This is a genomic window from Variovorax sp. V15 (assembly GCF_041154425.1).
GTDB classification, from domain to species: domain Bacteria; phylum Pseudomonadota; class Gammaproteobacteria; order Burkholderiales; family Burkholderiaceae_C; genus Variovorax; species Variovorax guangxiensis.
This window is the reverse complement of the sequence record NZ_AP028659.1, coordinates 2,972,772-3,027,755: the sequence shown is the minus strand read 5'-3', so window position 1 is coordinate 3,027,755 and position 54,984 is coordinate 2,972,772. Positions and strand designations below refer to the sequence as shown.

Below are 54,984 nucleotides of genomic sequence, written 5' to 3'. Positions count from 1 at the left end.
CGGTCGACTTGCTCTTGTCCAGAAACTTTTGATCAACTTCGCCCCCGTTGTGTTCGTGCAAATGCCTGCGCAGGAATGCGATCTTGAGGGCGGTCTGAACGTCGTCCTTAATATTCCGAAAAAGGTCGATGTCGAACCAATGCAAAAAGGTCGTCTGCACCTCTTCGAGGTCATGGAACCGCTGTTTTGTGAGTCGATTCTTCCGCCCCTTTGTCATCGGTACAGTCGCAGCGAGCTGCTTCGCATACTGCGAAACGACGGAATCAAATGCTGAGACGGCGTCGCGAAGGCAGTTCTCCGGCGCGGCGCCTGAGGCAAGACGAGCGCGCAAGTCCGCGATTTCCTTTAATTCGAACTCAAGCAGATCACAACGGGTACCGCAGCTCGAGCAATACCCAAAGCGGCCAATGATGTCGTTGAATTCTCCGCAGGCCGAACAGGTGAACTGGTGCTGCTGGCCTTCCTCAGACACATAAAAAGCAGGCCTTTCTAATCCGCGCATACAAGCGTCGGCAACCTCGTCCATATCGATAGCGGCCTCGGCTGCGCCTCCATCCAGCGCGTGGTTAAGAGCATGACAACAGTGTTCAACGTAACTTCGTTGAGCATCTGAAAGAAAATTGATGCCGGGCGCCTCCACCCGACAATAAGGGCACGTCCTAGGCCACGGCCCACTTCGCCAATAGCCTGCGCACTTTGGGCATTTATGCCCAAAGTGCCCTTCACTGTCAGAGAGGATCATCACCGGAACGCAGTTCGGTGACGGTGGCGCATTCATCGCTTCCCCTAGGCCACGAAGGTCCATCGCAGCGATCACGTAACCAGGCGGAATCGCATAGACGCCGACCATGGCCATCGCATTGGGCCGACTAGTTTGGACGCGAAGTCCCAGACTTATGCCCCCATCCTGCTGGCGCTCGACAAGGTATGTCACCTGCCCGCCCGCGTGTGCAATCTCCCGAAAGTCCGCTTTCATTGGCGACTGCGGTATATATCAAGTATCTTTCGCGCAGCCCAGGCTCACGAAACCGACCCTGGGGGCGGTCGACGTGGCCGTACGTTCGGGGGAGGCAACTTCGCTCATATGCCCCTATTGTCCCAGCTATCGGAGACGGCGGGGCAACCACCGCTTGCGGGCACCCGCTTCAGATCAGGAACGCTTGATGCCAAAGGCCCCCAGCACCTGTTCGGTGTTCTTCTGCATCTGCTCCTGCATCTGCAGGAAGACATTCTTCGATTGTTCGACGTAGCTGCCCATCAGCCCCTGCAGCATCGGCGACTGCATGGTCATGAAGCGAGCCCACATCTCGGGCGTCAGGCCTTCGGCCTTTTCGGCGAGCTGCGCCTGCACCTCGGTCATGGCCTGGATGTTCTTCTCGAGATACGGCCCCATGTAGCCCTGCATCGCCTGCCCGTAGAAACGGATGATGTTGGCCAGCACCTGTTCGGTGAACATCGGCGCGCCACCCGCCTCTTCTTCAAGGATGATCTGCAGCAGGATGCTGCGCGTGAGGTCGTCACCGGTCTTGGCATCGCGCACCACGAACTGGGCGTTCTGGATGACCAGCTGCTTCACCTCGGTCAGCGTGATGTACGTGGATGTCTCGGTGTCGTAGAGCCTTCGGTTCGGGTACTTCTTGATCACACGCTGTACCGGCTTGACCCCGGACTTCTTGCTCTGCACTGCGGACTCCTTCACATGGACGCCCATGTCGTCGGATGATTCTAGGGAGCGGTTTTGCTGCGCCGCGACAAGGTTTACCCTGACCGGAACGGGCACTTTCCTCAATCCGACGATGTCGCGTACTCCGCGCCGCAGATATGGCAGGCCGCCACCTCCGGCCGCTCTTCGTCGGCCTCGCGAAATCGCAACGGCGTCTTGTGACCGTAGACCACCCAGCAACGCGGGCAGTGTTCCTGCCCGACGGTCGGCAGATAGGCGCGAGCACGCTGCTCGGCACGCTCTTCGGTCAAAGGCATGCCCTGGCGTTGGGCGCGCACCACTTCGCGCGCAGCCATGGTGTCGGTGCGCCCGCTCGCGTAATCGTTGATGCCGTAGACAGCACGCGCAAACTCGATGGGAGCCTGCTTGAGCAATGCGGCCAGGCGCTTGTCGGCATGAGCCCGATCAACCAGTGTTGATCGCGTATTCATCGGATCGCTTATCAAGAAAAATGGAATGTAGTTGCAGAGCGACCAAGGTAGCACAAGAACGTGGCCAAGGCTTTTGCCTGCATCACTACAAGGGACGATATACACACCGGAGAACCCGGTGCATGATCTGTTCGACTGATCCGGTGGTTGGCCGGGCGAAACAGAAATTGGTAGGCGCGATTGGACTCGAACCAACGACCCCCACCATGTCAAGGTGGTGCTCTAACCAGCTGAGCTACGCGCCTAAGGATGTGTCCGAGAAGCAGTTATTGTAGCAGGAGAAATCGCGTTTTTCAGCGGCGACGTGCAGATCGCACACCAATAACTGCAGTGACCAGTCCAAGGACCTGCGTGAGCCTCGCCGCATCGGCGATTTCCACGGTGAACGTCATCCACGCCGTGCCCTTGATCGACTGCGTCTGCACGCCGATCACGTTCATCTTCTCGCGCGCGAACACATCGGAGATGTCGCGCAGCAGTCCCTGGCGGTCGGCCGCTTCGACGGCCACGTCCACCGCATATACAGGTGCATCGGTGCCCTTCTTCGCGACGCCCCACTCCACGTCGATGACGCGCTCGCCATCCTTCGCGGCCATCGTGCGGAAGTTGCTGCAATCGCTGCGATGCACGCTCACGCCATGGCCTCGCGTGACGAAGCCGCGAATCGCGTCGGGCGGCGCAGGCTTGCAGCACTTGGCGAGCTGCGTCATCAGCGAAGACACGCCCACCACCAGCACGCCGCCCTTGCCCGACTTCTCGCTGCCGCGCGCCTTCTTGATGAGCACGCCATCGTCCGGCCCCTGCGCAGGCTCCGGCGGACGCAGCAGCGTCTCGATGTTGCGCAGCGAGAACTCGTCCTTGCCCACCACTTCGAACAGATGGTCCGCCGACTTGAAGCCGAGCTGGGAGGCCAGGTCTTCGAGGCGCATGGCCGTCTTGCCTTCGCGCTGCAACAGCTTCTCGACCGCCTCTCGTCCGCGCGCCACGGTCTCGTGGGTGATCTGCGCGTTGAACCATGCACGCACCTTCGCTCGCGCACGGTGGCTGGCCAGATAGCCCAGCTCCGCATTCAGCCAGTCGCGCGAAGGCCCGCCTTCCTTGGCCGCGATGATCTCCACCGTCTGCCCGTTCGACAGCGGCGTGTTCAGCGGCACCATCGCGCCATCGACACGCGCCCCGCGGCAGCGATGGCCGAGCGTGGTGTGCACCGTGTAGGCAAAGTCGACCGGCGTCGCGCCCTGCGGGAGCTCGACGATCGCGGCGTCCGGCGTCAGCACATAGATGCGGTCGTCGAAAAGGCCCTGCCCCTGCAGGCCACCCGAGAGATCGCGCTCCCAGGCCAGCAGCTGCCGCAGCACAGCGATCTTCGCGTCGTACTCGCCGCTGGCCCACACGCCCGCGTAGCCCTTGTGGCCCGCTTCCTTGTACGCCCAGTGCGCAGCCACGCCATGCTCGGCGTGGTCGTGCATTTCTTCAGTACGGATCTGGATCTCGATCGGCTTGCCCGCCTTGCCGTCCACCAGTTCGCGCACCACCGTGTGCAGCGACTGGTATCCGTTGGGCTTGGGCCGCGCGATGTAGTCGTCGAATTCCTCGTCGATGGGCTGGAAGTGCGAGTGCACCCAGGCCAGCGCCGCATAGCAGTCCTTCACATCGGGCACCACCACGCGCAGCGCGAGGATGTCGAAGACCTGCGCGAAGTCGAGCGACTTGCCGCGCATCTTCTTCACGATGCTGTAGATGTTCTTGGGTCGCCCCTGCACCACGGCCTTCACGCCCTCGGCCTGCAGCTCGCGCTCCAGCTTCGAGCGCAACTGCTCCACATGCCCTTCGCGCTCGATGCGCTTCTCGTCGAGCAGGCGCGCGATCAGTTTGTAGGTTTCGGGCTCGAGGAAGCGGAGCGAGAGATCCTCGATCTCCCACTTCACCTGCCAGATGCCCAGCCGGTTGGCCAGTGGCGCGAACACCTGCAGCGACTCGCGCGCCACGCCCTCGGGCGCCGGCTGCTTGCTGGCGGCGGCATGCCGCAGGGTCTGCAGCCGGGAGGCCAGCCGCAGCATCACCACGCGCAGGTCGCGCGAGAACGCCAGCAGCATCTTGCGCACGTTCTCGGTCTGCGCGCCGGCGTTTTCCGCGTGATGCCCCTGCGAGGCCGAGCGGGCCTGCTCCTGCACGCGCACCAGCTTGGTCGTCTCGACCGCGAGCGCCGCGAAGTTGTCGCCGAACACCTTGGCGATCACCTCCTGCGGGCGGTTCAGGTGCTGGCACGAATAGACCAGGTAGCTCGCCGCCTGCATCGCCTCGGAGCCACCCATCTTCGCGACGATGGCGGCAACGGCGTCGGCATGCGCGAGCGTGTTCTCGCCGGTGTCGAGCTTCTCGTCGGCAATCAGGGGTTCGGCAAAGGCACGGGCGCGCGCCAGCATGTTCTCCATCACCGGGGTGCGCTCGGCCGTTGCCGCGGACAGCGGGTAGTCGACCATGACCGCGTCGGACGCGGTCGCCGTCTGGAGACTCGAAGAATCGCGCTTCACGCTTCGCTCACTCAATCGCTCGATCAGTCGAAAAGGAAGTTGGTGACGGCTGCGATCTGCGCGGGGTCGACGAAAGTCGGCGCATGGCCCACGCCCTCGAATTCGACCAGCGTCGCATGCGGACCGCGCTGCGTCATGGCGAGCGCGGTTTCGCGCGACAGCAGATCCGACTCGGCACCGCGCGTGAGCAGCGTGCGCGCCTCGATGGCGTCGTACAGGCTCCACATGATCGCGCCCCCCTGCGCCGCGGCCTCAGGAGTGATGGCACGGAGCGCAACGCCGATGGCCGGGTCGTAGTGAAGAAACCAGGTCCCCTCGTCGCCGCCGCCCAGTGTCGACTCGCGCTTCGCCGAGCCGTCGGCCGTGCGCTGCGAGGCAGGCACCACCATGTGCCGCGACAGCGCCAGCCACTGCTGCGGCGTATGCGGTCCGAAGGTGGTCGACAAAGCCCACATCGCATCGGCCGCCGCCTGCACGCTTTCGTAGCTGCCATTCTTTCCGACGTAGGCACCGATGCGCTGCAGCGCGATCGGTTCGATGGTCGGACCGACGTCGTTCGCGACGAAGCGTCGAATGGGTCGCGCCAACGGCAGCTCCTTGTGGCCCGCCAGCACGAAGCCGATCAGGCCGCCCATGCTGGTGCCGAGGTAATCGAGCGTGCCGATCGCCTGCTCGCGCTGCAGCTGCGCGATCAACGCGACCATGTCGGCCGCGTACACCGGCACCTGATAAAGAAAAGGGTCGCGCAGCCAGTCGCTGCGCCCGCGGCCCACCACGTCAGGGCAGACCACGCGAACATCGCCGCCCGCACGCTCCACGATGGCCTGGGCCAGCAGGTCGAAATCGCGCCCCTGTCGGGTCAAGCCATGCACGCAGATCACGACATGCGCGCTGTGCGCGTCGCCCCATTGCCAATAGGCCATGCGGTGGCCGCCCTGGGCGTCATCGCACGCCACGTAATGAAGCGTCGGTTCGGTCATGGAAACGATGGTGTCCTGGTGCGGATAATTGTCTCGTCGCATCCTAATTCATCCGGAGATTGATCTTCATGCTCAAAGGCAAAACCGCGCTTGTCACGGGGTCCACCAGTGGCATTGGCCTCGCCATCGCCAAGTCTCTCGCCCAGCAGGGCGCCAACATCGTGCTCAACGGCTTCGGCGATTCCGCCGCTCCGAAGGCCGAGGTCGAAGCGCTCGGCGTGCGCGCCGATTACCACGGCGCCGACATGAGCAAGCCCGGGGAGATCGAGGACATGATGAAGTTCGCCGCGTCCAGGTTCGGCCGCGTCGACATCCTGGTGAACAACGCCGGCATCCAGCACGTCGCCAAAGTGGAAGACTTTCCCATCGAACGCTGGGACGCCATCATCGCGATCAACCTCACCAGCGCCTTCCACACCACGCGGCTGGCGATCCCGGCGATGCGCGAAGCCAACTGGGGGCGCGTCATCAACATCGCCTCGGCGCACGGGCTGGTGGCGTCGGCGCAGAAGTCGGCCTACGTGGCGGCCAAGCATGGCGTCGTCGGCCTGACCAAGGCGGTCGCGCTGGAAACCGCGACCACGGGCGTCACCGTCAATGCGATCTGCCCTGGCTGGGTGCTGACGGCGCTGGTACAGAAGCAGATCGACGACCGCGCGGCGCGCGAAGGCATCACGGTCGCGCAAGCTCAAAACGATCTGCTGGGCGAAAAGCAGCCTTCGCTGCAGTTCACCACCGTGGAGCAACTGGGCGGCCTGGCGGTCTTCCTCTGCTCGCCGGCCGCCGACCAGGTCCGTGGCCAGGCATGGGCCATGGACGGCGGCTGGACTGCCCAATAAGACTGCCCAGTAGTGGGTAGCCCCGCGGTACGCGCCTCTTTCTTATATGAGCACGGACCGCTCTACTTGAGCTGCACGGAGCCCGAGACGGTCACCATCACGGCGGTCTTGCCGGCTTCGACCGGCACCGCAGAATCCGCCGACGAGAACGACTTGGCCTGCACCGCCATCATGCGCGGGCGGATCGGGCCGTTGTCGCTCGCATTCACCGACACCTCGCGCAGCGTGTAGCCGCCGAAGCCGAAGCCCTTGGCCAGCTCATTGGCCTTCTGCTTGAAGTTGTCGATGGCGATGTTCTGCGCCTCGGTCTCGGTCTTGGCCCGCTGCTCGCGGCTCAGGCCGAAGCCCACGTTGCCCACGCTGAGCGTGGTGATGCGCCCTGCCGTCTGGGTGATGCGCGGGAAATCGCGGCCTTCGAGCACCAGTTCGGTCGAGCCCTGCCAGCCGTTGATCTTGCCGTCCTTGGTGTAGCGCGGCGACAGGCTGAAGTTGCCGGTACGCACGTCGAGCTGGCCTGCCTGCGCGTTCTTCTTCGCTTCGGCCAGCGCGGCGTCGAGCGCGGCCTTCAGCTGCGTCTGCACGGTGGCGGCGTCGGTCGCGTCGCGGGTGGTCACGAGGGTCATGCTCAGCATGTCCTGCTGGACTTCGACCGTGCCCGATGCCGTCAGCTGCAGCACGTTCTGGGGAGCCGGCGTGGCGGCGTTCTGGGCCAGCGCATTGCCGGCGGCGGCCAGGGCTGCGCAGGCCGCGAGCAGTTTGATCTTTTTCTTCATGGCGAAGTACTCCCATTGTTGGTATGAAAAGACAGGCAGCCGAGCCCGCACCGGCAGGCCGGACGCACCCGCGCAGATCAGCGGCGCTGGCTGCGCGGCGCGAGCGGCAATGCACTTGCCGCGGCCGGCGGCACCGGCACGATGCGCTCGGCCGGCTGCGATTCTGCCGAATTGAGCAAAGCACCCGTCGAAGGCGGGGTCCATTGGCCGCGGACCTGCTGGCGCAGCTCGAACAGCTCAGCGGGAGTCAGGCGCCGACCGGCAATGGCTTCTCCGCGCTTCATTTCCTCACGCTGCGCGGCCCGGTGGGCGGCGACCGCATGGCGGACTTCGCTGCGGCGCGTTTCACTCACCCTGAAGAAGTCGCCAGACACCGCCAGCGAGGGGCCGCAGGCGAAAACGAGGATGAGCGGCAGTGCGGAAAAAGGACGTCTCATTGAGGCGAAAGTCATCGGTAGACGCGACTTTGCCATTGCCGGACTAACGTCGGATGACCAGACCGCGAGCGTCCGCAAGTTTTGTAACTTAGTGTCAAACCATAAGCAAATCCGGCTCAACCGGACCGCAACGCCTTCAGAATCGGCCCTGTTACAAATTCGACGTTGTAGAAATGACTCAAGTTCCCGCTCGCACCGACAAGATCGTGATCGTCGACGACGACGCCCGCATCCGCGACCTCCTGCGCCGCTACCTGACGCAGGAAGGCTTCGAAGTGATCGTGGCCGAGGACGGCAAGGCGCTCAACCGCATCCTGTTGCGCGACACGGTCGACCTGATCGTGCTCGACCTGATGATGCCCGGCGAAGACGGCCTGTCCGTCTGCCGCCGCCTGCGTGCCGCCAACGACCGCACGCCGATCATCATGCTCACCGCCAAGGGTGAGGACGTGGACCGCATCGTCGGCCTCGAAGTCGGCGCCGACGACTACCTCGGCAAGCCCTTCAACCCGCGCGAACTGCTGGCCCGCGTGCACGCCGTTCTGCGCCGCCGTCCGCCGCTGGAAGCGCCGGGCGCCCCCTCCACCGAGAACGAAACCGTCACCTTCGGCCCCTTCGCCTTCGACCTCGGCTCGCGCACCCTCAAGAAAGACGGCGAAGAACTCTCGCTGACCACCGGCGAGTTCGCCATGCTGAAGGCGCTGGTGCGCCATCCGCGCCAGCCGCTGTCTCGCGAAAAGCTGGCCCAGCTGGCCCGCGGCCGCGAGTTCGAGCCCTTCGACCGCAGCCTGGACGTGCAGATCTCGCGCCTGCGCAAGCTCGTCGAGTCCGACGCCGCTGCGCCCCGCTACATCCAGACCGTCTGGGGCGTGGGCTACGTGTTCGTGCCGGACGGCACGGCCTGACGCCACGTTGAAAGGTGGCCGTCGGCCAACCCCCCGGACCAGGCGCAGCCCAGGAGGACGGCGCGCAGGTCACGATGCCGAGCCCGCTCGAAGCGAGCGCGCAGCGTGACCGCCGCCCCGGCCTCAAACTGGGCTTCAGCCTTTTCTGGCGCACCTTCTTCCTGCTGGCGCTGCTGCTGATCGGCTGTACGGTCGCCTGGCTGCAGACTTTCCGCTCGCTCGAATACGAGCCGCGCGCCATTCAAACGGCGCACCAGATCGCCTCTCTCGTGAACCTCACGCGGGCGGCGCTGGTGTACTCCGACGCCATCACCCGGGTGTCGCTGATCAAGACGCTGGCCGACCAGGAGGGCGTGCGCATCCTGCCGCGCGAGCCCAACGACCGCTTCCAGCCCTACACCAGCGGCGCGCTCGACCTGCGCGTGACCGAGGAGCTCATCGACCAGCTCGGCGAAGGCACCACGGTGGCGAGCCGCGTGAACGACGAGGCGGGCCTGTGGATCGGCTTCACCATCGAAAGCGACACCTACTGGCTGCTGCTCGACCCCACCCGCTTCAGCCGCGTGGGCGGGCGCACCTGGCTGGTGTGGCTGAGCACCGCCATGGCGCTGTCGCTGGCCGGCGCGGCGCTGATCACCCGGCTCATCAACCTGCCGCTCAAGCAACTGTCGCGCGCGACCATGCAGGTGCGCGAGGGCGAGTACGAGGCGCACCGGCTCGACGAGCGCGCCCGCACCAACGAGATCCGCGCGGTCAACATCGGCTTCAACCGCATGGCCGACCAGCTCGCCAAGATCGAGCAGGACCGCGCCATCATGCTGGCCGGCATCTCGCACGACCTGCGCACGCCGCTGGCCCGGCTGCGGCTGGAAACCGAGATGAGCGTGGCCGACGAGGACGCGCGCGACCACATGGCGGCCGACATCGCCCAGCTCGACGCGATCATCGACAAGTTCCTCGACTACGCCCGCCCCGACCACGTCGACCCCAAGCCGGTGCTGCTGCGCGACGTGGTCGATGCCTGCACCTACGCCGTGCAGGACTACGAGGAGATGAACATCAAGGTCGAGGTGCCCCCCGACCTGCGCGTGATGGGCGACGAGGTCGAACTCACCCGCGTCATTTCCAACCTGGTCGAGAACGCGCGCCGCTATGGCAAGACGCCTGCCACCGGCGTGGCGGACGTGACGATCCAGGCGCAGGCCAACAACGACGCGGTGCTCATCAAGGTGCGCGACCACGGCGCGGGCGTCGAGCCGGCCCTGCTCGCGCAGCTGACCAAGCCCTTCTTCCGCGGCGACGCGGCGCGCACATCCGCAGCCGGCGCGGGGCTGGGCCTGTCGATCGTGGCGAAGAACATCGAGCGCATGGGCGGCACCTTCGCGCTGACCAGCACACCGGGCCGCGGCCTGGCGGCGCACATCCGCATGCCGCGCGCGATGCCGGCGGGAATGGTCAGGCCGGGCGAGCCTCAGGGCAGCGGCAAGAAGCCAGCCTGAACAACGCCGGCCGCGCCTGCGTCAGCGGTGCAGCAGAACGGCCGCGCGAGCTTCCATCGCGCGGCCCTCGCCCACGGGGCCCAGCTTCTCGGCCGTCTTGGCCTTCACGTTGACCTGGCCGAGCTCCACGCCCAGCGTGTCGGCGATGCGCTGGCACATCAGCGGAATGTGCGGCGCGAGCTTGGGCGCCTGCGCGATCACGGTGCTGTCGACGTTGCCGATCTCCCAGCCCGCGGCACGCACCCGGCGCGCCGCCTCGGCCAGCAGCACCGCCGAATCGGCACCGCGGAACTGGGGATCGGTGTCCGGAAAGTGCCGGCCGATGTCGCCCAGCCCCGCGCCGCCCAGCAGCGCATCGGTGATGGCGTGCAGCAGCACATCGGCATCCGAATGGCCCAGCAGGCCGGTGGTGTGCGGCACCTCGACGCCGCCGAGGATCAGTTTGCGCCCCGCCACCAGCTGGTGGACGTCCCAGCCCTCGCCGATGCGGATGTTGAAAGGCGCGGCGGTCATGCCAGTTCCTTCCTGCGGCCGAGCAGCACGGCCTCGGCCAGGGCGAAGTCTTCCGGAAAGGTCACCTTGAAGTTCTGAGCGCTTCCGGGCACCAGCAACGGCGAAAGGCCGACGGCCTCGATGGCGCTGGCCTCGTCTGTAACGGCATCGCCAGCGCGCTCCAGCGCGTCGAGCAGCATGCCGATGCGGAACATCTGCGGGGTCTGCGCCAGCCACTTGTCGGCGCGCGGCAGGGTCTGGGCCACGCGGCTTTCGGCGGTGGAAGACTTCAGCGTGTCCGCCAACCGCTGCGCCAGCAGGCCGCCGACGGCGTCGTGCTCGCAGGCGGCGATCAGCGCCTCGATCTGGCTGGAAGTGACGAGGCAGCGCGCCGCGTCGTGCACCAGCACCCAGTCGTGCGCGCCGGCGCCCTTCTGCCGCAGCGCCACCAGGCCGTTGCGCACCGTGGCCGCGCGGGTCACGCCGCCCACGCGCAGCAGGTATTCGTTCTCCGAGGGAAAGCGCGGCAGCACCGCATCCACGTCCCGGTCGTCCGGCGACACCACCAGCGCCAGCCCGGCGAAGCGCCCCGACATCGCGCGGAAGGCCTCCAGCGTGTGGGCCACCATCGGCAGCCCGGCCAGGCGCCGGTACTGCTTGGGCTGCGTGGACTGCGCATGTCCCGCGCGATGGCCGGAGCCGGCGCACGGGATCAGCACGAAGAGTCGGGAAGAGGACATGAGGGCCCAGCGTCGGCCGTGGCCGACAAGCGGATAAAGGGCCGCCATTCTAGAATTGACCGCTACGCACACCCCTCGCCAGCCGGCGCGGGGTGTTGTGCATTTCCATCAAGCGTTCCATGGACCTCCCCCACCTCACGGCGGGCAAGCGATTCACGCTGCCGCGTCCTCCCTTGTCGGCAGATGCCTTGCTGCTGGCGCAACTGGCCATGCGCGAGAAGGCCGCCGGGCGCGCCACCGCGATGTTCACGGCCGATGCCAACGACGCCCAGCGCCTGATCGACGAGATCGCCTTCTTCGCTCCCGAGCTGCGCTGCGCGCTGTTCCCCGACTGGGAGACGCTGCCCTACGACAGCTTCTCGCCCCACCAGGACCTGATCAGCGAACGCCTGGCCACCCTCTGGCGCATCAGCCAGAAGGAGGCCGACGTGGTGCTGGTGCCCGCCACCACCGCGCTCTACCGGCTGGCGCCGCCGTCCTTCCTGGCCGGCTACACCTTCCACTTCAAGGCCAAGCAGAAGCTGGAGGAGTCGAAGCTCAAGGCCCAGCTCACTCTTGCCGGCTACACCCATGTGACGCAGGTGGTGAGCCCCGGCGAATACGCGGTGCGCGGCGGCCTGATCGACCTGTTCCCCATGGGCTCGCCGGTGCCGTTCCGCGTCGACCTGTTCGACGACGAGATCGACACCATCCGCACCTTCGACCCCGACACCCAGCGCAGCCTCTACCCGGTGCCCGAGGTGCGGCTGCTGCCGGGCCGCGAGTTCCCGATGGACGACGACGCGCGCGGGCGCTTCCGCAGCCGCTGGCGCGAACTGCTCGAAGGCGACCCGACCAAGAGCCGCATCTACAAGGACATGGGCAACGGCGTGGCCACCGCCGGCATCGAGTACTACCTGCCGCTTTTCTTCGACGAGACGGCCACTGTGTTCGACTACCTGGGGCCGGACGCCACCGTGGTGCTGCACGGCGACCTGGAACCCGCCTTCCAGCACTTCTGGCAGGACACCAACGAGCGCTACCGCCTTGTGCGCGGCGACCCCGAGCGCCCCGCCCTGCCGCCCGAGGCGCTGTTCCTGAACGCCGAGCAGTTCTACCAGCGTGCCAAGCCGCACGCGCAGCTGGCCATCCGCGGCGACGTGGACACCGACGCGCCCTACGCCGAGTTCGAAAGGTTGCCGCCCTTCGCCGTGGTGCGCGGCGCCGAGGACCCACTGGTCGGCCTGAAGGCGCACATCGCGAAGACACCGCACCGCGTGCTGCTGATCGCCGAGAGCGAGGGCCGCCGCGAGAGCCTGCTCGACTTCCTGCGCGCCAGCGGCGTGAACCCGCCGGCCTTCGACTCGCTGGCCGAGTTCGAGTCTTCCGGCGACGAGAAGATCGGCATCGCCACCGCGGCGCTGGCCTCGGGCTTCGCGTGGCGCGAACAGGGCATCGACTTCGTCACCGAGACCGAGCTCTTCGCCACAGCGCCCACCACGCGCCGGCGCAACAAGAAGCAGGAGCAGGTCAGCGACGTCGAGGCACTCATCAAGGACCTGTCGGAGCTCAACGTGGGCGATCCGGTGGTCCACAGTGCGCACGGCATCGGCCGCTACCGCGGCCTGATCCACATGGACCTGGGCCAGGGCAACGGCCCCGACGGCAAGCCGCTGATGCAGGAGATGCTGCACCTGGAGTACGCCGACAAGGCCACGCTCTACGTGCCCGTGAGCCAGCTGCACCAGATCAGCCGCTACACCGGCGTCAGCGCCGACGAGGCACCGCTGCACAAGCTGGGCTCCGGCCAGTGGGAAAAGGCCAAGCGCAAGGCCGCCGAGCAGGTGCGCGACTCGGCCGCCGAGCTGCTGAACATCTATGCTCGCCGCGCGGCACGCGAGGGCCATGCCTTCCGCTACTCGCCGGCCGACTACGAGGTGTTCGCCAACGACTTCGGCTTCCAGGAAACCGCCGACCAGAAGGCCGCGATCCACGCCGTGGTGCAGGACATGATCTCGCCCCAGCCCATGGACCGCCTCGTGTGCGGCGACGTGGGCTTCGGCAAGACCGAGGTGGCGCTGCGCGCCGCCTTCATCGCCGTTACCGGCGGCAAGCAGGTGGCATTCCTTGCGCCCACCACGCTGCTGGCGGAGCAGCACTACCAGACGCTGGTCGACCGCTTCGCCAAGTGGCCGGTGAAGGTGGCCGAGATGAGCCGCTTCCGCTCGGCCAAGGAAATCACCGCCGCCGCCAAGGGGCTGGCCGACGGGCAGGTCGACATCGTCGTCGGCACGCACAAGCTGCTTTCGCAGTCGGTCAAGTTCAAGAACCTGGGCCTGCTCATCATCGACGAGGAGCACCGCTTCGGCGTGCGCCACAAGGAAGCGATGAAGGCCATGCGCGCCGAGGTCGACGTGCTCACGCTCACCGCCACGCCGATCCCGCGCACGCTGGGCATGGCGCTGGAGGGCCTGCGCGACCTGAGCGTGATCGCCACCGCGCCGCAGCGGCGCCTGGCCATCAAGACCTTCGTGCGCAACGAGGGCACCGGCGTGATCCGCGAGGCCGTGCTGCGCGAGCTCAAGCGCGGCGGCCAGGTCTACTTCCTCCACAACGAGGTGGAGACCATCGAGAACCGCCGCCAGAAGCTGGAAGAGATACTGCCCGAGGCCCGCATCGCCGTGGCCCACGGCCAGATGCCCGAGCGCGAGCTGGAGCGCGTGATGCGCGACTTCGTGGCGCAGCGCCACAACCTGCTGCTTTGCTCGACCATCATCGAGACCGGCATCGACGTGCCGACCGCCAACACCATCGTGATCAGCCGTGCCGACAAGTTCGGCCTTGCGCAGCTGCACCAGTTGCGCGGGCGCGTCGGCCGCTCGCACCACCAGGCGTACGCCTATCTCATGGTGCCCGACACCGAGGGCCTGACCAAGCAGGCCGCGCAGCGGCTGGATGCCATCCAGCAGATGGAGGAGCTCGGCTCCGGCTTCTACCTCGCCATGCACGACCTGGAGATTCGCGGCACCGGCGAGGTGCTGGGCGAGAACCAGAGCGGCAACATGATGGAAATCGGCTTCCAGCTCTACAACGAGATGCTCAGCGAGGCGGTGCGCGCATTGAAGGCCGGGCAGGAGCCCGACCTGCTGTCGCCGCTGTCGGTCACGACCGAGATCAACCTGCACGCCCCCGCCCTGCTTCCCGATGACTACTGCGGCGACGTGCACCTGCGGCTGTCGTTCTACAAGAAGCTGGCCACGGCGAAGACGCCCGACCAGATCGACACGCTGCTGGAAGAGATCGTCGACCGCTTCGGCAAGCTGCCGCCGCAGGCGCAGACGCTGATCGACACCCATCGCCTGCGCGTGCTCGCGCGGCCCTATGGCGTGGTGAAGGTCGATGCGGCGCCGGGCATCATCAACATCACCTTCAAGAAGGATCCGCCGGTGGATGGCATGGCCATCATCCAGCTGATCCAGAAGAACAGGCACATCAAGCTCGCCGGCAACGAGAAGCTGCGCATCGAGCGCGAACTGAAAGAACCCAAGGACCGGGCCCAGATGGTGCGCGACGTGCTGCGCAGCCTGGGCCAGCCCACCGTCAAGGAAACCGCCACCGCATGAGCGCTACTGAAATCTCCCCCGGCCTCGTCATCCAGCGCGTGAAGCCGCCGCTGAAGCTCGCCGACTTCAAGCTGATCGCCTTCGACATGGACTCGACGCTGATCAGCATCGAATGCATCGACGAGATCGCCGATGCCGTCGGCAAGAAGGCGGAGGTGGCCGCGATCACCGAAGCCACCATGCGCGGCGAGATCAAGGACTTCAAGGAGAGCCTGCGCCGCCGCGTGGCGCTGCTCAAGGGCGTGCCGGCCGGGGCGCTGCAGCAGGTATACGACGAGCGCCTGAAGCTCAACCCCGGCGCGGCCGAGCTGGTTGCGGCCTGCAAGGCGGCCGGCCTCAAGGTGCTGCTGGTGTCGGGCGGTTTCACCTTCTTCGCCAACCGCGTGAAGGACCGGCTGGGCATCGACTTCGCGCGCTCCAACCTGCTCGACGAAGCCGACGGCAAGCTCACCGGCGAGGTGGTCACGCAGAGCTGGGGCGACATCTGCGACGGCGCCGAGAAGCGCCGCACGCTGCTGGAGGTGGCCTCGCTCATGGGCATCTCGCCGCAGGAGACCATCGCCGTGGGCGATGGTGCCAACGACCTGCCGATGATGGGCGAGGCCGGCCTCTCGGTGGCCTATCACGCCAAGCCGAAGGTGCGCGAGCAGGCCATGGTGGCCATCAACGAAGGCGGCCTCGACCGCGTGCTGGAAATCCTGAAATGACCGACGCCACCGCGCCTGCTCCATCGGCCCCCCTGTATCGCGCCGATGCGCTCGTCGAGTATGCGGATGCCCTGCTGCAGAAGGCCGGCCTTGCCGCGCCCAAGGCCGCCGTGGTCGCGCGCACGCTGGTCGAAGGCGACCTGCTCGGCCACGACACCCACGGCCTCGCGCTGCTGGCGGGGTACGTCAAGGAGCTGGAATCGGGCGGCATGACGCGCGACGGCGCGCCCGAGGTGATGTCTGACCGCCCCGCCGCCGTGCTGTGGGACGGCAGGCGCCTGCCCGGCCCGTGGCTCATGGACCAGGGCATGAACCTGCTGGTGCCGCGTGCGCGCGAGCTGGGCACGGCCTCGCTGGTCATCCGCCGCAGCCACCACATCGCCTGCCTGGCCGTCTACATGCTGCGCGCGCTGCAGGAAGACATGCTGATGCTGCTGGCCTGCTCCGACCCCAACGCCGCCAGCGTCGCGCCCTTCGGCGGCACGCAGGCAGTGTTCACGCCGAATCCGCTGGCGATGGGCTTTCCGCTGTCGCAGGGCGGCGTGATGGTCGACATCTCGGCCTCCATCACCACCAACGGCATGAGCAACCGCAAGCGCGCGGCCGGCGAGACCTTCGCCGAAGAATGGCTCATCGACGCCGCCGGCAAGCCTTCGAACGACCCGCAGGTGCTGTTCGACCAGCCGCCCGGCACGCTGCTGCCCGTGGGCGGCCTGAGCCACGGCCACAAGGGCTACGGCATGGCGCTGCTGGTGGAGACGCTCACGGCCGGCCTCGCGGGCCACGGCCGCGCCGATCCGCCCGAGGGCTGGGGCGCAACGGTGCACGTCACGCTGCACGACCTGAACGCCTTCGGCGGCAAGGAAGCCTTCCTGCGCCAGATGGACCACGTGGCCGAACGCTGCCGCGCCAATGCGCCCATCGACCCGGCGAAGCCTGTGCGGCTGCCGGGCGAAGGCGGATTGAAGCGTCGGGAATCGCAGTCGAAGAACGGGGTGCGCCTGCACCCGTCGATCGCGCGCTCGCTGCAGGATGCGGAGCAGCGCCACGGCCTGCGGCTTGCGCAGGCGCTGGTCTGAGCGGGGCTCAGCCTTCCTCGGGCGATTCGGATTCCGGCGAGCCGGCCGGGCGCGCCTTGCGCTGCGCCGGCTTGGCGAGGATCTCGATATAGAACTGCTTGCCGCCCTCCTTCGCCACGCCGTCGATCAGGCCGGTGATGGCGGAAAGGTGGATGACCTCGGCCGATTCCTGCGAGGCGCCGAAGCGGCAGTCGAAGTCCCAGTAGTCCATGCCCTCGGGCAGTTCGCGGCGCCGCTCGCGCTTGATGTACTTGCGGATCTCGTGCTTGATGGCTTCGAGTAGACGGTCGGGGTGCTTGCCCTCGACCTGAAGCTGGAAGGTTTTTCTCATGGGTGATCCTAACCCGCTGTGTACAGTCGACTCATTCCACGGACAACAGGACAGGTGACGACATGGCGCGCGCGAACGACTGGGCAAGCAAGGTGATGGCACTGATCAACGGCGGCAACCCGACCGCGGCCATCGCGCAGATCAAGGTCGCGCCCTCGGTCAAGGACCTGAAGGCGCTGCAGACGATCATGACGCTGTCGAAGATGAAGGGCCGCTATCCGAACGTGGATGCGGCCATCACGGACAACCTGGACCTGCTCGCGGCGCCCCGGCTGCACCGGTCGCCCTGAGCCTGCGCCAGCTACCTTCAGAGGGCCTGGCCGAGGCGCTTCACGCCCTCTTCGATCTTCGCCACGTCGGCCGTCGCGAAGCTCAGGCGCAGCGTGGCCACATCGGGCTTCTCCGCGAAGAACGGCGCGCCGGGCACGAAGGCCACCAGCTTTTCGATGGCGCGCTTGGCCAGTTCGTTCGCGTCGGCCAGCTTGCCGTTGGCGCCCGTCAGGCGGGCCCAGAAGAACAGTCCGCCGTTGGGCTGGGTGAAGCTCACCGCGTCGCCCAGCTCGCGCTTGAGCGCCGCACCCATGGCCTGCGCGCGCTGGCCGTACACCTCTCGCACATGCGCCAGCGTGGCGGGCATGCGGCCGCTCTTGAGGTATTGCGCGGCCGTGGCCTGCGAGAAGGTGCTGGTGTGGGCGTCGCTGAACTGCTTGCACATGGTGGCCTTGGCCAGCAGCTCGGGCGGCGCGATCATCCAGCCGATGCGCAGGCCGGGGCTCAGCACCTTGCTCAGGCTGCCGCAGTGCGCGAGCAGCTCGCGGCTGCCGGGCACGTCCTTGCTCAGCGACATGATCGAAGGCGGCGGGGCCTCGCCGAAGTAGAGGTCGCCATAGGGGTCGTCCTCGACGATCAGCGTCTGGTATTTCACGGCCAGCTCCAGCACCTTCTTGCGGCGCTCCAGGCTCAGCATGGCGCCGCTGGGGTTGCCGAAGGTGGGAATCAGGTAGACGAACTTGGGCTTGTGCTCGGCGATGAGCTTCTCGAGCTCGTCGGTCTTCACGCCGTTGGCGTCGATGGGCGCGCTGATGAGTTGCGCGCCGTAGAGGCGGAAGCACTGGATGGTGGCCAGGAAGGTCGGGCCCTCGACGATGACCTTGTCGCCGGGCGAGATCATGGTCTTGCCAAGCAGGTCCAGCGCCTGCTGGCTGCCGGTGGTGACGATCAGGCCGCTGGGGTCGACGTCGACGCCCTTGGTCTTCATGAAGGAGCTGAGCTGCGTGCGCAGGGGTTCGTAGCCTTCGGTGGCGCCGTATTGCAGCGCGCCGCCGGGTTCCTCGGTGAGTGCCTTCTGGCTCGCCTCCTTGAGGCCTTCGACGTCGAACATGGCGCTGTCGGGGAAGCCGCCCGCGAAGCTGATGATGCCTGGCTTGCCCAGCAGCTTGAAGAGTTCGCGGATGGCGGAGGTCTCGACGTTGTCGAGGCGGGAGGCGAATTGCATGGTCGGTCTCACTTTCTGGGGTTGCATTGTCGCCAAAGCGCGGTCAATAAAGCTGCGTAAGGCCATCGGCTTTCGACGATATATTGCGGCTGCCGGCCTTGCCTGCCCTTCCGACGCCCCATGAAAAAAGACAACATCCCCCTCTTCTTCGCCACCCTGCAGGCGGCCAACCCCGAGCCCGAGACCGAACTGGAGTACAGCACCCCCTTCGAGCTGCTGGCCGCCGTGCTGCTGTCGGCCCAGGCCACCGACGTGGGCGTGAACAAGGCCACCCGCAAGCTCTTTCCGGTGGCGAACACGCCGCAGGCCATCCTCGATCTGGGCGTGGAGGGGCTGGAGGAATACATCAAGACCATCGGCCTGTACCGCAGCAAGGCCAGGCACCTGATCGAGGCCTGCCGCATGCTGGTGGAACAGCACGGGGGCGAGGTGCCGCGCACCCGCGCCGAACTGGAGGCCCTGCCAGGCGTCGGCCGCAAGACGGCGAACGTGGTGCTGAACGTGGCCTTCGGCGAGGCGACGATTGCGGTCGACACGCACATCTTCCGCGTGGGCAACCGCACCGGGCTGGCTCCGGGCAAGACGCCGCTGGAGGTGGAACTCAAGCTCGAGAAGCGCGTCCCACTGGAGTACCGGCTGCATGCCCACCACTGGCTGATCCTGCATGGCCGCTACATCTGCGTGGCGCGCAAGCCGCGCTGCTGGGAATGCGCGGTGGCCACCTTCTGCTCCTACAAGCCCAAGACGCCCGCGCCCAGATCGGCCTGAGACAAGACAACGACGACGAATGACGAGAAGCAAGACCACAGCGACGACCACCGACCACTCCCGGGCCCTGCTGCGCACCGCCATGCTGGCCGCGCTGCTGCCGGCCGCCGCCTGGGCGCAACAAGGCGGCCAGCAGCTTCCCAACTACATCGCCCAGTACACCGGCCGCTGGTCCGCCGACTGCGCGGACAACTCGGCCGCCGCGCTGCAGGTGCGGCAGGATTCGCTGATCGCCGAGAGCGGCAAGCGCCGCGTGGTCACACGCGAGCCGCAGACGGTCCACAGCCTCTTCGGCAACAGCCCGCCGCCCGCGGGCTTCGACGTGGCGCTGGTGGGCGACACGGGCAAGGCCGGCGCCCTCACCTTCCTGGTCTACCGCAGCTCGCGCGGCCAGTACGCCACGCTCGATGCCGACAAGCCCCTGGCCGGCCAGCTCGGCCCCGAGATGATGAAGCTGCGCTACTGGCGCTGCAACGGCGCCGCCCGCGCGCTGCAGCCTCCCCCCGAGCCTGCCGCCAAGGTACCGCCGCCGCCCACCGGGAGCCCCGCCGCGCTGGCGCAGGGCCCCGCCATGCAGAAGGCCTGGCGCGCCGCGCTGGGCACGCGCGAGAACGAGCGCTGGCTGGTGCGCCGCGAAGGCCCGGCGCCCGAACCGCAATGGGTGACGGTCGATGGCACGCGCTACCTGCTGCATGCCTTCTGCAAGCCGCACGACTGCTACGACAACAACGCCATCGCGTTGTACGACCAGGGCTCCGGCCGCATCTACGGCCTGGTGCAGCGCAACGGCGGCAACCGCCTGCTGGGCTCGCCGCCCGCCGCGCTCGCGCCGCAGCTCGACAAGCTCTGGCGCGAGCAGTGGCGCAAGTCGAACTGACCGGCCGCTGAAGGGCGGATTCAGGCCAGCTTGAACATCCGCACCGCGTGCACCAGCCCCGCGGCCTGGTCGTTCATCGACTGCGCGGCGGCCGAGGCCTCTTCGACCAGCGCCGCGTTCTGCTGGGTGGTGCGGTCCATCTGCTTGATGGCGTCGTTGACCTGGCCGATGCCGGCCGCCTGCTCCTGGCTGGCCGCCGTGATCTCCGCCATGATGTCCGTCACGCGCCGCACGCTGCCCATGATTTCCTCCATGGTCTTGCCGGCCTCGTTGACCAGGGTGCTGCCGGCCTCCACCTCGCCCACCGAGTCGCCGATCAGCGTCTTGATTTCCTTGGCCGCCGCGGCCGAACGCTGGGCCAGGCTGCGCACCTCCGAGGCGACCACCGCGAAGCCGCGGCCCTGCTCGCCGGCGCGGGCCGCCTCCACGGCGGCGTTCAGCGCGAGGATGTTGGTCTGGAACGAGATGCCGTCGATCACGCCGATGATCTCCACCACCTTCCTCGAGGAGGCGTTGATGGACGCCATCTTCTCCACCACCTGATCGACCACCGCGCCGCCGCGCGAGGCCACCTGCGAGGCCGAGTCGGCGAGTTGGTTGGCCAAGCGCGCGTTGTCGGCGTTCTGCCTGACGGTGCCGGTGAGCTCCTGCATGGCGGCGGCCGTCTGCTCCAGCGAGCTGGCCTGCGCCTCTGTGCGCGACGACAGGTCGCGGTTGCCCGAGGCGATCTGGCCCGAGGCCGAGGCGATGGAATCGGTGCCGTCGCGCACCTGCCCCACCACCTTGGCGAGCTCGTCGTTCATCGAGCGCAGCGCGCGCATCAGCATGCCCGACTCCGATGCGTCGGCCACCTCGATGCGCGCCGTCAGGTCGCCCGAGGCCACCTGCTGGGCCACGGTCACCGCCTGACCCAGCGGCCGCGTGATGGAGCGGGTCATGCGGTATGCCAGCAGCACCCCGCCGGCCAGCGAAGCGCAGCTGATCCACAGGATCATCCACTTGGCGCGCTGGTACGCCGCCTGGGTCGAGCCGGTGCTTTCGTCGGAGCTCTTTCGCAGCATCGCCTGGAAGGCCGAGACATGCGCCAGCACCTGGTTGAGCAGCGGCATGCATTCCTGCGTCAGCACCTTCACGGCCGCGTCGGTCTGGCGCGAGGTGGCCAGGCCGACGACGTTCTTCGCGATGGGCAGGTACTGCGCCTCGAGCGCGCGCAGCTTCTCGAGCATCCTGCGCTCCTCGGGGGTGGAGGCGTCCGGCGCGGCCATCACGGCGGCGAGGTTCTGCAGGCCGGCGTCGATCTCGCGCTGCGAACTGCCGACGAGGTCGATGTCGCCCTTCTGCGCCGCCGGATCGGACACCAGCGCCAGGTTGCGCGCCGCAATGGCCCGCTTGCCGATGGCCGACTGCACGTTGTTGAGTTCGTCGAGCTTGCGCTGGCCCACTTCGGTCGCGAAGGCGACGCTCTGCGAGAGGCGCGCCATCTCGCGCAGGCCGATGCCGGTGATGACAAGCTGCAACAGCAGCAACAGTGCAAAACCCAGCCCGAGGCGGGCTCCGATCTTGAGATTCGAGAGATCGAACATGAGGCTTTCTCCAGTGGACTTGTTGTTGAGGGCTGCGCTGCCTCATCGGCAGCGCGGCCGCGCGCCACCCCACCCTCGAAGGGTGGGGAGGGGCAAACCCTCGAATATGGGATCCGATCCGCGCGCGGGATGACTCAGAATCCGCAGCGATGCAACCCGTCCCAATCCCCGGTACGCCCGCTCTGCGCACGCGAAGCCGCCGCCTGCTGGTTCGTCAAGGCCTGCTCGAGAGGCTCGACGGTCCGGACACCCGGCGCTGCGTTGTGCTGCGCGCACCCGCCGGCTTCGGCAAGAGCTCGCTGCTGCTGACCTGGCAGCGCGAGCTGGTCTCGTCGGACGCCGGCATCGCCTGGCTCAGGCTCGCCGACCTCCCCGAGGGCGACCTGCACTTCATGACCGGCCTGATGTCGGCCCTCGCTGGCATCGACACCGCCATTCCCGGGCAGGCCATGGCGCACGCCGTTCCCGATGCGCTCTCGACGGAGCGGCTGGTCATCGCGCTGGTGCGCGGCATCGCGGCGCATGGCCGCAGGGTGGTGCTGATCGTGGACGACGTGCAGTGCGCCCAGAGCGGCAACGTGCTGCACGCGCTGCAACTGCTTGTCGAATACGCGCCGCCGAACCTGCTGTGCGTGTTCGCCAGCCAGGACGAACTGCCGATGACGCTGGCGCACTCCCCCGCCTCCAAGACGGTGCTGGAGCTGCGCAACGACGACCTGCGCTTCAGCCTGCCGGAATCGATCGACTATCTCGGCATGCGGCTGCCCCACCTCGACGAGCGCGCGGCCGCGACGATCCACCGGTTGACCGAGGGGTGGCCGGCCCTGCTGCGGCTGGCCAGCGCCGACGTGCGCCGCCGGCGCGGCGTGCAGTCGCCGCTGCTGCATGGCGTGCCCGACCCGGAGCCTTTCGCGGCCTACTTCCACGCGCACGTCTTCCCTCGCCTGTCGGAAACGCAGCTGCGCCTGCTCACGTGCTGCGCCGCCACCACGCGCTTCAGCGCGCCGCTGTGCGCCGACCTGGCCGGCGACGGCTACACGCCGGCCCTGTGCGCCGAGCTGCTGGAGCCGCTGGTGCGCGAGGGCCTGCTGTCGCTCGTGGTGGAAACGTCCGAGACAGCCACCCACGAGCGCTGGTGGCACATGCATCCGCTGCTGCGCAGCGTGCTGCTGGTGCGCTTCGCGGCCTGGCCCGAAGCTTCGCGCCTGCGGGTGCATGCCACGGCCTGCCACGCCTTCGCGACCCGCGGCATGCACCACCAGGCCGTGCGGCACGCGCTCGCGGCCAACAACCACGAAACGGCAGGCCGGCTGGCCGAGCGCGGCGCGGAGGCGCTCTTCACCCGGGGCAAGATGAGCGAGGTGATCGCGCTGCTGCGCCAGCTCGACGCCCGGACGGTCGGCGACAACGCCAATCTCGGTCTCTGGATTGGCTGGGTCGAGCTGGCCGACTACCGGCTGGACGACTGCGCCCGCAGCATCGAGCGCCTGCGCGCCAGGCCCGGCGCGCTCGACCCGGCCATGCGCTACCGGCTGACGCTGCTGGGCTGCCTGTTCGCCATCCGCAACGACGACGACGACGCCCTCTCCTGGCTGCTGCCAGAGCTGCTGGCCCCGCCGCCAGCGGCCGACGAGTTCGCGGTGGCCGGCAGGCGCAACGTGCTGACCTGGCTGCACCTGCATCGCGGCGAATTCGAGGAGGCGCGCCGTATCCAGCGCGACGAGCCGGCGCCCCGCATCGACGGCGAGCCGGTCGCCGGCACCCTCTTCGGCTCGCTGGTGGGCCAGTGCCTGGTCGGGCTGTCCTACGCCATCGAAGGCCAGATGCACCGGGCGGAGCGCATCTACCGCCAGGTGCTGGACGAGGCGCAGGAGCGCGGCGCGCGCTGCGGCGAGGCGGCGCGGCTCACCGCCCAGCTGCTGGTCGAGGTTCTGTACGAACAGCAGGGCCCGCTGGTGGCGGCGCGCTTCATGCAGGAGCAGTTGGGCACGCACGACGGGCTGATTCCCGACACCACGCTGCGCATGATCATCGTGGCCAACCGCGCGCAGCAGGCCGCCGGCCGCCAGCGCGAGGCGCTCGAGCACCTCGCGCAGGCCGGCTGCTTCCTGCGGCGCTACGGCATGGACCGCGCGCTGGCCTGCGTGCTGCTGGAGCAGCTCGGTGTCCAGCTCGCGAACGGCGACGCCGGCGCCGCGCGCGAATCGCTGCAGGAACTGGAGGCGCTGCACGCCCGGCATCCCGCCGTCGGCCACGGCACGCTGCGGCGCATCGCCGACGTCGTGGAACGCGCGCGCATCCGGATGGCGATGCACGACGGCGACCAGCCCTCCACTCTGGAAAGAATCGAAAACCTGTCGCGGCACTACGAAAAACTCGGGCAGGTCGGCCTCGTCGCCGCCCTGCAGCTGCAGGCGGCCGAGGTCGAGCGCAGGCTGGGCCGCGCCGAAGCGTCCAGGGCGCGCGTGTGCGCGGCCCTGCGCCTGGGCCATCGGCTCGGGCTGCTGCAAACCCTGCTGGGCGCGCACGACAACGTCCTGCCGCTGATCCGCACGGCGGCGTCCATCCCCAACCTCGACCCGGTGCTGGGCTTCTTCATCGAGCGCATCGAGGCGCAGGCCCGTTCGCAGCTCGACGCGCGCACCGAGCCTGCGCCGGTGCCGCGCCTGCGCGACGACCGGCGCCTGACGCGGCTGCTCACGCTGCGCGAGGCCGAGATCGCCGAGCTGCTGCTGCAGTCGCTGCCCAACAAGAAGATCGCGCTCACGCTCGGCCTGTCGCTGGACACGGTCAAGTGGCACCTCAAGAACATCTACCTGAAGCTGGACGCCCACGGGCGCAGCGCGGTCGCCGAGCGGATGCGGCGGGAGCTGGCGCGCAACGACGAAGGCAGCGGCGCGGGTGGCAAGTAGCGCGCGGCCGCTGTCCGATCAGGGTTTTTTATCGAAAACCAGCCAATTGCCGAAGGGCATCTCGCCGGACGGCCAGTCGCTCGCCACCACCGGGCAGCGGATGCCGCGTTGCAGCAGGGTCACGGCGCGCAGCACGCCCGCATGCGTGACCCAGAGCGTGTCGCGCGGCCGAGCCAGCCATTCGTCGTGCGCCTCGGCGATGCGCGACATGAAGGCGCGCACGCTCTCGCCGCGGGTGCCGGCGCGCAGATCGGCGAAGTCGGCCGTCCAGGCGTCGAAGTCCTCGCGCGGGATGTCGGCCCAGGGTTGGCCTTCCCACGCGCCGAAATCCATCTCGGCCAGCCGCACGTCGCGCCGGACCGACAAATCCGGCCGCAGCGCGGCGATGGCTTCGGCCAGCGCGACGCAGCGCCTCAGCGGAGAGCTGCACAGCGTCACGCCCGCCGGCAGCAAGGGCGCGATGCGGCCGGCGGCAGCCAGCGTGGCGTCGGCATGGGCTTCGAGGTCCGTCGCCCCATAGCAGAGGCCGGGCTGGGCCACGACCGGCGCATGGCGCTGGAGCCAGAGCGTGCTCATGCCTTCCAGGCCAGCGCGAGGTAGATGGCGAGCTCGCAGACCTGTTGCGTCGCGCCCAGCCCGTCGCCCGTGAAGCCCCGCAGCCGCCGCACGAAGAGCTGCGCCATCCAGCCCGCCGCGAGCGTGGCCGCGAGCACCGCCGCCGCGACATGAACCGCATCGTGTGCCTGCAGAAGCAACACCACGGCAGGCACCGTCCAGACGATGGCGATGAGCAGCGCGCCCGGGCTGATCGCATCCGCCAGCGGCTTGGCCTTGCTCGCGCCGCTGTCGCCCACATAGGGTAGCCAGCGGATCAGGAACAGCGGCATCAGCCGCGACAGCACATGCGCGCCGACGATGGCGATCGCCGCCGCCTGCAGCCCCCGCCCCGCAAGCGCGGCGAGCAGCGCGAACTTGAGCCCGAGCGCCAGCACCAGCGCCACGGCCCCGAAGGCGCCGATGCGCGAGTCCTTCATGATCTCCAGCGCCCGCTCGCGATTCGCCGAGCCGCCCAGGCCGTCGGCCACGTCGGCCAGCCCGTCTTCATGGAAAGCCCCGGTGAGCATCACCGTGGCGACCGTGCTGATCACCGCAGCGGCCAACGCTCCCGCCGTACCCTGCAAGCCCCAGGCCACGCCCGCGAACACCGCCGCCGCCACTCCGCCCACCAACCAGCCGATGCCGGGCAGATGAGCAGCGCTCGCGCGCAGCATCTGCGGGCTGAAGCCAACCCACTCGGCCAGCGAGCCAGTCACCGGCACCCGGGTGAAAAACTGCAGCGCGAGCAGGAAATGGCGGATGCCGCTCACACGAATACCTTCGTGCTTCGCACTGCGGTGCGAGCCTGCTTGGGGCGGCCCGGCGCGGCGCTCATGCTTCCTTTCGAGACACGCCGGCCGATTCGAAGCTCGCCATCTCGCGCAGGATGCGGCAGGCGGATTCGAGCAGCGGCCATGCCAGCGCGCCGCCCGAGCCCTCGCCCAGGCGCAGGTCGAGTTGCAGCAGCGGATCGAGCCCCAGCCGCTCCAGCAGCAGCGCATGCCCCGGCTCGGCCGAGCGGTGCGCGGCCACGCAGCGCTGCACCACGTGCGGCTGCAGCGCCTGCGCCACCAGCACCGCGGCGCTGGCGATGTAGCCGTCGACCACGATCACCCGCCGTTCGCTGGCCGCCTGAAGTACCGCGCCCGCCAGTGTCGCCAGCTCGAAGCCGCCGAGTGCCGCGAGCGCTTCCAGCGGTGCCGTCGCGCCGGCGTGCAGCGCGAGCACCTGCCGCAGCACCTCGCGCTTGCGCGCCAGGCCGGCCGCGTCGAGGCCTGTGCCGATGCCGATGCAGGCGTCGATGTCCAGCCCGCCCAGGCGCGACAGCAGCAGCGCGGCCGATGAGCTGTTGCCGATGCCCATCTCGCCGAGCAGCAGCGCGTTGCCCGGCAGCGCGCGCACCACCTCGCGGCCGTTGGCGATCGCCTGCGCGCATTGTTCGGCGCTCATCGCCGGCGCCACCGAAGCGTCGGCCGTGCCGGGGGCGATGCGGCGAGACACCAGACCCGGGCGCGCCTGGAAGTCGCGGCGCACGCCGCAGTCCACCACCGTCAGCGCCAGGCCGTGCTGGCGCGCGAGCACGCTCACGGCGGCGCCGCCGGCCAGGAAGTTCTCGACCATCTGCCAAGTCACCTCGCTCGGGTAGGCCGAGACGCCGCGCGCCGCCAGCCCGTGGTCGGCGGCGCAGACCAGCATCTGCGGCGCCTCCAGCACGGGCTTGTCGGTGCCGAGGATGCTGCCGATGCGCAGCGCCAGCGCCTCCAGCCGGCCGAGCGCGCCAAGCGGCTTGGTCTTGTTGTCGAGCGCGGCCTGCAGGCGTGCGGCGAGCGCGGCGTCGGAAATGTCGGGGATCGTGGGAACGAATTCGGTCATGCAATCAGTCCGGCGAGCACGCCGGTGTCGAAGTGGGTGTCGATGAAATCGGCCAGGCCGTCGAAGGTGGATTCCAGCGTGGGCGCCGAGGCGCCGAAGAGCGCATGCAGCGCGCCCGGGTCCTCGAACAGGCCGTGAAGATAGATGCCGAGCACGTTGCCCCGCGCGTTCTGCCAGGCCAGCCCCTCGGGCATCACAGCCCTGCCGTTGTGCGCGAGTTGCGGGTGCTCGGCGGTCTGGCCGTGATGGATCTCGTAGCCGCCAACCGGCACGCCCGACAGCGCGCTCCAGGTGCCGGTCAGCTCGCCGAAGGCGGCCGTGCGATGCCGCACCGTCTTCTCGCGCTCGAACACCGTCACCAGCGGCAGCAGGCCGAGCCCCGGGGCATTGCCGTCGATGCCGTGCGGATCCACCAGCGCCTCGCCCAGCATCTGCAGGCCGCCGCAGATGCCCAGCACCGCGCCGCCGCGTTCGGCATGCGCGGCCACGGCGCGGTCCAGCCCCTGCGCGCGCAGCCAGGCCAGGTCGCCGCTGGTGTTCTTGGAGCCGGGCAGCACGATCCAGTCGGCGGCGGCCACGTCGGCCGGCGTGCGCGCCCAGACCAGCCGCACGCCCGGCACGTTCTTCAGCGCCTGGAATTCGTCGAGGTTGCTGATGCGCGGGTACGCGACCACGGCCACCGTTCGCGTGACGGCGCCGCTCCCGCGGCTGCGGTCGTCGAACACGCCGTCTTCCTCGGGCAGGCCGTGCTGCCACCACATGGGCAGCGTCGCCACCGTGGGCACGCCGGTCAGCTCCTGCAACTGCTGCGGGGCCGGCGCGAGCAGCGAGGCATCGCCCCGGAACTTGTTGAGCACGAAGCCGCGCAGCAGCGCCCGGTCGGCCTCGGGCAGCAGCGCCCAGGTGCCGTAGAGGTGGGCGAAGGCGCCGCCGCGGTCGATGTCGGTCGCCAGCAGGCAGCGCGCCTGGGCGTGGCGGGCGATGCGCATGTTGACGATGTCGCTGGCCATCAGGTTGATCTCGGCCGGCGAACCGGCGCCTTCGATCACGACCACGTCGTTCCCGGCGCGCAGCTCGTCGAGCGCCTGCGCGATCTGCGGCCAGACGCGCTCGCTGCGCCCGCGCCAGGGCAAGGCCGAGAGCGCCTCGCTCACCTGCCCCATCAGCACCACCTGGCTGTGGGTGTCGCGCTCGGGCTTGAGCAGCAGCGGATTCATGCGCACCTCGGGCGCCGCATTGGCGGCCAGGGCCTGGAAATACTGGGCGCTGCCGATCTCGCCGCCATCGACCACGCGGGCGTTGTTGCTCATGTTCTGCGCCTTGAAGGGCGCCACCCTCAGGCCCCGGCGGGCATACCAGCGGCACAGCGCGGTGGCCAGCCAGCTCTTGCCGGCGCCGCTGGTGGTGCCCAGGACCATGACGCAGCGCGCCGGTCCGCTATTCGCCTTTGAACTCATCGGCGGATTGTCGTTGAGCGCCGCGGCCCTCTCGCCGGACTGCGACATCTTTCACACACCGGCGCTGCAAATGCGGCCCATGAATCCGGGCGGCGCTTTCCTGCGTACACCCGGCGTCGCACACTGTCACAACAACACACCCCAGGGAACCATGCCAGCCTTGAACGATTTGGCGCTGACCGTCGAGGAACCCGAGCCGGGCCAGTTCTTCTGGACCCTGCTCGAGGCCCACCACGCCGACGAAGCCTCCGAAACCCTGGACTACCGGGTCTGCCGCAGGGCCGTCCGGCCGCAGGCCAGCTATTCGAACGCCCTGGCCATGGGCGTGCTGGAGTTGCAAAAAATAAGCGCCGCCGAAAGCCCCGCCGGCGAAACCGGTTGAGCCCCCGACGGCGCAAGACCGCCTTGCGGCGTTCAGGCTGTCAATTTCTTTCCCGAGCGATTCAGCGCGCGGCCACCGTGGTCTGCGCGGTGCCGGCCGCAGCCACGGGCGCCGGCACGTCCCAGCCTCCGCCGATGGCGCGGATCAGACCCACGGCCGCCTGGTACTGGGCCGACTTCACCTGCAGCGCCTGGCGGCGGTTGCGCAACTCGCTGCGGCGGGCGTCCAGCAGATCGAGCTGGCTGATGTAGCCGTTGCGGTAGCGCGTGTCCGACAGGCTCGTCGCACGGGCCGCCGAGGTGACGGCCTGCGCTTGCACCACCGACTGCTCCTGCAGCGTGCGGATGGCGGCCAGCTGGTCTTCGACTTCCTGGAAGGCCACCAGCACCTGCGTGCGGTAGCTCGCGAGCGCGCCGTCGAGCTGGGCGTTGGCGCCCTGCACGCCGGCCTCGCGGCGGCCGCCGTCGAAGATCGGCAGCGACAGCAGCGCACCCACGCCCCACGAGCGGGCCGACCACTTGAAGAGGTCGCCGATCTCGGGCGAGGCGTAGCCGGCGGCGCCGGTCAGCGAGATGTCGGGGAACCACGCGGCCTGCGCCACGCCGACGCGGGCCTGCGCCGCGAGCACGGCGCTCTGCGCGGCCGACACGTCGGGACGGCGCGTGAGCACCGTGGCCGGCACGCCCGGCGGAATGCTCGGCAGCGTGGTCGACCAGTCGGCGCCGCTCAGGCCGAAGCTGGAGGCCGAATCGCCCACCAGCACCGCGAGCGCATGTTCCACCTGGGCGCGCTGGCGGTCGAGCGCGAGCGCGTCCGACTCGGTGGACGACACCTCGGTCTGCACCCGCGCCACGTCGAGCTCGGCAATGTCGCCGGCCTGCTCGCGGCGCTGCGACAGGCGCAGCGTGTCGCGGTAGGCCTCGACCTGCTCGCGCACCAGCGCGCGCTCCGCATCGAGTGCGCGAAGCTGCAGATAGGTCTGCGCCACCTCGGCCTGCACCGCCAGGCGCGTGCTCTGCAGCAGCGCCTCGCGGCCGGCCGCGTCCAGGTTCGCGGCCTTGCTCGCGCCCGAGAGCCGGCCGAACAGGTCGACCTCGTACGAGAAGGTGGCGCCGATGTTGGTCATCGTGGCCGGGCGCGTGCTGGCGGTGGCCTTGTCCAGGCCGGCGCCGCGGTTGGCGCCGGCGCCCAGGCCGATCTGCGGCAGGCGGTCGGCGTTGGCGCTGCGCGCCAGCGCGCGGGCCTCGGCCAGCCGCGCGGCAGCGGCCTGGATGTTGCCGTTGTTCACGTCGGCCTTCTCGACCAGCGAATTGAGCACCGGGTCGTTGAACGCCAGCCACCAGGCGCCGCGCGGTTGTGCCTCGGCGGGCACGGCGCGCGTGAACCCGGCGGGCGGCGTGGCGCCCTGCTGTTGTTGCTCCTTGCCCTGCTCCTTGAACTGGGCCGTGGTCGTGATCTCGGGCAGGCCCGAGGGCACGGTGGCACAGCCGGCCAGCACCAGGGCAGCCATCAGGGGCAGCAAGGCGGTACGGAAGGCCCGGGCGGGCTTCACCAAGGGTTGTACTGAGAATTTCATGATCAGCTTTCTTTCTTCTTCCCGATCAGTCAGTCATGCGAGCCGTGCGAGGGACGCGGCGAGGCAGGCACCGGGTGCATGCCGCCACCGCCGGAGCCGCCATGCGAGGCAGGCGTGGCCGGATGGTCGGCAGACACGAACTCGTCGCCATGCGGCACTTCGCCATGCAGCTTCAGCGGCCGGTTGCCCGCGAGGCGGCGCAGCAGCACGTAGAACACCGGCGTGAGGAACAGGCCGAAGGCCGTCACGCCGATCATCCCGGCGAACACCGCCACGCCCATGGCCTTGCGCATCTCCGAGCCCGCGCCGGTCGACAGCACGAGGGGCAGCACGCCCATCACGAAGGCCAGCGAGGTCATGAGAATCGGGCGCAGGCGCAGCCGGCTGGCTTCGATGGCCGCCTGCACGGGCGTGCGGCCTGCGAATTCGAGCTCCCGTGCGAACTCCACGATCAGGATCGCGTTCTTCGCACTCAGCCCCACCAGCACTATCAGCCCGATCTGCGTGAAGACGTTGTTGTCACCCCCCGATATCCACACGCCGGTCATCGCGGCCAGGATGCCCATCGGCACGATCAGGATGATCGCGATCGGCAGCGTCAGGCTCTCGTACTGCGCGGCCAGCACCAGGAAAACCAGCAGGATCGCCAGAGGGAACACCAGGAAGGCGGAGTTGCCGGCCAGGATCTCCTGGTAGGTCAGCTCGGTCCACTCGAAGCTCACGCCCTTGGGCAGCGTCTCGGCGGCGATCTTCACGATCGCGTCCTGCGCCTGGCCCGAGGAATAGCCCGGCGCCGGGCCGCCGTTGATGTCGGCGGCGAGGTAGCCGTTGTAGCGCATGGCGCGCTCAGGCCCGAAGGTCGAATTCACCTTCATCAGCGCCGACAGCGGCACCATCTCGCCCGAGGTCGAGCGCACCTTCAACAGGCCCACGTCCTCGGCACGGGCGCGGTAAGGCGCATCGGCCTGGACGCGCACGGAGTACGTGCGGCCGAACTTGTTGAAGTCGTTGGCGTACAGGCTGCCGAGGTAGATCTGCATGGTGTCGAAGATGTCCGTCACCGGCACGCCGAGCTGGCGGGCCTTGGTGCGGTCGATGTCGGCATACAGCTGCGGCACGTTGACCTGCCAGCTGGTGAACATGCCGGCCAGCTCGGGCGCCTGCTGTGCCTTGGCCATGAAGGCCTTCACCGCCGCGTCCATCTGGTCGTAGCCCACCGAGCCGCGGTCTTCCAGCTGCAGCTTGAAGCCGCCCGTGGTGCCCAGGCCCGCCACCGGCGGCGGCGGGAACATCACGATGAAGGCGTCCTGGATGCTCGAGAACGCGCCGTTGAGCTGGCCCGCCACCGCGCCGCCGCTCTGGTCGGGGCGCTTGCGCTGGTCGAAGGGCTTGAGCGTGGCGAACACGATGCCCGAGTTGGAGCTGTTGGTGAAGCCGTTGATCGACAGGCCCGGGAAGGCGATGGCGTCTTCCACGTTCGGGTTCTTCTTCATGATCTCGCCCATGCGCTGGATCACCTCGTCGGTGCGGTCCAGCGTGGCGCCGTCGGGCAGTTGCGCAAAACCGATCAGGTATTGCTTGTCCTGCGCCGGCACGAAGCCGCCGGGCACCGCCTTGAACAGGCCGAAGGTCACCGCGATGAGCGCGACGTAGATCCCCAGCATCAGCGCCTTGCGCGAAATCACGCGCTTGACGCCGCCGCTGTAGGCCTCGGAGCCGCGATGGAAGAAGCGGTTGAAGCCGCGGAACAGCCAGCCGAAGACGCGGTCCATGCCGCGCGTCAGCGCGTCCTTGGGCTCGTCGTGGCCGCGCAGCAGCAAGGCGGCGAGCGCGGGCGACAGCGTCAGCGAGTTGATGGCCGAGATCACCGTAGAGATCGCGATGGTCACCGCGAACTGGCGGTAGAACTGGCCCGTGAGGCCGCTGATGAAGGCCAGCGGCACGAACACGGCCACCAGCACCAGCGCGATCGCGATGATCGGGCCCGACACTTCGCGCATGGCGCGGTACGTGGCCTCACGCGGCGTCAGGCCGGCTTCGATGTTCCGCTCGACGTTCTCCACCACAACGATGGCGTCGTCCACCACGATGCCGATGGCCAGCACCAGCCCGAACAGGCTCAGCGCGTTGATCGAGAAACCGAGGATGTGCAGCACCGCGAAGGTACCGATCACCGACACCGGCACGGCCAGCAGCGGGATGATGGAAGCGCGCCAGGTCTGCAGGAACAGGATCACGACCAGCACCACCAGCATGATGGCTTCGAGCAGCGTGTGGATCACCGACTCGATGGACGCGCGCACGAACTGCGTCGGGTCGTAGGCGATGCGGTATTCCAGGCCCTCGGGCATGTTCTTGTTGAGCTCTTCCATCGTCTTGCGGACGTTGGCAGAGATGTCGAGCGCGTTGGAGCCCGGCGCCTGGAACACGCCCATGCCGACGGCCGGGTCGTTGTTCAGCAGCGAGCGCAGCGAGTAGTCGGCGGCGCCCATCTCGAGGCGGCCGATGTCGCGAAGACGTGTGACGGCGCCGTCGGTGCCGCTCTTGACGATGATGTCGCCGAACTCTTCCTCGCTCTGCAGGCGGCCCTGCGCATTGATCGACAGCTGCATGTCCACGCCCGACAGGCCCGGCGAAGCGCCGACCACGCCGGCCGCAGCCTGCACGTTCTGGCCGCGGATGGCGGCCACCACGTCGGAAGCCGACAGGCCGCGCTGCGCGACCTTCTGCGGGTCGAGCCACACGCGCATGGAGTAGTCGCCGCCGCCGAAGATCTGGACCTGGCCCACGCCTTCGATGCGCGCCAGCGGGTCCTTCACGTTCAGCACCGCGTAGTTGCGCAGGTAGTTGATGTCGTAGCGGTTGTTCGGCGAGACGAGGTGGACCACCATCGTCAGGTCGGGCGCGCTCTTGACGGTCGTGATGCCGAGACGGCGCACTTCCTCGGGCAGGCGCGGCTCGGCTTGCGAGACGCGGTTCTGCACCAGCTGCTGTGCCTTGTCGGGATCGGTGCCGAGGCGGAAGGTGACGGTGAGCGTCAGCACGCCGTCGGTGGTCGCCTGGCTGCCCATGTAGAGCATGCCTTCGACGCCGTTGATCTGCTCTTCGAGCGGGGTGGCCACTGTTTCAGCGATCACCTTCGGATTGGCCCCGGGGTACTGGGCGCGCACCACCACCGACGGCGGCGCGACTTCCGGGTACTCCGAGATCGGCAGACCGCGCAACGCGATCAGGCCGGCTATCAGCATCAGTAGCGACAGCACGCCGGCAAAGATCGGCCGGTCGATGAAGAATTTTGAGAGATTCATGTTCGTTTACTCCACCGCGTCGTGCGCGGTCCACGCCGCGTGCAAGCACGCAGCATCCAAGTGGCTCCCATTTCAGGAACACCGCGGAACCGGCTTTGCCGGGCCGCTGGTGTTGCCCCCGTGAGGGGGTTGGCGGCTACACGAAGTGAGCAAGCCTGGGGGTGGTTCAAGATTTGGCGGCCTCTGCCACGCGTTCCGGTTGTTGTTGCTTCGTATCGGCCTTCGCGTCCATCGTCACCTGCTGCGGCGCCACCACCGCACCCGGGCGGATGTGCTGCAGGCCGTTGACGATCACGCGGTCGCCCGCCTTCAGGCCCTTGCTCACGACACGCAGGCCGTTGATGGAGGCACCGAGCGTCACTTCGCGGTAGACGGCCTTGCTGTCGTCACCCACGACCATCACGAACTTCTTGTTCTGGTCGGTGCCGATGGCGCGTTCGCTCACCAGCAGCGCGGTGTCGTTGCGGGCCTGACCCATGCGGATGCGGGCGAACTGGCCGGGAATCAGGGCGCCGTCCTTGTTGTCGAACGAGGCACGAACGCGCACCGTGCCGCTGCGGGCATCGACCTGGTTGTCGATCAGCTGCAGCTTGCCGGTGAAGGGCGTGCCGTCCATGCCGGCGGTACCCATCTGCACCGGAATGCTCTCGATCTGGCCGCGGGCGCTGGAGCCGCTGGGCAGCTCCTTCAGCGCGCGGGTGATGACCTGTTCGTCGGCATCGAAGCTCGCGTAGATCGGGCTCACCGACACCAGCGTGGTCAGCACCGGAGCGCCCGGACCGGCCGCCACCAGGTTGCCCACCGTCACCTCGATGCGGCCGATGCGGCCCGACACCGGCGCACGCACCTGGGTGTAGCCCAGGTTCAGGCGCGCCGACTGCAGCGAAGCTTGCGCCGCGCGCAGGTTGGCTTCGGCTTCGCGGCCGGCGTTCACACGCTCGTCGTACTCGCGCTGGGCGATGGCCTTGTCGTCCCACAGGCGCTTGGCGCGCTCCTGCTCGCTGCGGCTGAACGATTGGCGGGCCTGCGCGGAAGCCACCTGCGCCTCGGCACGCTCGACCTCGGCCGCATACGGCGCGGGGTCGATGGTGACCAGCAGGTCGCCCTGCTTCACCAGCGCGCCCTCGCGGAAGTGCACCGCCTGCACGGCGCCCGCCACGCGGGAGCGCACGTCGACGCGCTGCACGGCTTCGAGGCGGCCCGAGAACTCGTCCCAGGCGTTGATCTCGCTCGCCGCCACCGTGGCGACCGACACCGGCGTGGCCTGCGGCGCCGCCGGTGCGTTGTTGGCTTCGGCCTTGAAGCTGTACATGCCCACCACCGCCGCGGCCACGGCCAGCAGCGCGGTGAGGCCGGTCACGGCAGGCCAGAGGCCCTTGCGGGCGGCGGAAGACAGCTTTTTCTCGTTGTTCGACATGATGTTCAGTCCTTCTCGATGACTTTTGGGATGCAACAAGCCACCCCGGCGCTTTTGGCACCAGGAGGCGGGATTTCAGGGAAAAAGGGGCCCCGGCACGCGGCCGCGCTGGCAGCGTGTCGATCAGGCAGCCGGTGACCGGCGGGAACTAGCTGGGGTGGTTGGCCGTCGCGGGCGGCGGCGTCGTCGCGCTGAAGAACTCACGGAAGTGCTGCTGCACCGCCGCTTCACAGGCTACGCAGCCCGTGTTCTCGGTGTCGTACAGCGCCTTGGGCCAGTTGGCCGCGCTGGGCAGCACGCTGCTCGTGACCTCGATGCCGGCCGCGCGCAGGCGGTTGGCGAAGGTCATTGCCTCGTCGTGCATGGCGTCGTCGGCACCCACCAGCACCAGCGCGGGCGCCAGTGCCGACAGCCGCAGCGAACCGCTGGGCACTGCGTAGGGGTGCATCGCGTTCGAGGGGCAGCTCAGGTACTTCTCCCAGCCACTGGCCCAGCGGCATTCGGCCGCGTCGTTGGTGGCGTTGCGCAGCGAGGCGGTGCCGGCACAGGGGTCGAGCATGGGCGACAGCAGGATCTGGCCCGCGAGCGGCGGATGGGCCCGGTCGCGGGCGATCAGCGCCACGGCTGCCGCCAGGTTGCCGCCGGCTTCCTCGCCGGCCAGATAGACCTGGGAGCCCTTGCCGCCGAGCTTGGTGCGCTGCTTGTAGAGCCATTCGAGGGCCGCATAGCCCACTTCGATGGGCTCCGGGAACGGAGACTGGGGCGCCAGCGGGTAGGCCAGCGAAACCACCACCGCGCCCGCCCCGGCCAGCAGCCGCGCCACGTTGCGGCCGTTGTCCAGGCCGCCGCAGACGAAGGTGCCGCCGTGGAAATGCAGCACCAGCGGCGCTACATCGCCCTTGGCGCGCTGGCCGTACACACGGGCACCGACCGGTTCGCGGCCGGGCAGCTCGATCGAAAGATCGGCTTCCACGCCTTGTGCCGCAGCGCGGGCGGCAGCTTCGGCAGAACGGGACGATGGAACGGGTGACATGGGCGACCTCGGGGATTTGGGCGATGGTTGAAATATAAGTCGGCCGATCTGTCCATAAACAGGGTCGGCCGACCCCACTCTGTTTCCAAACGGACAACAATCAGCACAGCTCAAGGCAACAGGCGGTGCCACCGGAGGGAATTGTCTCCTTGTGTGAGAATCCGCCTCCCCCGGTGTGGGCCGGGAACCCAGAACAGGCATTCGATGGATCAAATCCAGGCCATGCGGATCTTCGTCCGCGTCGTGGAAGCCGGCACCTTCACCCGGGCAGCGGACTCGCTGGCCCTCCCCAAGGGCACGGTCACCAAGCAGATTCAGGCGCTCGAATCGCGCCTGCGCGTGAAGCTGCTCAACCGCACCACGCGCCGCGTCACCGTCACGCCCGACGGCGCGGCCTACTTCGAGCGGGCCGCGCGCCTGCTCAACGACTTCGACGACATGGAAGCCAGCATGACGAATGCGCAGGCCAACCCCACGGGGCGGCTGCGCATCGACGTCGGCACATCGGTGGCGAGGCTGATCATCCTGCCCGCGCTGGCCACCTTCTGCGACCGCTACCCCGACATCCAGGTCGACTTGGGCGTGAGCGACCGCACCGTCGACCTCATCAGCGACAACGTCGACTGCGTGATCCGCGCGGGCGAGCTCAGCGACCAGTCGCTGGTGGCCCGGCGCATCGGCACGCTGGATTTCGTCACCGTGGCGTCGCCGGCCTATGTAAAGCGCTACGGCATCCCGCAGCATCCGAACGACATCGAGAAGCGCCATCACGTGGTCAGCTACTTCTCGGGCACCACGCGGCGCGTGTATCCGCACGAGTTCAAGAAGGGCGACGAGGTGATCGAGCTGAACGGTCCCTACCGCGTGGCCGTGAACGAGAGCAACGCGCACATCACGGCGGTGCTCGGCGGCTTCGGCATTTCGCAGTGCATCACCTTCATGGCCGAGCCGCTGCTGGAAAGCGGCGAGCTGGTGCAGATCCTGCCCGACTGGCAGCGCGACCCGCTGCCCATCCATGTGGTCTATCCGCCCAACCGCCACCTGAGCGCGAAGGTGCGCGCCTTCGTGGACTGGGCCGCCGAGTTGTTCGCCAAGAACCCGAGGCTGCAGCGCCGCTGACCGCGGGAATTGCCGCTGCAGGGGGCCGATCGGGCGGCGATCTGCCTGCAGATCGCCGCGCAGCCCTAAATTCCGGCCGGCAAATGCCGTTAATCACTTCGGCTGCCTGCCGGAAACCCGTCCCGACACCCTCCACCCGGCATCCGGCCCCGGGAGCCAGCCCGCCCATGCGCGCGCCGGAAAACAGACACACAAGCTCATGGATACAGAACAGTCGAATGCAGCCGAGCACACCAGCGGATTCGGCCGCCGCACGCCGGCGGAGATCGGCGTCCACCTGCGCAACCTCGCCGGCCGCCGCGACAACCTCACCGTGCAATACGCGGGCGGCCATCTGGTGACGCAGCTGCTCGACGTGGACACCCGCGCCCGCGTCTTCATCTTCGACTGGGGCGCCTCGCCCGAGCAGAACCAGGGCCTGCTGGCGGCGCCGCGCTGCCACTTCGAGGCCCAGCAGGACGGCGTGCGCATCGAGTTCTCCATCGCCTCGCCGCGCGAGATCCGCTACGAGGGCATGCCGGCGTTCGAGGCCGACTTTCCGGAGATGCTCGTCTACCTGCAGCGGCGCGAGTACTTCCGTGTGGACGCGCCGATCGCCGATTCGTACACCTGCTCCGGCATCCTGCCCAACCGCGAGGCCTTCTCCTTCGAGGTGCAGGACCTGTCGCTGGGCGGCGTAGGCCTGCGCACCCGCGACGAACGCGCGGCCGCGTTGCCAGTCGGCACCTTCCTGCGGGACTGCGAACTTTCGCTGGGAGCGCTCGGGCGCCTCACGCTCGACCTGGAACTGGTGTCGCTGCGCCCCGGCATGCAGCCCAACGGCACGCCGCGCTACCAGTTGGGCTTCCGCTTCCTGGCGCTGCCGCCGGGCGCCGAAAGCGCGCTGCAGCGCCTCGTTACCCGGCTCGAGATGAAGAGCCGTTCGCTCGTCGGCTGACCCCGCGCGGCCGGGTCAGAACACCGGCTCGCAGCGCACCTCGGTCTTCACCGAGTTGGCGATGAAGCATTCCTCGTGCGCCCGGTGATGCATCTGCCCGATCTGCTCGCGCGTGGGCAGGTTGTCGCCGGAGAAGCTCACCTGCGGCCGCAGCGTGACCACAGTCATCGCCATCTTTCCTTCGGCGTTCTTCTCCATCACGCCCACGGCCGCATCGAAATACCGGTCGACCACGAACCTGCGCTTCACCGCCATCGAGAGGAACCACAGCATGTGGCAGTTCGACAGCGAGGCCACGAACATCTCCTCCGGATCGACCGCCGATGCATCCGACATCGGCAGCGGCACCACGTGCGGCGAGGAAGACGCGGCCACTTCGGCGCCGCCGTCGAAGCGCAGCGAGTGCCGCCTGCTGTAGGTGTTCGCGAGGAAGTCCTGCTCGCCACGCAGCCAGAGGACTTCCGCTGTGTACTGGGCCATGAAGTTCTTCTCCGGCTCGGTTTGCGGGAGTGCGATTCTGCGCCAGCCGCGATTCAGACAAGCGCGATGCGATAGCGCAGCTTCGTCAGGCTCCCCTGGCTCGGCAGGGTGATGAAGGTCTCGACCAGCTCGCCGCCGTTCGCCACGATCACCTTCTGCGAAGCGAAGTTGTCGGGGCTGGTGGTGATCTCCACGCGCTTGAGGCCCTCTCCGGCCGCGAGCTTGAGCATCGCGCCGAGCGCGCGCGTGGCGTAGCCCTTGCGCTGCTTCCAGGGCACGACGTTGTAGCCGATGTGGCCCAGGCAGTAGAGCGGCAAGGCGTCGGTGCCGGGCTGCCAGCGCAGGTCGATGCTGCCGCAGAACTCGCCGTCCCACATCCAGCACTTGTAGCCTGGCAGGCGCCGGACCTTGGAGCCGTCGGGCATGACGATGCGGCCGCCCTTCGCCTCGCGGTCGACCAGGCTCGCAAGGAAGCGGTCGGCGTTCGCCTTGATGGCGGCGCGGTCCTCGGCGCCCGATTCGGGCCGCGTCTCGTCGCGCGCCCAGCCGCGGTTGAGCGCGGAGACGTAGCTTGGCAGATAGGCCTTGGAAGGCCAGACCAGCTCCATCTGACGCGGTTCCACAGCGGGCTTCGCCATGCTGTTCTAGGCTCCCATCAGCTTCACGATCAGCGGCACCAGCAGCGCGGTGGCGATGCCGTTGAGTCCCATCGCCAGCGCCGAGAACGCGCCCGCCGTCTCGTTCACCTGGATGGCACGCGCCGTGCCGATGCCGTGCGCAGCCATGCCGACCGCGAAGCCGCGCACCGCCGGCTCCCGGATGCGCAGCAGGTTCAGCAAACCGGTGGCCATGATCGCGCCCGAGATGCCCGCGACAGCCGCGGCCACCGCCGCCAGCGAGGGCAGCCCGCCGATCTTCTCGGCCACGCCCATCGCGATGGGCATGGTGGCCGACTTGGGCGCGAGCGACATCATCAGCTCGTGCGAGCCCCCCAGCACCCATGCGATGCCCACGGCCGAGACGATGGCCGCGACCGACCCCACGACCAGCGCCACGCCGATGGGCAGCCACAGCCGCCGCAGCCGGTCGATCTGCCCATACAGCGGCACGGCCAGCGCCACCGTGGCGGGCCCGATCAGGAAGTGCACGAACTTCGCGCCCTCGAAATACGTGTCGTAGGGCGTGCGCGTGAGCAGCAGCACGGTGACGATCACGATCACCGAGATCAGCACCGGGTTGACCATCGGGTTGCGCCCGCTGCGTGCGTGCAGCCACAGCGCCCCCAGGTACGCCAGCAGCGTGAGCGACAGCCACAGCAGCGGCGACTGGGCCAGGAACACCCAGATCTCGAAGAGCCTGGCGGGCGCGGTCATCTATTGGGCGTCCTTGCCGGTGATGCGGATCATCCAGCGGAAGGTGAGCGCGGTGACCGTCATGGTGAAGGCCGCCCCCACGATGCCGGCGGCGAGAAAAGGCAGCCACTCGCGCCCCACCCTCTCGAAATGCAGCATCACGCCGGTGACGGCCGGAATGAACAGCAGCATCAGGTTGCGCAGCAGATGGCCCGATGTTTCGTTCAGCACCTGCGGAACGCTGCCGCGCACCAGCAGGCCGATGAACAGGAACACCATGCCGATCAGCGGTCCGGGAATGGGCAGCCCCAGCCACTGCACGAGCAGTTCGCCGGCAAGCTGGCAGAGGAAAAGCGTGGTGATGGCGTAGAGCATTTTTTCTTCTGTTCTTCTTCAGGTGTGGGTATGTAGGCGTTCAGGCGACGCTTGTCCAGGCTTCTTTCAGCGCCTGCTGGCTGGCTGGCGGCAGCACGCCCATGCGCACGTGGCCCGGCAGGCCGAAGGAGGTGCAGTCGCGCAGCTTGATGCCCGCCGCGCGCAGCCGCTTCAGCAGAGCTGCGAAATCGTCGGCGCCGGGCTTGGCGACATGGAAGTTGGCGTCGCTCGGCCATACCTGCCAGCCCATCTCGCTGCACAAGGCCGTCTGCGACGCCTTCCACGCACGCAGGGTGACGAGGCTGTCGCGCAGCCACTGCTGCACACCGGGCTGTGTCCAGGCCGAAAGCATCGCCACGCCATCCGCGCCCACCGGCCACGAGGCTGCAAGGCGCAACAGCGTGCGCACCGCGTCCTGCGCATCAGCCGGTGCGATCGCATAGGCCGCGCGCACGCCCGTCATGCCGAGCGCCTTGTTGGGCGACCACATCTGCCAGACGCGGTCCAGCTGCCGCTGGTTCAGTGCGAGACGGCCTTCCAGCCGCAGAGGCTCGTAGGCGCGGTCGAGCACGCATGGCACGCCTTCGGGCAGGGCATCGACGGTTTCGCCGATGCCCTGCTGCGCCTGGCCCAGCGGCGCAGAGGGATCGCAGCACCAGGCCAGCCAGGGCCGCCGCGCCACATGCGGTGCGCGCACCACCTGCAACCCGAGCGCCCGAGCGCTCGCGGCGTAGTCGCCGTATGACATGGCCGGCAGCGCTGCCTCGCCATGCCCGTTCCGGTTTTCGAGCGCCACCCAGGTCGTGATGCGCCGGATGAATTCGCTGGCCCCGGCCGCGAGCACGATGCGCCACGCGTCCACGCCGTGCATGGCCGCGACTTGCTCGCGCAGCGCCGTGTAGGCCGGATCGGGATAGCGGGACAGGTCGGCCGCACGCACCAGCTCCATCGCCCCGGGGCTCGGGCCGCATGCGTTGGCGTTGGTGGAGAAGTCGTGCGCGGGCGCGCCGAGCGCGTCCGGGCCGCCGTGGGTGAACAGGGAGTCAGCGTCGGTCATGGCACGAAGAACAGTAGCGCGCCGGCCAGCAACAGGACGCCGCTCGCCAGCAGCAGCACGCCCCGCTGGCCAAGCTGCGCGGCACGGCCGGTATCCGCCGGCGTCGGGGCGGCTCCCTCGGCATTCAGCGCATACACGCCCGGCTTCGCCAGCCGCACGCCGAGCAGCAGGGCCACCGTCGCCATCGGCCAGCCGCTGTTGGGCGACGGCGTGCGGCGGGCTTCTTCAGACAGCCCTGAAGGCCAGCGCCATGCGGCCAGCGCGAGCAGCGCCACAGTGATGCGAGCAGGAATCCACGAGAGCACGTCGTCGACGCGCGCGGCCCATTTGCCGAACCAGGTCCAGTCGCGGCCGTTGCGCTCGCCTCGATAGCCCCACATCGCATCGGCGGTGTTGGCGAAACGGTAGAGCGCCGCGCCCGGCAGGCCCAGCAGCACGAACCAGAAGACGGGCGCCACCAGCGAATCGTTGAGGTTCTCGGCGAGCGATTCGATGGCGCTCTCGCGCACCTCGCGCTCGCTGAGACGCTCGACGTCACGGCTCACAAGGCGCGCCAGCCGAGCGCGCCCGGCATCGAGCGAAACGCCCAGCGCCGCCTCGACCGCGAGCACCTCGTCGCGCAGCATGCGCCAGGCGAAGAGCGGCTTGAGCAGCAGGCCCAGCACCAGCGCCACCGCCCATACGGGCAGATGCAGCACCGCCAGCGTCTGCAGGGCCATCGCGATGCCCCAGACGCACATCGCCCCCACGCACCACACCAGCGCGCCGCAGAAGAACATCGGCAGATCGACCGTCTTGGCCTCATGAATACGCGGCGCGATGCGCGACCCCGTGCCCAGATAGCGCCCCATCCACACGACCGGATGCAGCGGCGCTGGCGGCTCGCCCAGCCAGCGATCGACGGCCAGCGCTATCCACAGCGCGGCGGCGAAGGCGATGGCGTATTCGGAACTCGGCAAGGGCATGGAAGCCGCCATTCTCGCGAATCAGGCGGCCGCCCTGCCCCGGCGCCATTGCATCGCCGCGCCGAACGCCAGAAGCAGCGCGGCGCCCAGCGCCATCCAGAGCCGCAGGACGGCGGCTTCGTCGGCCTTGGGCGGCGGTGCATCCGCTGGCGTCTGCTCCAGCTTCAGGCCGAAGACGGGCCGCGGGCCGTCCGGCGCGGGAGCAGGTTCAGAGGCCGCTGCCGGCGCGGGCGCCTGCACGACCACGGGAGTGACGGCCGGCTGCGGCCTGGGCGAAACCGGAGCCGGCGCCAGTTCGGCCTGCACGAAGCGCTGCACACCCGCATTCGGCTCGCGCAGCCCCGTCGCCCGCATCGCCTGCGCATAGGCCTGCGCCAGTTCGCGCCGCGTGGCGGCATCCGGCTTCCAATAATTCAGCCTCACCGCATCGAGCATGCGCTCCAGCGTCTGCGCGAAGGCCACGCGGTTGTCGCCTTCCAGCCATTCGCGCGTGCCCAGCCGGTACCGGTCGCGCACGTACACGTCGTGCAGCGACTGCCACTGATCCTGCCGCACTGCCTGCGGCGCGGTCACCTGCCAGCCCCAGAGGAACTGCGCGGTCTTCAGCACCTGCAGCGTGCCGCTGTAGCCCTCGGCCTTCTGGGCCTCGATCCACTGCGGGTGCAGGTAGCGCGTCTGCATCTCGCGCGCGATGGCGCCGGCCGCGGTGTCGGTGCGCACCTCGGCGCCGTCGCGCAGGTTCTGCACGTACAGCGCCGGGTCCTTGCCGGTGAGATGCCGCACCGCCTGCGCGATGCCGCCCAGGTACTGGAACGGGTCGTCGTTGGTGAGCACGCCGTAGAGGTTGGAGCTGCGCGCCATCAGCGCCGCATCGACCTGCGCGAGATTGCCGGCATACGCGCCCGGACGCGCTGCGCCGTCGAGGCCCTTGCCGTAGGCATGGCCCATGCGGTCCATGTAGAGCTGCGCCATCTGCGCGTCGCCGCCGCCGCGCTGCTGGTTCTTCCACACATCGCTCGCGAGCGCGGCTTCCTCCAGCCCGGCGCCGTAGCTGCCCTGCTCGTTGGAGAACACGCGGGCGATGGACCAGCGTTGCGCCTCATCCGCCGCCGAACCTTCAGCGCGCAGCTTGCGCGCCATGGCCTCGCTGTTGCGCGCCACGGCATTGCCGGGCTCGCGCAAGGCAGCGACCTGCTGCACCGCCTCGTCGAGCCAGCGCATCACGGCCGGAAACTGGTCGCGGTAGGAGCCTGTGACGCTGACCAGCACGTCGATGCGCGGCCGCTTCAGCTGCGACGCCGGAATGATCTCGATGCCCGCCATGCGCCCGCCCTCGTCCCAGCGCGGCCTCACACCCATGGCATAGAAGGCCTGGCTCTCCAGCACGCCCTGGTGTCGCGAGGCCTCGCCGGCCCAGAGGGTGAAGGCGATCTTCTCGGGCGGCTTGCCGGCATGGGTCTTGGCGTGCTGCGCGATCCATGCGTCCATCGCGGCGACCCCCGTGTCCCACGCCGCGCGGGTGGGCACGCGGCTCGGGTCGAAGCCATAGAGATTGCGCCCGGTCGGCAGGCTGTCGGGGTTGCGCACCGGGTCGCCGCCGTAGCTGGACTTGAGGTAGCGGCCGTCGAGCGCGGTCAGCAGCCCTTCGATTTCCTCGTTGTGCGCGAGCACGTCGTCGAGCTTGCGGGCACGTGCGGCCAACTCCAGCAGCTTCTGCCTATCGACCTCCGTCTTGCCCATGGCGCTGGCGGCCTGCGCGTCGGCGAGCGCCTGTTCCACCCATCGCGCGGGGCGCGAGCCGGCGACGTTCTTCGCGTCGATCAGGAAGGCCTCGTCGATGTCCTCGCCCAGCGCCTCGACCAACGGCTTGCCGAGTATCTGCAGGATGGTCATGCGCCTGCGCTGCGCGTCGGGCGCCTGCCCGAAAGTCGCGAGGCCCAGCGGCTGCGCGGTCTGGGCGAGCTCGTCGAGGTACGGATGCAGCACCGCGATGAAACCCGCGAAATCGGCGCGGATGCGCGCGGGCGTCCAGCCCAGGTCGCGGTCGTAGCGGTGCTCGGCGAACTCGGCCGTGAGCCGCTTTTCCAGAGCCGTCTTAACGGAGCCGGGCGAGAGCGTCTCCCACTCGTGCATGCGCTCGTGCATCTCCTGCACGCCGGGGCGGAAGCCCGCCGGCGCGAACATGGGTGTCGAGTGGCTCACCATGGTCGCGCGGCCGCGCCGCTTGGCGGTGGTGGCTTCGCCGAGGTTGTCCATGATGTACGGGTACACGTTGGGCAGGTCGCCGAGCGCGAGCAGCGGATCGTCCTGCACCGACAGCCCGCGCTCCTTGCCCGCCGACCACTCGACCGTGCCGTGCGTGCCCACGTGCACCACCGCGCTGGCGCCGAAGTGGGTGCGCAGCCAGAGGTAGGTGGCGAGGTAGCCGTGGCTCAGCGGAACGGCCGAACGGTGATAGACCTGCTCGGCCTTGCCCACCACCTGCGTGCCGGGCTCGAACCGCGGCGGCTGGCGCAGCACGACGACGTTGCCGAAGCGCACGCGCGGGATCACGAAGGCCGGCCCGCCCGACACGGTGCGCAGCATGGTCGACTTCTCGGGCGGCCCCCAGTAGCTCTCGATGCGCCGCCGCGTCTCCTGCGGCAGCGCGCGGAACCATGCGAGGTAGTCAGAAAGCGGGAGCGTGTCGGCGAGGTCCTTGTCGAGCAGCGGCTGCAGCTCGTCGCCCTGGCCCGTCGGGTAGTAGGCCCGCATCGTCGCCTGCACCTGCGCGATGAGCGCGTCGGTGCCGGGCAGCTCGGCAACGTAGCCGGCCGACTTCATCGCCGCCAGCATGTTGTTGACGCTGCGCGGCACGTTCAGGAACGAGGCGCCGAAGTTGGCCTCGCCCGGCGGGTAGTTGTAGACCAGCATCGCCACGCGCCGCTCGGCCGGTGGCGTGCGTTGCAAGCGCAGCAGCGCCGCGGCCTTGACGGCCACGGCCTCGATCTGCGCGGGCAGCGGCTGCAGCGTGCCGCTCGCTGCATCGCGGGCACTCACGAGCATCGGGTCGGTCATGCCGGCCAGTTCGCTCGGGCTGTAGTAGGCGGCGATGTCGGTCTGCGCGAGGCCGTCCTTGCTCTTCGCCCATTGCGCGGCGTCCATCGCCAGCGAGGGCAGCGTCTGCAGCACCGGCACGCCGATGCGCTCCAACTCGGCCTTGCGCTCGTTGGGGCTGAAGACCAGCGATGCGTTGACGATGGCGTCGGCCACGCGATGTTCGCCGTCGTGCGTCATGCGGAAGAACAGGTCCTTCTGCTGGCGCGGGCCGTAGAAGGCGTAGGCGCGCAGGCCGCGGGCTTCCAGCGATGCGATCAGCGCATCGAGCCAGCCGGTGTCGTCGCCCGTCACCGTGGCGCTGTTGATGGCGATGGCGACGGTGCCGCTGCCCGGCAGCTTTTCGACGGCGGCCATGTCCGTTTCGACGCTCGGCCAGCCTGGGTGGTAGATGCCGGCGAGCGGAAGCGGCACGGGATCGGGCAGCCCGTCCAGCCTGCCGGGCTGCCGCAGCGCCTTCATCGACGCACCCAGGTTGGCCGTGCCCGCAAAGCGCCAGAACTCGCGCAGCCGCTCGGCCCATGCGGCATCGACGCCGCGCTCGGCCGCGAGCGGTGCGGCGGCGGTCGTCCGGCCCTTGGCCACCAGCGCGAACTCGCCGACCAGCACGTAGGGCACCGCGCTGCGCGAGATCGCATCGCCGAAACGCGCTGCCGCCGCCTGCGCCACGCTGATGTGCGGCGCGTCGATCACGAGCAGGCCCGCTCCGTCGATCGCGGCGGCCAGTGCCTCGGGCGAGTCCTGCGAAGCCGACAGCACCTGCAAGGGCAGCCCCGCCTCGCGCGCCGCGGCCTGAAGCCGCACCACGCGCGCCGGCGACACCAGCGAGGTGCTCAGCACCACGACGCGTGCAGGCCCCTGCTGCTGCGCATGCGCCGGAAGAAGAAATCCCAGCCCGGAAAGAAGGAGCCAGGCCGAAAGAAGAAGCCGCGTCACTTCCCGCCCGGCCCGGCCAGCTCCGCGTCCGCCGGCACGTAGACCATCGTCCCGTCCTTCAGCCGCCAGGCGGTGCCGGCCTTCTCGCCGTCGCCCTGCCCCGTCGCACCACTGGCCTTGAAGCGCGTGATCTTGCGGCCCTCGCGCGTCACGATCTCCATGTCCGGCTGGCCTTCGTTGCGGATGATCGTCACCTTGTCCTGTGCGAAGGGATTCATCGGGTTGTTGATGACCGCGATCATCAGCATGCCGATCACCACCATGAACACGTCGATCAGATTGATGGTCGAGAGCACCGGATCGTCGTCGTCGCTGTCCAGGCTGCTCAATATCGAGAACTGGCGCCGGCTCATGAGAGGCGGTCCCGCGCGTCGAGTACCGTCACCAGTTCGCGCATCAGCCAGCGGCGGCGCACGGTGTAGACCACGAAGGTGATGGAAGCCGAGGCCAGCGCCACGATCACGCTCGCGAAGGCCGGTGCCAGGCTCTGCGCCACGCCCTGCGATTCGCCCGAGGCCACGGCCACCAGCGCGGGGCCCATGGGGATCATGGTGGCGATCAGCCCCAGCATCGGCGCCACGCGGCTGCACAGGCGCACGCCTTCGAGCTGCTTGAGCACCACCAGCTCCATCTGCTCCTGGCTGGCCTGCGCGTGGCTTTGCAGCACCAGCGCGCGCGACGGATCGCGGCGGCGCTGCAGGTATTCGACGCCGAACGCGCCAAGGCAGTACACGGCATAGACGAAGGACAGCAGCACGCCCAGCGTCACCGGCCAGAGAAACAAGCGCGCGAGCTCGAAGAGAACGGAGTCGAAGGCCAGCATCAGGTGCGCTCCACGGCGGTGGATTGATCGAACAGGTCCGAAGGCCGGCCCCAGCTTTCGTCGAACACCAGCGAGGCCAGCGGCTCGCGCCGGGCCCAGCGTTCGCGCTGCAGCATCGGTTCTTCGTAGAAGGCGTGCACGGGGCCCAGGCACAGCAAGGCGATGGGCTCCGCGCCCTCGGGCAGGCCCAGCAGCGCGGCCACCTCTGCCGGGTCGAACAGCGACACCCAGCCCATGCCCAGCCCCTCGGCGCGCGCCGCGAGCCAGAGGTTCTGGATGGCGCAGGAGGCCGAGGCCAGGTCCATCTGCGGCAGCGTGCGGCGGCCGAACACGTGCTTCTCGCGCCCGTCGGCCAGCGTCACCGCCAGCAGCTCGGCGGCATCGAGCAGGCCCTGCACCTTCAGGCGCATGAACTCGTCCTCGCGCTCGCCGAGGGCGCGGGCCGTCAGCACGCGCTCCTGCTCGACCACGCGATGCAGCTGCTGCCGCAGGGCCTCGCCCCGGATGCGGATGAAGCGCCACGGCTGCATGAAGCCCACGCTGGGCGCGTGGTGCGCCGCGTCGAGTAGCCGGCGCAGCACCTCGGGCTCGACGCGGCCACCCGCGAAGTGGCGCATGTCGCGCCGCTCGTGGATGGCGCGGTACACCGCCCTCGCCTCGCCGGCCTCGAACGCGTGTGCCATGAGCGCCTTCAGTCCTCGATGCCGCGCTGGGCGGGAATGCCGGCCTTGAAGGCGTGCTTGACCAGCGTCATCTCCGTCACCGTGTCGGCCAGCTCGATGATCTCCGGCGGGCAGCGCCGGCCGGTGAGCGCAACGTGCACATGCTTCGGCCGCGCGCGCAGCGTTTCGAGCACGCCTTCGAGCGGCAGCCAGCCGTAGATCAGCGGATAGGTGATCTCGTCGAGCACCACGAGGAAGAACTCGCCCGACAGGATCGCCGCCTTCGCCTTCTCCCAGCCGTCGCGCGCGAGCTGGCCCGAGCGTTCGAGATCCTGGCTCTTCCAGCTGAAGCCGTCGCCCAGCCCTTCGATGGGAATGCCGATCTGCTCGAACATGCGGTGCTCGCCGAAGCGCGCGGTGGGCACCTTCATGAACTGGTAGATCTTCACGGCCTTGCCGCGGCCGTGCGCGCGCAGCGCGAGGCCGAAGGCGGCCGTGCTCTTGCCCTTGCCGTCGCCGGTGTTGACGATGACGATGCCGCGGCGCTCGCCTTCGGGCTTCTCGTAGGGCTTTTCGCTGGGTGGGGTCTCTATTTGCATCTATGCCTTTTCAAGCTGTCTCAAATGCGGACTTGACCGGGAACGCAGAAGTCGCAAAGGTTTCGCGAAAGTCGCAAAAGGAATATCGAGAAATTTTGTATTCACTTCTGCGACTTCTGCGAATCCTTCGCGCCCTCTGCGTTCGGCTGTCCGATCCCGCATTTCGATTTCATCTGGGTAACGCAATCCACTGCTCAGCCACGCGGTGCACGCGGATGCGGTGGTCGAAGACCTGCTCCAGCGCGGCATGGGTGGCCGGGTCGTCGCAGCTGCCGTGGTGCACGACGCGGCCCTGGTCCATCACCACCATCTCGTCGGCGGCCAGGGCCATCGGCAGTTCGTGCAGCACGCTGACCACCGTGCGGCCTTCGGCGACGAGCGCGCGGACGATCTGCATCCAGTCGGACTGGTGGGGCGGGTCTAGGTTGGCCAGCGGCTCGTCCATCAGCAGCGCCTCGGCTTCGACGGCGAGCGCGCGCGCCAGCAGCACGCGCTGGCGTTCGCCGCCGGAAAGCTGCCCCAGCGGGCGGTCGCGCCAGTCCCAGGCCTGGGTGCTGCGCAGTGCGCGTTCGACGGCCTCGCGGTCGGCGACGCCGGGCGTGGCGAGCCAGCGCTGGTGAGGCAGGCGGCCGAGCATGGCGACGTCGTAGACCATCAGGTCGTCGGCGCTGCCTTCACCCGTGCCGCTCTGGCCCAGCCACGAAAGGCGGCGGGCGCGCACGCGGGCGGGCACCTTGTCCTGCGCCTCGCCGAACAGGCGCACCTCGCCGCGATGCGCAAGCAGCCCCGCCAGCGCCTTCAGCAGCGTCGACTTGCCCGCGCCGTTCGGGCCGACGATGCTGGTCCAGCGCGCGGCCTGCAGCTTCAGGTCGATGCCGTGCAGCACCTCGGTGGCGCCGAGCGTGGCGCTCAGCTGGCGCGCCTCGAGCGCGGCGGGAGCGTCATTGCGGCTCATGCCACGCCGCTCCGCGCGCTGCGCCTGTGCATCAGCCACAGCAGGTAGCTGCCGCCCAGCACGGCGGTGAGCACGCCCACGGGCAGTTCCTGCGGCGCGATCAGCCAGCGCGCGAGCAGGTCGGCCGCCATCAGCAGCAGGCCGCCCATCAGCGCCGACAGCACGATCAGCCGCGCATGCGTGGTCTTGACGACCGAGCGCACCAGGTGCGGCGCCGCCAGACCGACGAAGGCGATGAGCCCGGTCTGCGCCACGGCCGCGCCGGTGGCCAGAGCCAGCACCACGACCAGCGCCGCGCGCATCGCGCCCAGCGGCAGGCCCAGGCTGCGCGCGGTGGCCTCGCCGAGCGCGAGTCCGTCGAGCACCGGCGCCAGCGCCCAGCCCGCGAGCAGGCAGGCCGCGCCGACCATGGCCATCACCGCGCAGGCGCTCCAGCCGACGAGGCCGGTGCTGCCGAGGATGAAACCCTGTATGGCTTGAAGGATGTCCGCCGAGGCGATGGTGATGAGGTCTTTGGCCGCGCCAAGCACCACGCCCACGATCACGCCGGCCAGCAGCAGCCGCAGCGTCTGCTGCACGCCGCGCGCCAGCATCAGCGTGAGCATCACGGCCAGCACCGCGCCCAGGAAGGCCGCGCCGGTGAGCCCGAGCCGCATCACCCACTGCGTGCTCGCAGCCGAGCCACCGAACATCAGCAGCGCCACCGCCACGCCGAGCGAGGCGCCCGAAGCACTGCCCAGCAGGTACGGATCGGCCAGCGGATTGCGAAAAAGCCCCTGCGCCACCGCGCCGGCCAGCCCCAGCAGCGCACCAGCCAGCCAGGCACCCAGCGTGCGGGGCAGCCGGATGTCCCACACGATCTGCAGCGCCACCGGATCGTGGCGCGCGGCGAACAGGCTCTCGAAGCCGGTGCTGCCGATGCCCAGGCCCAGCAGCATCAGCGCCGCGCCCAGCACCAGCAGGCCGGCGCCGAGCAGCAGTACGCGGCGCAGATGGGCCGTGTGCCTGACGGCGGCCGCGTTCATCGCTTGCCGCCCTTTTCAGCGATGCACTGCGCCATCAGCCGCGCGGCCTCGTCCATGCGCGGGCCGGGGCGCACCAGCACGTCGGACTGCTCGGCGCTGAATCGGCAGACGCGGCCCTCGCGCACCGCGCGGATGCCGGCCCAGCCGGGCCGCTGCTCCAGCCCCTGCGCGCTGCGCACGCTGACCATGATGAGGTCGGGGTTCGCGCGCACCACGTACTCGGGGTTGAGCTTGGGGAACGGGCCCAGCGATGCCGGCACGATGTTCTTCATGCCGAGCCGCGTGAGCGTCTCGCCGATGAAGGACGACTCGCCCGCCGCGTACGGCGCGCTGTTGACCTCGAAATACACGCGCATGCCCTTCGCCCCTGCGGGCACCGACTGCGCGGCGGCCGACACGCTGGCGTCGATCACGCGCCAGACCTTCGGCGCCTCGTGCGTGCCCAGCACCTGGTCTAGCTTGTCGAGCACGCGGCGCACGTCGGCGTGGCTCTTGGGTTCGAGCACCAGCACCTTCATGCCCAGCGCCTCCAGCCGCTGCGTGACGCGCGACGACTTGGCCAGCAGCACCGCTTCGGGTTTGAGCGCGACGATGGCCTCCACGTTCGGATCGATGCCGCCGCCAAGCTGTGGCAGCGCCTTCACCTGCTCGGGCGAATTGGAGTACCGGTCCACGCCCACCAGCCGGTCGCAGGCGCCGAGCGCGCAGACCGACTCGGTGAGCGAAGGCAGCAGCGAGACGATGCGCTGCGGCGGCTGCGGCAGGTTGACGGAAACGCCGCGCTCGTCGACCACGTCGAGCGCATGCGCGGCCAGCGCGAAAAGAGCGAGGCCGAGCGAAGCCAGCGAGATGCGGATCATCTTCATGCAGCAGGCGCCTTCAGACTCAGCGGCAATCCGGCCGCCATCAGCGTGACGCGCCCGCAGGCGGCGGCCACGTCCTGGTTGAGCCGGCCGAGCGCGTCGACGAAGGCGCGCGTCTCGCGGCCCATCGGGATCACGCCCAACCCGATCTCGTTGCCGACCAGCACCACCGGACCCGGCGCATCGCGCAGCGCGACCAGCAGCATCGCGATGTGCGCCGCGGGGGTGCGCGTCACAGGGCGGGCGTCTTCGCTGGGCATCGGCATCAGCAGGTTGGTGAGCCACATCGTGAGGCAGTCGACGACCACCAGCGTCTCGGGCGTGCTCTGCGTGACGATGGCGCGCGCGAGCTCGATCGGCTCCTCGATGGTGCGCATGCCGGGCACACGCTCGGCGCGGTCGGCCTGGTGGCGCACGATGCGCTCCTGCATCTCGTCGTCATAGGCCTGGGCGGTGGCGATCAGCACGGCGCGGCGGGGCCGGGAGCCGGATGCGAGCCAGTCGATGGCGCGCTGCTCGGCACGGCGCGACTTGCCGCTCTTCTGGCCACCCAGGATGAACTCGTGCACCACGGCTTCAGGCTTGGTCGAATGCGGCATGGCTCTCCAACTCGATGGACATGGCGCCGAAAAGGCGGGCAGTGGCTTGCGGACTGGACGCGAACCACGCATGGAAGTAGCTCGCGCGCACCGGGCCGTGCACGTACAGCGCTTCGCCGGCGCGCGCGCCCACGGCCTGCGGGGCGCCGGGCCGGGCGGTGCGGGCGACCGGCTCCAGCGGCGTTTCGCAGCTCGAATAGTGGAAGGTGTGGCCGCGCAGCACGTGACTGCCCAGCGAGAGCTGCTGCGGCCCGAGACCCGCGAGCCGCTTCTGCATGGTCACGCGGCCGGGCAGCAGGCCCCAGAGGCGGTGGACTGGCTCACCGTCCTGCAGGGCCAGCTCGTCGAACAGCGCCATCATTCCGCCGCACTCGGCCCAGACCGGCTTGCCCGCTGCGGCATGCGCGGCAAGCGATTCACGCATCGCCGTGCAAGCCGACAGCGCCTGCGCGTGCAGCTCCGGATAGCCGCCGGGCAGCCAGACGGCATCGCAGGCCGGCAAGGCGTCGCCCGCGAGCGGCGAGAAGAAGCTCAGCTTCGCGCCCAGTGCCGTGAGCACGTCGAGGTTCGCGGGGTAGATGAACGAGAAGGCGGCGTCGCGCGCGATGGCGATGGTGCGGCCGGCCAGCAATGGGGCCATGGCTTGCGGCTCGTCGGATGCAGCCTCGAAGCGCACCTGCGGCAGGTCGGCGACGGACATCCGGCCCAGCGGCGTGTCGGCGAGCACGTCGGCGGCCGCGTCCAACCGCGCCATCGCGTCGCCGAGTTCGGTTGCGGCCACGAGGCCCAGATGCCGTTCGGGCAGTGAAAAGCGGGCATCGCGCGGCAAGGCGCCGAGCCATTGAGAAGGGTCGCGCAGCGCGTTCTTCAGCATCTGGCTGTGTCTTTCGCTGGCCACGCGGTTCGCCAGCACGCCGGCCCACGGCAGGCCGTCGCGGAAGTTCTGCAGCCCGTAGGCCAGCGCCCCGAAGGTGCCGGCCATGGCGTGCGCGTCGATCACCGCCAGCACCGGCAGGCCGAAGCGCTGCGCCAGGTCGGCGGCGCTGGGCGTGCCGTCGAAGAGGCCCATCACGCCTTCGACGACCAGCAGGTCGCATTCGGCCGCTGCCGCGAGCAGGCGCGCGCGGCAGTCGGCCTCGCCGGTCATCCAGAGGTCCAGCGAATGCACCGGCGCGCCGGTGGCCAGCGCCAGCCAGTGCGGGTCGAGGAAGTCGGGCCCGCACTTGAAGGCGCGCACGCGCCTGCCCTGGCGCGCATGCAGCCGGGCCAGCGCGGCAGCGACCGTGGTCTTGCCCTGCCCCGAGGCCGGGGCGGCCACCAGCACGGCGGCGCAGGTGGCCGCCGCGGCACCGGCGGTGCCGCCCGGCTGGGATGCTTGGCTGCTTAGTGAGGCGTCCACTTGAGACCGACGTAGGCGGTACGGCCGGCATTGGCGTACAGCCGTGCGAACTGGTAGTCCTTGTTGCCCACATTGTCGACGCGCGCGACGAGGTTGATGTCGCGCGTGATCTGCGTGGTGGCCGACAGGTTCAGCACGGTGTAGCCGCCGAGCTTCACGCTGTTGGCGGCGTCGTCGTAGCGGCGGCTGGAAGTCTGCACCTCGGCGCCCAGCGTCCAGCCCGCGATGCGCCAGTCGGCGCCCATGGTGGCATGGCGCTGCGCGCGGCGCGCGAGCAGGTTGTGGGTGGCGAGGTCGCGCGGGTCCTGGAAGTCGAGCGAGCCGCGCAGCGTGACGTCGCCGATGCGGTGGCTGCCCGAGAGCGTGACGCCCTGGTAGCGCGCGCGGGCGGTGCTGGCGTAGCAGCCGAAGGACGATGCGCAGCCCTTGGCCGAGCCGTCGAACACGATCAGGTTCTGCACGCGGTTGGCGTAGGCCACCACGCCCAGCTGGGTCGCACCCTCGGTGTACTGCAGGCCCAGCTCGAGATTGCGACTCGATTCGGGTTTGAGCGTGGCCAGGCCGTATTCGCTGAAGCGCTGGTACAGCGTGGGCACGCGGAAGGCGGTGCCGGCCGACGCCGTGAAGCGCAGCGACGGCGTGATGGCGTAGCCGTAGGCCGCGCTTCCGGTGGTCTTGCCGCCGAATTCGCTGTCCTTGTCGTGGCGCACGTGCAGCTGCAGCGAGTGCGGGCCCTTCACGAAGCCGTAGCCCAGCGAGACGGCGTCCTGCGAGCGGTCGCGCGAGAGCAGCTTCGAGGTGGTTGTGGGAGCGTTCTCCAGGGCGTCTTCGCGGCGCTCGAGCGTGGCGGTGACGAGGTGCGGGCCGAAGCGGAATTCGTTCTGGAAGAGGTAGCCGCGCAGCTTCGTCTCGGTGCGGTAGAACGAGGGCTGGGTCTTGTAGACCTGCTGCGAGTCGGTCACCTGCACGCGGGTGCTGTAGACGTCGTTCCACTTTGCCGACCAGCTCAGGCCGGCGGTCTGCAGCGTGTTGCTCGAGATGTCGTTGGCGAACAGGAACGGCAGCCTGGTCCTGTAGGACACCGTGGCGTCGTAGCCGGATTTGATGTCGCTGGAAAGCAGCGTGGCCTCGATGCGCTGGTCGGGCGTGATCTGGAAGCCCAGCTTCGCGTTGCCCGAGGTGCTGTTGTAGCCGTCGCGGTCGGGGCTGGTGAAGCCGTCCTTGGTCACGTTGCGCTTGCTCACGGGCTGCACGTTGTAGCCCTTGCTCTCTTCATGCGCCACGCCGAAGGAATAGTCGAAGAGGCCCGACTTGCCGCTCACGCCGCCTTCGATCCTGCGCAGCCCCTTGCTGCCGAAGCCGATGCCGGCGTAGGGCGACACGCCCTCTTCTC

At 68.9% G+C, this 54,984-nt stretch carries 50 protein-coding genes and 1 tRNA gene (2 of these 51 running past the window's edge); 13 read left to right on the top strand and 38 right to left on the bottom strand.

The genetic code is table 11. The features are described from left to right. The 6 genes from ACAM57_RS14260 to ACAM57_RS14235 all read right to left on the bottom strand — a co-directional run. On the bottom strand, positions 1-526 hold the 5' portion of the coding sequence (locus ACAM57_RS14260) for a hypothetical protein (protein ID WP_369662106.1). Its footprint begins 185 nt before the window's first position; 526 of the gene's 711 nt are visible here — the first part of the coding sequence; its start codon is at positions 524-526; its stop codon lies off the left edge, out of view. A 624-nt stretch (positions 527-1,150) separates the two neighbouring features. Continuing rightward, on the bottom strand, positions 1,151-1,711 hold the full coding sequence (gene phaR / locus ACAM57_RS14255) for a polyhydroxyalkanoate synthesis repressor PhaR (protein WP_019652414.1): 561 nt from the start codon (positions 1,709-1,711) through the stop codon (positions 1,151-1,153). A 74-nt stretch (positions 1,712-1,785) separates the two neighbouring features. Continuing rightward, a complete protein-coding gene (locus ACAM57_RS14250; RefSeq protein WP_126024001.1) occupies positions 1,786-2,154 on the bottom strand; it encodes a hypothetical protein in 369 nt (122 codons plus the stop codon). Positions 2,155-2,322: 168 nt separating this feature from the next. Further along, positions 2,323-2,399, bottom strand: a tRNA-Val gene (locus ACAM57_RS14245). Between the two features lie 48 nt (positions 2,400-2,447). After that, complete coding sequence (locus ACAM57_RS14240; protein ID WP_369662435.1) at positions 2,448-4,637, bottom strand: bifunctional (p)ppGpp synthetase/guanosine-3',5'-bis(diphosphate) 3'-pyrophosphohydrolase; 2,190 nt, start codon at positions 4,635-4,637, stop codon at positions 2,448-2,450. A 74-nt stretch (positions 4,638-4,711) separates the two neighbouring features. After that, the gene (locus ACAM57_RS14235) at positions 4,712-5,710 is read right to left on the bottom strand and encodes an alpha/beta fold hydrolase (protein ID WP_369662105.1); all 999 of its coding nucleotides are present in this window, start codon (positions 5,708-5,710) and stop codon (positions 4,712-4,714) included. A 26-nt stretch (positions 5,711-5,736) separates the two neighbouring features. Here ACAM57_RS14235 and ACAM57_RS14230 point away from each other — a divergent pair, with 26 nt between their 5' ends. Further along, positions 5,737-6,507 carry a 3-hydroxybutyrate dehydrogenase gene (locus tag ACAM57_RS14230; RefSeq protein WP_369662104.1) on the top strand — a complete coding sequence of 257 codons (771 nt, stop codon included), beginning with the start codon at positions 5,737-5,739 and terminating at the stop codon, positions 6,505-6,507. Between the two features lie 62 nt (positions 6,508-6,569). On the opposite strand, the gene ACAM57_RS14225 is transcribed toward ACAM57_RS14230, so the two are convergent. Further along, positions 6,570-7,280 carry an SIMPL domain-containing protein gene (locus ACAM57_RS14225; protein ID WP_126023996.1) on the bottom strand — a complete coding sequence of 237 codons (711 nt, stop codon included), beginning with the start codon at positions 7,278-7,280 and terminating at the stop codon, positions 6,570-6,572. 77 nt (positions 7,281-7,357) lie between these two features. Then, entirely contained in the window at positions 7,358-7,753 is a 396-nt protein-coding gene (locus ACAM57_RS14220; RefSeq protein WP_369662103.1) for a hypothetical protein, read from the bottom strand. Positions 7,754-7,890: 137 nt separating this feature from the next. Here ACAM57_RS14220 and ompR point away from each other — a divergent pair, with 137 nt between their 5' ends. Continuing rightward, a complete protein-coding gene (gene ompR, locus ACAM57_RS14215) occupies positions 7,891-8,622 on the top strand; it encodes a two-component system response regulator OmpR (protein WP_007837017.1) in 732 nt (243 codons plus the stop codon). 74 nt (positions 8,623-8,696) lie between these two features. Continuing rightward, positions 8,697-10,121, top strand: coding sequence for a sensor histidine kinase (locus tag ACAM57_RS14210; RefSeq protein ID WP_126023995.1), 1,425 nt, complete (start codon positions 8,697-8,699; stop codon positions 10,119-10,121). 21 nt (positions 10,122-10,142) lie between these two features. Here the strand turns inward: ACAM57_RS14210 and ispF are convergent, their stop codons facing one another. Then, a complete protein-coding gene (gene ispF, locus ACAM57_RS14205; RefSeq protein ID WP_184637548.1) occupies positions 10,143-10,634 on the bottom strand; it encodes a 2-C-methyl-D-erythritol 2,4-cyclodiphosphate synthase in 492 nt (163 codons plus the stop codon). Next, positions 10,631-11,353: a 2-C-methyl-D-erythritol 4-phosphate cytidylyltransferase gene (gene ispD, locus ACAM57_RS14200; protein ID WP_369662102.1), complete on the bottom strand. Its 723-nt coding sequence runs from the start codon at positions 11,351-11,353 to the stop codon at positions 10,631-10,633. Before ispD ends, ispF begins: the two co-directional genes overlap by 4 nt. Positions 11,354-11,472: 119 nt before the next feature. Here ispD and mfd point away from each other — a divergent pair, with 119 nt between their 5' ends. From mfd to ACAM57_RS14185, 3 genes are read left to right on the top strand one after another with little or no spacing between them, the layout of a single operon-like run. Next, positions 11,473-14,955 carry a transcription-repair coupling factor gene (mfd, locus tag ACAM57_RS14195; protein ID WP_369662101.1) on the top strand — a complete coding sequence of 1,161 codons (3,483 nt, stop codon included), beginning with the start codon at positions 11,473-11,475 and terminating at the stop codon, positions 14,953-14,955. Next, the gene (serB, locus tag ACAM57_RS14190; RefSeq protein WP_369662100.1) at positions 14,952-15,662 is read left to right on the top strand and encodes a phosphoserine phosphatase SerB; all 711 of its coding nucleotides are present in this window, start codon (positions 14,952-14,954) and stop codon (positions 15,660-15,662) included. The genes mfd and serB overlap by 4 nt, the downstream gene beginning before the upstream one ends. Then, positions 15,659-16,741, top strand: coding sequence for an Ldh family oxidoreductase (locus tag ACAM57_RS14185; protein ID WP_369662099.1), 1,083 nt, complete (start codon positions 15,659-15,661; stop codon positions 16,739-16,741). The genes serB and ACAM57_RS14185 overlap by 4 nt, the downstream gene beginning before the upstream one ends. Before the next feature lie 7 nt (positions 16,742-16,748). On the opposite strand, the gene ACAM57_RS14180 is transcribed toward ACAM57_RS14185, so the two are convergent. Next, entirely contained in the window at positions 16,749-17,072 is a 324-nt protein-coding gene (locus tag ACAM57_RS14180) for a DUF6172 family protein (RefSeq protein ID WP_369662098.1), read from the bottom strand. A gap of 62 nt (positions 17,073-17,134) precedes the next feature. On the opposite strand from ACAM57_RS14180, the gene ACAM57_RS14175 reads away from it, so the two are divergent. Beyond that, positions 17,135-17,362 (top strand): hypothetical protein, encoded by a 228-nt coding sequence (locus ACAM57_RS14175; RefSeq protein WP_126023986.1) that lies wholly within the window; start codon positions 17,135-17,137, stop codon positions 17,360-17,362. A 17-nt stretch (positions 17,363-17,379) separates the two neighbouring features. Here the strand turns inward: ACAM57_RS14175 and ACAM57_RS14170 are convergent, their stop codons facing one another. Continuing rightward, positions 17,380-18,567 (bottom strand): PLP-dependent aminotransferase family protein, encoded by a 1,188-nt coding sequence (locus tag ACAM57_RS14170; RefSeq protein ID WP_126023983.1) that lies wholly within the window; start codon positions 18,565-18,567, stop codon positions 17,380-17,382. Between the two features lie 120 nt (positions 18,568-18,687). Between ACAM57_RS14170 and nth the strand changes: the two genes are divergently transcribed. Then, positions 18,688-19,335, top strand: a complete 648-nt coding sequence (gene nth, locus ACAM57_RS14165) for an endonuclease III (RefSeq protein WP_369662097.1) — start codon at positions 18,688-18,690, stop codon at positions 19,333-19,335. Between the two features lie 19 nt (positions 19,336-19,354). Then, a complete protein-coding gene (locus tag ACAM57_RS14160; RefSeq protein WP_369662096.1) occupies positions 19,355-20,212 on the top strand; it encodes an Ivy family c-type lysozyme inhibitor in 858 nt (285 codons plus the stop codon). A 20-nt stretch (positions 20,213-20,232) separates the two neighbouring features. Here ACAM57_RS14160 and ACAM57_RS14155 read toward each other — a convergent pair whose 3' ends face one another. After that, positions 20,233-21,795 (bottom strand): methyl-accepting chemotaxis protein, encoded by a 1,563-nt coding sequence (locus tag ACAM57_RS14155; RefSeq protein ID WP_369662095.1) that lies wholly within the window; start codon positions 21,793-21,795, stop codon positions 20,233-20,235. A 149-nt stretch (positions 21,796-21,944) separates the two neighbouring features. On the opposite strand from ACAM57_RS14155, the gene ACAM57_RS14150 reads away from it, so the two are divergent. Further along, a complete protein-coding gene (locus ACAM57_RS14150; RefSeq protein ID WP_369662094.1) occupies positions 21,945-24,707 on the top strand; it encodes a LuxR C-terminal-related transcriptional regulator in 2,763 nt (920 codons plus the stop codon). An 18-nt stretch (positions 24,708-24,725) separates the two neighbouring features. On the opposite strand, the gene ACAM57_RS14145 is transcribed toward ACAM57_RS14150, so the two are convergent. The 4 genes from ACAM57_RS14145 to ACAM57_RS14130 all read right to left on the bottom strand — a co-directional run bounded on the left by ACAM57_RS14145 (position 24,726) and on the right by ACAM57_RS14130 (position 28,633). Beyond that, entirely contained in the window at positions 24,726-25,283 is a 558-nt protein-coding gene (locus tag ACAM57_RS14145) for a histidine phosphatase family protein (RefSeq protein WP_369662093.1), read from the bottom strand. After that, a complete protein-coding gene (locus tag ACAM57_RS14140; RefSeq protein WP_184637523.1) occupies positions 25,280-26,074 on the bottom strand; it encodes an adenosylcobinamide-GDP ribazoletransferase in 795 nt (264 codons plus the stop codon). The genes ACAM57_RS14145 and ACAM57_RS14140 overlap by 4 nt, the downstream gene beginning before the upstream one ends. 61 nt (positions 26,075-26,135) lie before the next feature. Then, positions 26,136-27,176, bottom strand: coding sequence for a nicotinate-nucleotide--dimethylbenzimidazole phosphoribosyltransferase (cobT, locus tag ACAM57_RS14135; RefSeq protein ID WP_369662092.1), 1,041 nt, complete (start codon positions 27,174-27,176; stop codon positions 26,136-26,138). Further along, positions 27,173-28,633, bottom strand: coding sequence for a cobyric acid synthase (locus ACAM57_RS14130; RefSeq protein ID WP_369662091.1), 1,461 nt, complete (start codon positions 28,631-28,633; stop codon positions 27,173-27,175). The genes cobT and ACAM57_RS14130 overlap by 4 nt, the downstream gene beginning before the upstream one ends. Here ACAM57_RS14130 and ACAM57_RS14125 point away from each other — a divergent pair. After that, a complete protein-coding gene (locus ACAM57_RS14125; protein WP_260319256.1) occupies positions 28,593-29,015 on the top strand; it encodes a hypothetical protein in 423 nt (140 codons plus the stop codon). The two genes, ACAM57_RS14130 and ACAM57_RS14125, sit on opposite strands and share 41 nt — an antisense overlap. A 61-nt stretch (positions 29,016-29,076) precedes the next feature. On the opposite strand, the gene ACAM57_RS14120 is transcribed toward ACAM57_RS14125, so the two are convergent. From ACAM57_RS14120 to ACAM57_RS14105, 4 genes are all read right to left on the bottom strand, one after another. Beyond that, on the bottom strand, positions 29,077-30,591 hold the full coding sequence (locus ACAM57_RS14120) for an efflux transporter outer membrane subunit (protein ID WP_369662090.1): 1,515 nt from the start codon (positions 30,589-30,591) through the stop codon (positions 29,077-29,079). Between the two features lie 29 nt (positions 30,592-30,620). After that, entirely contained in the window at positions 30,621-33,899 is a 3,279-nt protein-coding gene (locus ACAM57_RS14115; RefSeq protein ID WP_369662089.1) for an efflux RND transporter permease subunit, read from the bottom strand. 166 nt (positions 33,900-34,065) lie between these two features. Next, positions 34,066-35,316: an efflux RND transporter periplasmic adaptor subunit gene (locus ACAM57_RS14110; protein ID WP_184637514.1), complete on the bottom strand. Its 1,251-nt coding sequence runs from the start codon at positions 35,314-35,316 to the stop codon at positions 34,066-34,068. A 148-nt stretch (positions 35,317-35,464) separates the two neighbouring features. Then, positions 35,465-36,349, bottom strand: coding sequence for an alpha/beta hydrolase (locus ACAM57_RS14105; protein ID WP_126023970.1), 885 nt, complete (start codon positions 36,347-36,349; stop codon positions 35,465-35,467). A 204-nt stretch (positions 36,350-36,553) separates the two neighbouring features. Between ACAM57_RS14105 and ACAM57_RS14100 the strand changes: the two genes are divergently transcribed. Both ACAM57_RS14100 and ACAM57_RS14095 read left to right on the top strand, forming a co-directional pair. Further along, on the top strand, positions 36,554-37,468 hold the full coding sequence (locus ACAM57_RS14100; protein ID WP_126023969.1) for a LysR family transcriptional regulator: 915 nt from the start codon (positions 36,554-36,556) through the stop codon (positions 37,466-37,468). A gap of 199 nt (positions 37,469-37,667) precedes the next feature. Beyond that, the gene (locus ACAM57_RS14095; protein WP_369662088.1) at positions 37,668-38,405 is read left to right on the top strand and encodes a flagellar brake protein; all 738 of its coding nucleotides are present in this window, start codon (positions 37,668-37,670) and stop codon (positions 38,403-38,405) included. A 15-nt stretch (positions 38,406-38,420) separates the two neighbouring features. Here ACAM57_RS14095 and ACAM57_RS14090 read toward each other — a convergent pair whose 3' ends face one another. The 17 genes from ACAM57_RS14090 to ACAM57_RS14010 form a co-directional block, all read right to left on the bottom strand. Beyond that, the gene (locus ACAM57_RS14090; protein ID WP_369662087.1) at positions 38,421-38,885 is read right to left on the bottom strand and encodes an OsmC family protein; all 465 of its coding nucleotides are present in this window, start codon (positions 38,883-38,885) and stop codon (positions 38,421-38,423) included. 53 nt (positions 38,886-38,938) lie between these two features. Next, complete coding sequence (locus ACAM57_RS14085) at positions 38,939-39,523, bottom strand: GNAT family N-acetyltransferase (protein ID WP_369662086.1); 585 nt, start codon at positions 39,521-39,523, stop codon at positions 38,939-38,941. 6 nt (positions 39,524-39,529) lie between these two features. Further along, positions 39,530-40,258 carry an LrgB family protein gene (locus tag ACAM57_RS14080; protein ID WP_369662085.1) on the bottom strand — a complete coding sequence of 243 codons (729 nt, stop codon included), beginning with the start codon at positions 40,256-40,258 and terminating at the stop codon, positions 39,530-39,532. After that, on the bottom strand, positions 40,259-40,612 hold the full coding sequence (locus tag ACAM57_RS14075) for a CidA/LrgA family protein (RefSeq protein ID WP_369662084.1): 354 nt from the start codon (positions 40,610-40,612) through the stop codon (positions 40,259-40,261). Between the two features lie 40 nt (positions 40,613-40,652). Continuing rightward, the gene (locus ACAM57_RS14070; protein ID WP_369662083.1) at positions 40,653-41,669 is read right to left on the bottom strand and encodes an aminotransferase class I/II-fold pyridoxal phosphate-dependent enzyme; all 1,017 of its coding nucleotides are present in this window, start codon (positions 41,667-41,669) and stop codon (positions 40,653-40,655) included. Then, positions 41,666-42,634 carry an adenosylcobinamide-phosphate synthase CbiB gene (cbiB, locus tag ACAM57_RS14065; RefSeq protein WP_369662082.1) on the bottom strand — a complete coding sequence of 323 codons (969 nt, stop codon included), beginning with the start codon at positions 42,632-42,634 and terminating at the stop codon, positions 41,666-41,668. Before cbiB ends, ACAM57_RS14070 begins: the two co-directional genes overlap by 4 nt. A 21-nt stretch (positions 42,635-42,655) precedes the next feature. Next, entirely contained in the window at positions 42,656-46,666 is a 4,011-nt protein-coding gene (gene cobN / locus ACAM57_RS14060; RefSeq protein ID WP_369662081.1) for a cobaltochelatase subunit CobN, read from the bottom strand. Further along, positions 46,663-47,019, bottom strand: coding sequence for a DUF2149 domain-containing protein (locus tag ACAM57_RS14055; protein WP_369662080.1), 357 nt, complete (start codon positions 47,017-47,019; stop codon positions 46,663-46,665). The genes cobN and ACAM57_RS14055 overlap by 4 nt, the downstream gene beginning before the upstream one ends. Continuing rightward, the gene (locus ACAM57_RS14050) at positions 47,016-47,489 is read right to left on the bottom strand and encodes a MotA/TolQ/ExbB proton channel family protein (RefSeq protein ID WP_184637491.1); all 474 of its coding nucleotides are present in this window, start codon (positions 47,487-47,489) and stop codon (positions 47,016-47,018) included. Before ACAM57_RS14050 ends, ACAM57_RS14055 begins: the two co-directional genes overlap by 4 nt. Continuing rightward, positions 47,489-48,172, bottom strand: a complete 684-nt coding sequence (bluB, locus tag ACAM57_RS14045; protein WP_369662079.1) for a 5,6-dimethylbenzimidazole synthase — start codon at positions 48,170-48,172, stop codon at positions 47,489-47,491. Before bluB ends, ACAM57_RS14050 begins: the two co-directional genes overlap by 1 nt. An 8-nt stretch (positions 48,173-48,180) precedes the next feature. Next, positions 48,181-48,750, bottom strand: a complete 570-nt coding sequence (cobO, locus tag ACAM57_RS14040; RefSeq protein ID WP_019652373.1) for a cob(I)yrinic acid a,c-diamide adenosyltransferase — start codon at positions 48,748-48,750, stop codon at positions 48,181-48,183. A gap of 169 nt (positions 48,751-48,919) precedes the next feature. After that, complete coding sequence (locus ACAM57_RS14035) at positions 48,920-49,705, bottom strand: ABC transporter ATP-binding protein (protein ID WP_369662078.1); 786 nt, start codon at positions 49,703-49,705, stop codon at positions 48,920-48,922. Continuing rightward, positions 49,702-50,730 carry a FecCD family ABC transporter permease gene (locus ACAM57_RS14030; RefSeq protein ID WP_369662077.1) on the bottom strand — a complete coding sequence of 343 codons (1,029 nt, stop codon included), beginning with the start codon at positions 50,728-50,730 and terminating at the stop codon, positions 49,702-49,704. Before ACAM57_RS14030 ends, ACAM57_RS14035 begins: the two co-directional genes overlap by 4 nt. Next, positions 50,727-51,596, bottom strand: coding sequence for an ABC transporter substrate-binding protein (locus ACAM57_RS14025; RefSeq protein ID WP_369662076.1), 870 nt, complete (start codon positions 51,594-51,596; stop codon positions 50,727-50,729). Before ACAM57_RS14025 ends, ACAM57_RS14030 begins: the two co-directional genes overlap by 4 nt. Next, complete coding sequence (locus ACAM57_RS14020) at positions 51,593-52,192, bottom strand: bifunctional adenosylcobinamide kinase/adenosylcobinamide-phosphate guanylyltransferase (RefSeq protein WP_184637481.1); 600 nt, start codon at positions 52,190-52,192, stop codon at positions 51,593-51,595. Before ACAM57_RS14020 ends, ACAM57_RS14025 begins: the two co-directional genes overlap by 4 nt. Continuing rightward, positions 52,170-53,591 (bottom strand): cobyrinate a,c-diamide synthase, encoded by a 1,422-nt coding sequence (locus tag ACAM57_RS14015; protein WP_369662075.1) that lies wholly within the window; start codon positions 53,589-53,591, stop codon positions 52,170-52,172. Before ACAM57_RS14015 ends, ACAM57_RS14020 begins: the two co-directional genes overlap by 23 nt. Then, on the bottom strand, positions 53,576-54,984 hold the 3' portion of the coding sequence (locus ACAM57_RS14010) for a TonB-dependent receptor (protein ID WP_369662074.1). Its footprint extends 508 nt past the window's final position; 1,409 of the gene's 1,917 nt are visible here — the last part of the coding sequence; the start codon falls outside the window, past its right edge — the gene reads right to left on this strand; the stop codon is at positions 53,576-53,578. Before ACAM57_RS14010 ends, ACAM57_RS14015 begins: the two co-directional genes overlap by 16 nt.

What these genes read in the sequence shown, in the direction of transcription:
- phaR (WP_019652414.1), bottom strand. Translation starts at nt 1,711, where the DNA reads ATGGGCGTCCATGTGAAGGAGTCCGCAGTGCAGAGCAAGAAGTCCGGG.
- ACAM57_RS14250 (WP_126024001.1), bottom strand. Translation starts at nt 2,154, where the DNA reads ATGAATACGCGATCAACACTGGTTGATCGGGCTCATGCCGACAAGCGC.
- ACAM57_RS14240 (WP_369662435.1), bottom strand. Translation starts at nt 4,637, where the DNA reads ATGGTCGACTACCCGCTGTCCGCGGCAACGGCCGAGCGCACCCCGGTG.
- ACAM57_RS14235 (WP_369662105.1), bottom strand. Translation starts at nt 5,710, where the DNA reads ATGCGACGAGACAATTATCCGCACCAGGACACCATCGTTTCCATGACC.
- ACAM57_RS14230 (WP_369662104.1), top strand. Translation starts at nt 5,737, where the DNA reads ATGCTCAAAGGCAAAACCGCGCTTGTCACGGGGTCCACCAGTGGCATT.
- ACAM57_RS14225 (WP_126023996.1), bottom strand. Translation starts at nt 7,280, where the DNA reads ATGAAGAAAAAGATCAAACTGCTCGCGGCCTGCGCAGCCCTGGCCGCC.
- ACAM57_RS14220 (WP_369662103.1), bottom strand. Translation starts at nt 7,753, where the DNA reads ATGGCAAAGTCGCGTCTACCGATGACTTTCGCCTCAATGAGACGTCCT.
- ompR (WP_007837017.1), top strand. Translation starts at nt 7,891, where the DNA reads ATGACTCAAGTTCCCGCTCGCACCGACAAGATCGTGATCGTCGACGAC.
- ACAM57_RS14210 (WP_126023995.1), top strand. Translation starts at nt 8,697, where the DNA reads ATGCCGAGCCCGCTCGAAGCGAGCGCGCAGCGTGACCGCCGCCCCGGC.
- ispF (WP_184637548.1), bottom strand. Translation starts at nt 10,634, where the DNA reads ATGACCGCCGCGCCTTTCAACATCCGCATCGGCGAGGGCTGGGACGTC.
- ispD (WP_369662102.1), bottom strand. Translation starts at nt 11,353, where the DNA reads ATGTCCTCTTCCCGACTCTTCGTGCTGATCCCGTGCGCCGGCTCCGGC.
- mfd (WP_369662101.1), top strand. Translation starts at nt 11,473, where the DNA reads ATGGACCTCCCCCACCTCACGGCGGGCAAGCGATTCACGCTGCCGCGT.
- serB (WP_369662100.1), top strand. Translation starts at nt 14,952, where the DNA reads ATGAGCGCTACTGAAATCTCCCCCGGCCTCGTCATCCAGCGCGTGAAG.
- ACAM57_RS14185 (WP_369662099.1), top strand. Translation starts at nt 15,659, where the DNA reads ATGACCGACGCCACCGCGCCTGCTCCATCGGCCCCCCTGTATCGCGCC.
- ACAM57_RS14180 (WP_369662098.1), bottom strand. Translation starts at nt 17,072, where the DNA reads ATGAGAAAAACCTTCCAGCTTCAGGTCGAGGGCAAGCACCCCGACCGT.
- ACAM57_RS14175 (WP_126023986.1), top strand. Translation starts at nt 17,135, where the DNA reads ATGGCGCGCGCGAACGACTGGGCAAGCAAGGTGATGGCACTGATCAAC.
- ACAM57_RS14170 (WP_126023983.1), bottom strand. Translation starts at nt 18,567, where the DNA reads ATGCAATTCGCCTCCCGCCTCGACAACGTCGAGACCTCCGCCATCCGC.
- nth (WP_369662097.1), top strand. Translation starts at nt 18,688, where the DNA reads ATGAAAAAAGACAACATCCCCCTCTTCTTCGCCACCCTGCAGGCGGCC.
- ACAM57_RS14160 (WP_369662096.1), top strand. Translation starts at nt 19,355, where the DNA reads ATGACGAGAAGCAAGACCACAGCGACGACCACCGACCACTCCCGGGCC.
- ACAM57_RS14155 (WP_369662095.1), bottom strand. Translation starts at nt 21,795, where the DNA reads ATGTTCGATCTCTCGAATCTCAAGATCGGAGCCCGCCTCGGGCTGGGT.
- ACAM57_RS14150 (WP_369662094.1), top strand. Translation starts at nt 21,945, where the DNA reads ATGCAACCCGTCCCAATCCCCGGTACGCCCGCTCTGCGCACGCGAAGC.
- ACAM57_RS14145 (WP_369662093.1), bottom strand. Translation starts at nt 25,283, where the DNA reads ATGAGCACGCTCTGGCTCCAGCGCCATGCGCCGGTCGTGGCCCAGCCC.
- cobT (WP_369662092.1), bottom strand. Translation starts at nt 27,176, where the DNA reads ATGACCGAATTCGTTCCCACGATCCCCGACATTTCCGACGCCGCGCTC.
- ACAM57_RS14125 (WP_260319256.1), top strand. Translation starts at nt 28,593, where the DNA reads ATGACGCAGCGCGCCGGTCCGCTATTCGCCTTTGAACTCATCGGCGGA.
- ACAM57_RS14130 (WP_369662091.1), bottom strand. Translation starts at nt 28,633, where the DNA reads ATGAGTTCAAAGGCGAATAGCGGACCGGCGCGCTGCGTCATGGTCCTG.
- ACAM57_RS14120 (WP_369662090.1), bottom strand. Translation starts at nt 30,591, where the DNA reads ATGAAATTCTCAGTACAACCCTTGGTGAAGCCCGCCCGGGCCTTCCGT.
- ACAM57_RS14115 (WP_369662089.1), bottom strand. Translation starts at nt 33,899, where the DNA reads ATGAATCTCTCAAAATTCTTCATCGACCGGCCGATCTTTGCCGGCGTG.
- ACAM57_RS14110 (WP_184637514.1), bottom strand. Translation starts at nt 35,316, where the DNA reads ATGTCGAACAACGAGAAAAAGCTGTCTTCCGCCGCCCGCAAGGGCCTC.
- ACAM57_RS14105 (WP_126023970.1), bottom strand. Translation starts at nt 36,349, where the DNA reads ATGTCACCCGTTCCATCGTCCCGTTCTGCCGAAGCTGCCGCCCGCGCT.
- ACAM57_RS14100 (WP_126023969.1), top strand. Translation starts at nt 36,554, where the DNA reads ATGGATCAAATCCAGGCCATGCGGATCTTCGTCCGCGTCGTGGAAGCC.
- ACAM57_RS14095 (WP_369662088.1), top strand. Translation starts at nt 37,668, where the DNA reads ATGGATACAGAACAGTCGAATGCAGCCGAGCACACCAGCGGATTCGGC.
- ACAM57_RS14090 (WP_369662087.1), bottom strand. Translation starts at nt 38,885, where the DNA reads ATGGCCCAGTACACAGCGGAAGTCCTCTGGCTGCGTGGCGAGCAGGAC.
- ACAM57_RS14085 (WP_369662086.1), bottom strand. Translation starts at nt 39,523, where the DNA reads ATGGCGAAGCCCGCTGTGGAACCGCGTCAGATGGAGCTGGTCTGGCCT.
- ACAM57_RS14080 (WP_369662085.1), bottom strand. Translation starts at nt 40,258, where the DNA reads ATGACCGCGCCCGCCAGGCTCTTCGAGATCTGGGTGTTCCTGGCCCAG.
- ACAM57_RS14075 (WP_369662084.1), bottom strand. Translation starts at nt 40,612, where the DNA reads ATGCTCTACGCCATCACCACGCTTTTCCTCTGCCAGCTTGCCGGCGAA.
- ACAM57_RS14070 (WP_369662083.1), bottom strand. Translation starts at nt 41,669, where the DNA reads ATGACCGACGCTGACTCCCTGTTCACCCACGGCGGCCCGGACGCGCTC.
- cbiB (WP_369662082.1), bottom strand. Translation starts at nt 42,634, where the DNA reads ATGCCCTTGCCGAGTTCCGAATACGCCATCGCCTTCGCCGCCGCGCTG.
- ACAM57_RS14055 (WP_369662080.1), bottom strand. Translation starts at nt 47,019, where the DNA reads ATGAGCCGGCGCCAGTTCTCGATATTGAGCAGCCTGGACAGCGACGAC.
- ACAM57_RS14050 (WP_184637491.1), bottom strand. Translation starts at nt 47,489, where the DNA reads ATGCTGGCCTTCGACTCCGTTCTCTTCGAGCTCGCGCGCTTGTTTCTC.
- bluB (WP_369662079.1), bottom strand. Translation starts at nt 48,172, where the DNA reads ATGGCACACGCGTTCGAGGCCGGCGAGGCGAGGGCGGTGTACCGCGCC.
- cobO (WP_019652373.1), bottom strand. Translation starts at nt 48,750, where the DNA reads ATGCAAATAGAGACCCCACCCAGCGAAAAGCCCTACGAGAAGCCCGAA.
- ACAM57_RS14035 (WP_369662078.1), bottom strand. Translation starts at nt 49,705, where the DNA reads ATGAGCCGCAATGACGCTCCCGCCGCGCTCGAGGCGCGCCAGCTGAGC.
- ACAM57_RS14030 (WP_369662077.1), bottom strand. Translation starts at nt 50,730, where the DNA reads ATGAACGCGGCCGCCGTCAGGCACACGGCCCATCTGCGCCGCGTACTG.
- ACAM57_RS14025 (WP_369662076.1), bottom strand. Translation starts at nt 51,596, where the DNA reads ATGAAGATGATCCGCATCTCGCTGGCTTCGCTCGGCCTCGCTCTTTTC.
- ACAM57_RS14020 (WP_184637481.1), bottom strand. Translation starts at nt 52,192, where the DNA reads ATGCCGCATTCGACCAAGCCTGAAGCCGTGGTGCACGAGTTCATCCTG.